Annotated in this window: 54 protein-coding genes and 2 pseudogenes (1 of these 56 only partly in view); 24 read left to right on the top strand and 32 right to left on the bottom strand. The window is 71.6% G+C overall.

What is annotated here, in order from left to right; genetic code table 11:
• A protein-coding gene (locus ACMATS_RS01350; RefSeq protein ID WP_414166537.1) for an ABC transporter permease crosses the window boundary here: on the bottom strand, positions 1-614 show its 5' portion. 1,927 nt of this gene lie to the left of the window's left edge; only the first 614 of its 2,541 coding nucleotides appear in the window; it begins with the start codon at positions 612-614; the stop codon falls past the left edge of the window.
• An 88-nt stretch (positions 615-702) separates the two neighbouring features.
• Positions 703-1,464, bottom strand: coding sequence for an ABC transporter ATP-binding protein (locus ACMATS_RS01345; protein WP_414170632.1), 762 nt, complete (start codon positions 1,462-1,464; stop codon positions 703-705).
• A 272-nt stretch (positions 1,465-1,736) separates the two neighbouring features.
• Here ACMATS_RS01345 and ACMATS_RS01340 point away from each other — a divergent pair, with 272 nt between their 5' ends.
• Positions 1,737-2,135 (top strand): hypothetical protein, encoded by a 399-nt coding sequence (locus ACMATS_RS01340; protein ID WP_414166536.1) that lies wholly within the window; start codon positions 1,737-1,739, stop codon positions 2,133-2,135.
• 181 nt (positions 2,136-2,316) lie between these two features.
• Here the strand turns inward: ACMATS_RS01340 and ACMATS_RS01335 are convergent, their stop codons facing one another.
• Together ACMATS_RS01335 and ACMATS_RS01330 are read right to left on the bottom strand one after the other, a co-directional pair.
• Positions 2,317-3,501, bottom strand: a complete 1,185-nt coding sequence (locus ACMATS_RS01335) for an RNA polymerase sigma factor (RefSeq protein WP_414170631.1) — start codon at positions 3,499-3,501, stop codon at positions 2,317-2,319.
• Positions 3,502-3,509: 8 nt separating this feature from the next.
• On the bottom strand, positions 3,510-3,917 hold the full coding sequence (locus ACMATS_RS01330) for a YciI family protein (RefSeq protein WP_414166535.1): 408 nt from the start codon (positions 3,915-3,917) through the stop codon (positions 3,510-3,512).
• A gap of 380 nt (positions 3,918-4,297) precedes the next feature.
• On the opposite strand from ACMATS_RS01330, the gene ACMATS_RS01325 reads away from it, so the two are divergent.
• Positions 4,298-5,035 (top strand): hypothetical protein, encoded by a 738-nt coding sequence (locus tag ACMATS_RS01325; protein ID WP_414166534.1) that lies wholly within the window; start codon positions 4,298-4,300, stop codon positions 5,033-5,035.
• A gap of 99 nt (positions 5,036-5,134) precedes the next feature.
• On the opposite strand, the gene ACMATS_RS01320 is transcribed toward ACMATS_RS01325, so the two are convergent.
• Positions 5,135-6,073 carry an acetamidase/formamidase family protein gene (locus tag ACMATS_RS01320; RefSeq protein WP_414166533.1) on the bottom strand — a complete coding sequence of 313 codons (939 nt, stop codon included), beginning with the start codon at positions 6,071-6,073 and terminating at the stop codon, positions 5,135-5,137.
• A 278-nt stretch (positions 6,074-6,351) separates the two neighbouring features.
• Here ACMATS_RS01320 and ACMATS_RS01315 point away from each other — a divergent pair, with 278 nt between their 5' ends.
• From ACMATS_RS01315 to ACMATS_RS01305, 3 genes are all read left to right on the top strand, one after another.
• Positions 6,352-7,077 (top strand): metal-dependent hydrolase, encoded by a 726-nt coding sequence (locus ACMATS_RS01315; protein ID WP_414166532.1) that lies wholly within the window; start codon positions 6,352-6,354, stop codon positions 7,075-7,077.
• 185 nt (positions 7,078-7,262) lie between these two features.
• On the top strand, positions 7,263-7,973 hold the full coding sequence (locus tag ACMATS_RS01310; RefSeq protein WP_414166531.1) for an MFS transporter: 711 nt from the start codon (positions 7,263-7,265) through the stop codon (positions 7,971-7,973).
• A 68-nt stretch (positions 7,974-8,041) separates the two neighbouring features.
• On the top strand, positions 8,042-9,271 hold the full coding sequence (locus ACMATS_RS01305; protein ID WP_414166530.1) for an acyltransferase family protein: 1,230 nt from the start codon (positions 8,042-8,044) through the stop codon (positions 9,269-9,271).
• Positions 9,272-9,295: 24 nt separating this feature from the next.
• Here the strand turns inward: ACMATS_RS01305 and ACMATS_RS01300 are convergent, their stop codons facing one another.
• Positions 9,296-10,393 (bottom strand): hypothetical protein, encoded by a 1,098-nt coding sequence (locus ACMATS_RS01300; RefSeq protein ID WP_414166529.1) that lies wholly within the window; start codon positions 10,391-10,393, stop codon positions 9,296-9,298.
• Between the two features lie 203 nt (positions 10,394-10,596).
• Here ACMATS_RS01300 and ACMATS_RS01295 point away from each other — a divergent pair, with 203 nt between their 5' ends.
• Entirely contained in the window at positions 10,597-10,836 is a 240-nt protein-coding gene (locus ACMATS_RS01295) for a hypothetical protein (protein WP_414166528.1), read from the top strand.
• An 84-nt stretch (positions 10,837-10,920) separates the two neighbouring features.
• Here ACMATS_RS01295 and ACMATS_RS01290 read toward each other — a convergent pair whose 3' ends face one another.
• The 5 genes from ACMATS_RS01290 to ACMATS_RS01270 form a co-directional block, all read right to left on the bottom strand.
• Positions 10,921-12,135: a sensor histidine kinase gene (locus tag ACMATS_RS01290; RefSeq protein WP_414170630.1), complete on the bottom strand. Its 1,215-nt coding sequence runs from the start codon at positions 12,133-12,135 to the stop codon at positions 10,921-10,923.
• A 23-nt stretch (positions 12,136-12,158) separates the two neighbouring features.
• On the bottom strand, positions 12,159-12,899 hold the full coding sequence (gene cseB, locus ACMATS_RS01285; RefSeq protein WP_414166527.1) for a two-component system response regulator CseB: 741 nt from the start codon (positions 12,897-12,899) through the stop codon (positions 12,159-12,161).
• 656 nt (positions 12,900-13,555) lie between these two features.
• Complete coding sequence (locus tag ACMATS_RS01280; RefSeq protein WP_391154945.1) at positions 13,556-14,977, bottom strand: NAD-dependent malic enzyme; 1,422 nt, start codon at positions 14,975-14,977, stop codon at positions 13,556-13,558.
• Between the two features lie 64 nt (positions 14,978-15,041).
• On the bottom strand, positions 15,042-16,481 hold the full coding sequence (aspA, locus tag ACMATS_RS01275; protein ID WP_390780838.1) for an aspartate ammonia-lyase: 1,440 nt from the start codon (positions 16,479-16,481) through the stop codon (positions 15,042-15,044).
• Between the two features lie 54 nt (positions 16,482-16,535).
• Entirely contained in the window at positions 16,536-17,543 is a 1,008-nt protein-coding gene (locus ACMATS_RS01270) for an asparaginase (protein ID WP_414166526.1), read from the bottom strand.
• A gap of 150 nt (positions 17,544-17,693) precedes the next feature.
• On the opposite strand from ACMATS_RS01270, the gene ACMATS_RS01265 reads away from it, so the two are divergent.
• On the top strand, positions 17,694-18,149 hold the full coding sequence (locus ACMATS_RS01265) for an Lrp/AsnC family transcriptional regulator (protein WP_391154948.1): 456 nt from the start codon (positions 17,694-17,696) through the stop codon (positions 18,147-18,149).
• A 4-nt stretch (positions 18,150-18,153) separates the two neighbouring features.
• Here ACMATS_RS01265 and ACMATS_RS01260 read toward each other — a convergent pair whose 3' ends face one another.
• From ACMATS_RS01260 to ACMATS_RS01225, 8 genes and pseudogenes are all read right to left on the bottom strand, one after another.
• Positions 18,154-19,263, bottom strand: a complete 1,110-nt coding sequence (locus ACMATS_RS01260; protein WP_414166525.1) for a PP2C family protein-serine/threonine phosphatase — start codon at positions 19,261-19,263, stop codon at positions 18,154-18,156.
• 113 nt (positions 19,264-19,376) lie between these two features.
• A complete protein-coding gene (locus ACMATS_RS01255) occupies positions 19,377-20,516 on the bottom strand; it encodes a substrate-binding domain-containing protein (RefSeq protein WP_414166524.1) in 1,140 nt (379 codons plus the stop codon).
• Positions 20,513-21,538, bottom strand: a complete 1,026-nt coding sequence (locus ACMATS_RS01250) for an ABC transporter permease (protein WP_414166523.1) — start codon at positions 21,536-21,538, stop codon at positions 20,513-20,515. Before ACMATS_RS01250 ends, ACMATS_RS01255 begins: the two co-directional genes overlap by 4 nt.
• Positions 21,538-23,055, bottom strand: a complete 1,518-nt coding sequence (locus ACMATS_RS01245) for a sugar ABC transporter ATP-binding protein (protein WP_414166522.1) — start codon at positions 23,053-23,055, stop codon at positions 21,538-21,540. The genes ACMATS_RS01250 and ACMATS_RS01245 overlap by 1 nt, the downstream gene beginning before the upstream one ends.
• A 153-nt stretch (positions 23,056-23,208) precedes the next feature.
• Entirely contained in the window at positions 23,209-24,087 is an 879-nt protein-coding gene (locus ACMATS_RS01240; protein WP_414166521.1) for a GNAT family N-acetyltransferase, read from the bottom strand.
• Between the two features lie 187 nt (positions 24,088-24,274).
• A pseudogene (locus ACMATS_RS01235) lies at positions 24,275-24,973 on the bottom strand (transposase).
• Positions 24,970-27,774, bottom strand: coding sequence for a SpoIIE family protein phosphatase (locus tag ACMATS_RS01230; RefSeq protein WP_414166520.1), 2,805 nt, complete (start codon positions 27,772-27,774; stop codon positions 24,970-24,972). The pseudogene ACMATS_RS01235 and the gene ACMATS_RS01230 overlap by 4 nt, the downstream one beginning before the upstream one ends.
• A gap of 160 nt (positions 27,775-27,934) precedes the next feature.
• Positions 27,935-28,906 carry a cyclase family protein gene (locus ACMATS_RS01225; RefSeq protein ID WP_414166519.1) on the bottom strand — a complete coding sequence of 324 codons (972 nt, stop codon included), beginning with the start codon at positions 28,904-28,906 and terminating at the stop codon, positions 27,935-27,937.
• 239 nt (positions 28,907-29,145) lie between these two features.
• Here ACMATS_RS01225 and ACMATS_RS01220 point away from each other — a divergent pair, with 239 nt between their 5' ends.
• The gene (locus ACMATS_RS01220) at positions 29,146-30,012 is read left to right on the top strand and encodes a trypsin-like serine protease (RefSeq protein ID WP_391154956.1); all 867 of its coding nucleotides are present in this window, start codon (positions 29,146-29,148) and stop codon (positions 30,010-30,012) included.
• A 107-nt stretch (positions 30,013-30,119) separates the two neighbouring features.
• Here the strand turns inward: ACMATS_RS01220 and ACMATS_RS01215 are convergent, their stop codons facing one another.
• Together ACMATS_RS01215 and ACMATS_RS01210 are read right to left on the bottom strand one after the other, a co-directional pair.
• Complete coding sequence (locus ACMATS_RS01215) at positions 30,120-30,434, bottom strand: hypothetical protein (RefSeq protein ID WP_414166518.1); 315 nt, start codon at positions 30,432-30,434, stop codon at positions 30,120-30,122.
• Positions 30,435-30,543: 109 nt separating this feature from the next.
• Positions 30,544-31,026 (bottom strand): hypothetical protein, encoded by a 483-nt coding sequence (locus ACMATS_RS01210; RefSeq protein WP_414166517.1) that lies wholly within the window; start codon positions 31,024-31,026, stop codon positions 30,544-30,546.
• Positions 31,027-31,503: 477 nt separating this feature from the next.
• Between ACMATS_RS01210 and ACMATS_RS01205 the strand changes: the two genes are divergently transcribed.
• The gene (locus ACMATS_RS01205; protein ID WP_414166516.1) at positions 31,504-32,424 is read left to right on the top strand and encodes a CAP domain-containing protein; all 921 of its coding nucleotides are present in this window, start codon (positions 31,504-31,506) and stop codon (positions 32,422-32,424) included.
• 50 nt (positions 32,425-32,474) lie between these two features.
• On the opposite strand, the gene ACMATS_RS01200 is transcribed toward ACMATS_RS01205, so the two are convergent.
• Both ACMATS_RS01200 and ACMATS_RS01195 read right to left on the bottom strand, forming a co-directional pair.
• Positions 32,475-34,052 carry an ABC transporter substrate-binding protein gene (locus tag ACMATS_RS01200; protein ID WP_414166515.1) on the bottom strand — a complete coding sequence of 526 codons (1,578 nt, stop codon included), beginning with the start codon at positions 34,050-34,052 and terminating at the stop codon, positions 32,475-32,477.
• Positions 34,049-36,148 (bottom strand): hypothetical protein, encoded by a 2,100-nt coding sequence (locus ACMATS_RS01195; protein WP_414166514.1) that lies wholly within the window; start codon positions 36,146-36,148, stop codon positions 34,049-34,051. Before ACMATS_RS01195 ends, ACMATS_RS01200 begins: the two co-directional genes overlap by 4 nt.
• A 300-nt stretch (positions 36,149-36,448) precedes the next feature.
• Here ACMATS_RS01195 and ACMATS_RS01190 point away from each other — a divergent pair, with 300 nt between their 5' ends.
• The 3 genes from ACMATS_RS01190 to ACMATS_RS01180 all read left to right on the top strand — a co-directional run bounded on the left by ACMATS_RS01190 (position 36,449) and on the right by ACMATS_RS01180 (position 39,884).
• Positions 36,449-37,483 carry a zinc-binding dehydrogenase gene (locus ACMATS_RS01190; protein WP_391154960.1) on the top strand — a complete coding sequence of 345 codons (1,035 nt, stop codon included), beginning with the start codon at positions 36,449-36,451 and terminating at the stop codon, positions 37,481-37,483.
• Between the two features lie 42 nt (positions 37,484-37,525).
• Positions 37,526-38,254: a glucose 1-dehydrogenase gene (locus tag ACMATS_RS01185; protein ID WP_390780854.1), complete on the top strand. Its 729-nt coding sequence runs from the start codon at positions 37,526-37,528 to the stop codon at positions 38,252-38,254.
• A 184-nt stretch (positions 38,255-38,438) separates the two neighbouring features.
• On the top strand, positions 38,439-39,884 hold the full coding sequence (locus ACMATS_RS01180) for an alkaline phosphatase family protein (RefSeq protein WP_414166513.1): 1,446 nt from the start codon (positions 38,439-38,441) through the stop codon (positions 39,882-39,884).
• Between the two features lie 18 nt (positions 39,885-39,902).
• Here the strand turns inward: ACMATS_RS01180 and ACMATS_RS01175 are convergent, their stop codons facing one another.
• Together ACMATS_RS01175 and ACMATS_RS01170 are read right to left on the bottom strand one after the other, a co-directional pair.
• On the bottom strand, positions 39,903-40,793 hold the full coding sequence (locus ACMATS_RS01175; protein ID WP_414166512.1) for an N-acetyltransferase family protein: 891 nt from the start codon (positions 40,791-40,793) through the stop codon (positions 39,903-39,905).
• A gap of 53 nt (positions 40,794-40,846) precedes the next feature.
• Entirely contained in the window at positions 40,847-42,349 is a 1,503-nt protein-coding gene (locus tag ACMATS_RS01170) for an alpha/beta hydrolase (protein WP_414166511.1), read from the bottom strand.
• Between the two features lie 232 nt (positions 42,350-42,581).
• Here ACMATS_RS01170 and ACMATS_RS01165 point away from each other — a divergent pair, with 232 nt between their 5' ends.
• From ACMATS_RS01165 to ACMATS_RS01150, 4 genes are all read left to right on the top strand, one after another.
• Entirely contained in the window at positions 42,582-43,373 is a 792-nt protein-coding gene (locus ACMATS_RS01165; RefSeq protein WP_414166510.1) for a phospholipase, read from the top strand.
• A gap of 260 nt (positions 43,374-43,633) precedes the next feature.
• Positions 43,634-44,137 carry a fluoride efflux transporter FluC gene (locus ACMATS_RS01160; RefSeq protein WP_414166509.1) on the top strand — a complete coding sequence of 168 codons (504 nt, stop codon included), beginning with the start codon at positions 43,634-43,636 and terminating at the stop codon, positions 44,135-44,137.
• Positions 44,134-44,508: a fluoride efflux transporter CrcB gene (crcB, locus tag ACMATS_RS01155; RefSeq protein ID WP_414166508.1), complete on the top strand. Its 375-nt coding sequence runs from the start codon at positions 44,134-44,136 to the stop codon at positions 44,506-44,508. The genes ACMATS_RS01160 and crcB overlap by 4 nt, the downstream gene beginning before the upstream one ends.
• 82 nt (positions 44,509-44,590) lie before the next feature.
• Positions 44,591-44,902: a DUF3759 domain-containing protein gene (locus tag ACMATS_RS01150; protein ID WP_414166507.1), complete on the top strand. Its 312-nt coding sequence runs from the start codon at positions 44,591-44,593 to the stop codon at positions 44,900-44,902.
• Here ACMATS_RS01150 and ACMATS_RS01145 read toward each other — a convergent pair.
• The 3 genes from ACMATS_RS01145 to tdh all read right to left on the bottom strand — a co-directional run bounded on the left by ACMATS_RS01145 (position 44,881) and on the right by tdh (position 47,686).
• The gene (locus ACMATS_RS01145; RefSeq protein WP_414166506.1) at positions 44,881-45,297 is read right to left on the bottom strand and encodes a PPOX class F420-dependent oxidoreductase; all 417 of its coding nucleotides are present in this window, start codon (positions 45,295-45,297) and stop codon (positions 44,881-44,883) included. The two genes, ACMATS_RS01150 and ACMATS_RS01145, sit on opposite strands and share 22 nt — an antisense overlap.
• A gap of 119 nt (positions 45,298-45,416) precedes the next feature.
• Positions 45,417-46,604, bottom strand: a complete 1,188-nt coding sequence (locus tag ACMATS_RS01140) for a glycine C-acetyltransferase (RefSeq protein ID WP_414166505.1) — start codon at positions 46,602-46,604, stop codon at positions 45,417-45,419.
• Positions 46,605-46,645: 41 nt separating this feature from the next.
• The gene (gene tdh / locus ACMATS_RS01135; protein WP_414166504.1) at positions 46,646-47,686 is read right to left on the bottom strand and encodes an L-threonine 3-dehydrogenase; all 1,041 of its coding nucleotides are present in this window, start codon (positions 47,684-47,686) and stop codon (positions 46,646-46,648) included.
• Between the two features lie 108 nt (positions 47,687-47,794).
• Here tdh and ACMATS_RS01130 point away from each other — a divergent pair, with 108 nt between their 5' ends.
• Positions 47,795-48,709, top strand: a complete 915-nt coding sequence (locus ACMATS_RS01130) for a LysR family transcriptional regulator (RefSeq protein WP_390780865.1) — start codon at positions 47,795-47,797, stop codon at positions 48,707-48,709.
• Here the strand turns inward: ACMATS_RS01130 and ACMATS_RS01125 are convergent.
• Positions 48,699-49,385, bottom strand: a complete 687-nt coding sequence (locus tag ACMATS_RS01125) for a terpene synthase family protein (RefSeq protein ID WP_414166503.1) — start codon at positions 49,383-49,385, stop codon at positions 48,699-48,701. The genes ACMATS_RS01130 and ACMATS_RS01125 overlap by 11 nt on opposite strands.
• Positions 49,386-49,461: 76 nt before the next feature.
• Between ACMATS_RS01125 and ACMATS_RS01120 the strand changes: the two genes are divergently transcribed.
• The 4 genes and pseudogenes from ACMATS_RS01120 (at position 49,462) to ACMATS_RS01105 (ending at position 52,164) form a co-directional block, all read left to right on the top strand.
• A complete protein-coding gene (locus ACMATS_RS01120; protein ID WP_414166502.1) occupies positions 49,462-50,370 on the top strand; it encodes a MerR family transcriptional regulator in 909 nt (302 codons plus the stop codon).
• Positions 50,371-50,415: 45 nt separating this feature from the next.
• Positions 50,416-50,718, top strand: a pseudogene (locus ACMATS_RS01115) (hypothetical protein); the annotation flags it as partial.
• 167 nt (positions 50,719-50,885) lie between these two features.
• Positions 50,886-51,752, top strand: a complete 867-nt coding sequence (locus ACMATS_RS01110) for a hypothetical protein (RefSeq protein ID WP_414166501.1) — start codon at positions 50,886-50,888, stop codon at positions 51,750-51,752.
• A 112-nt stretch (positions 51,753-51,864) separates the two neighbouring features.
• On the top strand, positions 51,865-52,164 hold the full coding sequence (locus ACMATS_RS01105; protein WP_390780869.1) for a hypothetical protein: 300 nt from the start codon (positions 51,865-51,867) through the stop codon (positions 52,162-52,164).
• 96 nt (positions 52,165-52,260) lie between these two features.
• Here ACMATS_RS01105 and ACMATS_RS01100 read toward each other — a convergent pair whose 3' ends face one another.
• Positions 52,261-52,548, bottom strand: a complete 288-nt coding sequence (locus tag ACMATS_RS01100; RefSeq protein ID WP_414166500.1) for a transcriptional repressor — start codon at positions 52,546-52,548, stop codon at positions 52,261-52,263.
• A 27-nt stretch (positions 52,549-52,575) separates the two neighbouring features.
• Between ACMATS_RS01100 and ACMATS_RS01095 the strand changes: the two genes are divergently transcribed.
• Positions 52,576-52,932 (top strand): hypothetical protein, encoded by a 357-nt coding sequence (locus ACMATS_RS01095; RefSeq protein WP_414166499.1) that lies wholly within the window; start codon positions 52,576-52,578, stop codon positions 52,930-52,932.
• Between the two features lie 39 nt (positions 52,933-52,971).
• The gene (locus tag ACMATS_RS01090) at positions 52,972-53,850 is read left to right on the top strand and encodes an alpha/beta fold hydrolase (protein ID WP_390780872.1); all 879 of its coding nucleotides are present in this window, start codon (positions 52,972-52,974) and stop codon (positions 53,848-53,850) included.
• Here ACMATS_RS01090 and ACMATS_RS01085 read toward each other — a convergent pair.
• Positions 53,819-54,319 (bottom strand): GNAT family N-acetyltransferase, encoded by a 501-nt coding sequence (locus tag ACMATS_RS01085; protein ID WP_414166498.1) that lies wholly within the window; start codon positions 54,317-54,319, stop codon positions 53,819-53,821. The genes ACMATS_RS01090 and ACMATS_RS01085 overlap by 32 nt on opposite strands.
• A 50-nt stretch (positions 54,320-54,369) precedes the next feature.
• On the bottom strand, positions 54,370-54,948 hold the full coding sequence (locus tag ACMATS_RS01080) for a DUF2867 domain-containing protein (RefSeq protein WP_414166497.1): 579 nt from the start codon (positions 54,946-54,948) through the stop codon (positions 54,370-54,372).
• 144 nt (positions 54,949-55,092) lie between these two features.
• Between ACMATS_RS01080 and ACMATS_RS01075 the strand changes: the two genes are divergently transcribed.
• Positions 55,093-55,485, top strand: a complete 393-nt coding sequence (locus tag ACMATS_RS01075) for a tautomerase family protein (RefSeq protein ID WP_414166496.1) — start codon at positions 55,093-55,095, stop codon at positions 55,483-55,485.
• Positions 55,486-55,949: the final 464 nt, after the last annotated feature.

Genomic DNA, 55,949 nt, shown 5'->3' with positions numbered 1-55,949 from the left:
AAGAGTTGCTGGGCGGTGGAGCTGGTGAACAGCACCAGGCTGCCGCCGGAGGGGAGCCGGGTTCCGTCGGTGCGGAACACTCCGCTGAGGGTGTACGTGGCGGCGCCCTTGCCGGTGGCGACGCGGACGGTGTCGCCGGTGCGGTAGCCGCCCTGCCGGGCGGTGTTCTCGTCGAGGGCGACCGCGCCGTCCTTGACCGGGCCGGAGCCCTGGACGAAGCGGTAGGCGGGGTCCTTCCCGTCCGCTCCCGGTGCGAAGTTGCCGCCCTGATGGGACGAGCCGTGGCCGATCAGCCCGCCGTCGCGGTCGGCGACGGCGGCGAAGCCGTCGACCCGGCCCGCGGCGACGGCGACACCGGGCACCTTGGCCAGGCCGGTGGCCGTGCGGGCGTCGATGCCGGCCTGCCGGGCCTCGCCGCCGGGCGGGGCATCGGGGGAGACACTGACGGCGATGCGCGTGTAGCCGTCGGTCGCCTTGGCGGCGGCCGCCTGGGACAGGCTGTCGCCGAAGACGAGACTGCCGGAGAGGAAGGCGACGCCGAGCACGACCGCGAGCGCGGTCATCAACAGGCGGGCCTTGTACGCAAGGACATTGCGCAGGGCGGTGCGGAACATGACGGTGGCGGATCCTGGGAGGCGGGCTCGGCGGACGCGAGCGGGCGGCTGGGTCGGTGCGGGGGCGACGGCGGTCGGCTGACGGCGGTCAGCTGGTGCGCGAGCGGGCGTCGAAGGACTTCATGAGGTCCAGGACCCGGTCCGGAGTGGGGTGCACCATCTCGTCGACGAGACGGCCGTCGGCGAGGAAGACCACGCGGTCCGCGTACCCGGCGGCGACCGGGTCGTGGGTGACCATGACCACGGTCTGGCCCATCTCGCGCACCGAGTCGTGCAGGAAGCCCAGGACCTCGGCCCCGGCACGCGAGTCGAGGTTTCCGGTCGGCTCGTCACCGAAGACGATCGCGGGGCGGGCGACCAGGGCGCGGGCCACGGCGACGCGCTGCTGCTGACCGCCGGACAGCTGCCCGGGCCGGTGGTCGAGGCGCCCGGAGAGGCCGACCATGGAGACCACCTGGTCCAGCCACTGCGGGTCGGGCCGGCGGCCCGCGACGGTCATCGGCAGCGTGATGTTCTCCAGCGCGGTCAGCGTCGGCAGCAGGTTGAACGCCTGGAAGACGAAGCCGATCCGGTCCCGGCGCAGCGCGGTGAGCTGCCGGTCGTCGAGCGTGCCCAGTTCCGTGGTGCCGATGCGGACGGAGCCCGAGTCGAACGAGTCGAGCCCGGCGACGCAGTGCATCAGGGTGGACTTGCCGCAGCCGGAGGGGCCCATGATCGCGGTGAACTCGCCCTCCCGGAAGGAGATGCTGACCCGGTCCAGGGCGACGACACGGGTCTCGCCACTGCCGTAGACCTTCGACAGGTCGGTGGTGGCGGCTGCGATCCCGGTCGCCGGGTGCAGCGCGAGCAGGTCACCGGGTGTGGTGGTCACGGGGGACTCCTCTTCGAGTGCGGATTCCAGTGCGGATTCCAGTGCGGAAAGGCGCACGTCGGAGGATGTCCGGGGAACGTATCGGGACCCCGGCCGCCGGGTAGCGGCCGTGTATCGGGCTGCGCGCAGCTGTGCAGCGGTTGTGCACGGGGCTCGCGTCCACGTGTTGGTGCCGGAGCAGCGCGGTGTCCCGGTCGCGCCCCGCCGGTGGCCCGCCTGCGGCGAGGGGAATATCCGTATCTCTTGACGCCTTGTTGACGATCATGCGTATCTTCCGTACCTACGCCCGCGCCTACGCCGACGACCTGGATGCGGTGCTGGCACCACTCACCACGGTGACGGGTGAGCCGATCAGCACCCGCTTCACGACGCCGGACGGCTTGGAGTTGGCCACGGTCGGCCGCGTTTTGGTGGTGGCGGGCGATGAGCGAACACTGGAGCCCTACAGGGCGACAGTGGCCACGCTCATCATCGATGACCTCGACGAGTGCCGGGCGCTGCTCAACCGGTCCGGAGCGCAGATCGTGCGCGGTCCGCAGGCCGTTCCCACGGGCAGGAACCTGACGGCCAAGCTGCCGGGTGGCGTCCAGATCGAATACGTGGAATGGGACGAGGCCCAGTGGGAACGTGCCGGAGGCCGACCAGCCTAGAGGCTCTCCTTTCCGAGTCCGGTGCCGGCGACCGCCCGTCGCCGGCCGGGCGGGCGTGAGCGGCCGGGCGTCGGACACCCGCTCTCCCAGCTCACGGGCGATGAGCATGCAGACCTCACGCCACGCGGGCATGGCGGTCATCACCCGTGGATCGTAGGCGCCACTGGTCTTGCGCGACCCGTCAGCGACACCGGCGGGCGTTGAGCCGGGCGGCCTGGCGGGTCAGATGGTCGCGCTCGGCGAGGTTGGGTGCCTTGTGGGCCGCCTCGGCGTACAGCCGTGCCGCCGTCGCCAGGTCGCCGTCGCGCTCGTGGAGGTACGCCGCCACCGCGGTGTGGCGGGGAATGGGGTCTCCCCTGCTCGAGCGAAGCCGAGAGCTTGGGGAAGAGGCGTCCAGCTCGGCGAGCGCCGCCAGGCCGGCGCGCGGACCGTCGGCCTCCCCGACGGCGACGGCGCGGTTGAGCCGGACGACCGGGCTGTCGGTCAGGCGCATGAGCTCGTCGTACCACTCGACGATCTGCACCCAGTCGGTCTCCTCAGCGGTGGGCGCGTCGGCATGGAGTGCCGCGATGGCGGCCTGGGCCTGGAACTCGCCCAGCCGGTCGCGGGCGAGGGCCGCCTGCAGGATCCCGATGCCCTCGGCGATCAACGCGGTGTCCCACCGGCCGCGGTCCTGCTCGGCGAGCGGCACCAGGCTGCCGTCGGACGCGGTCCGGGCGGCGCGCCGGGCGTGGTGGAGCAGCATGAGGGCGAGCAGCCCCGCCACCTCGGGGTGGTCGACGGCGGCCGCGAGCTGCCGGGTGAGCCGGATGGCCTCGGCGGCGAGGTCGACGTCGCCGGAGTAGCCCTCGTTGAAGACCAGGTACAGGACGCGCAGCACGGTGGCGACATCGCCGGGCCGGTCGAGGCGCACGCCGGCCACGGTGCGCTTGGCCCGGCTGATGCGTTGCGCCATCGTCGCCTCGGGCACCAGGTAGGCCTGGGCGATCTGGCGCGTGGTCAGCCCGCCGACGGCGCGCAGCGTGAGCGCGACCGCGGACGCCGGTGTCAACGACGGGTGCGCGCACAGGAAGTAGAGCTGGAGTGTGTCGTCCACCGCGGGCGCCGGCCCGGGCGCCGGCTCCTCCTCGACGCGGTCCTCACGCCGACGGCGGGCGGCGTCGGCGCGCGTCGCGTCGAGGAACTTGCGCCAGGCCACGGTGACCAGCCAGCCCTTGGCATCCCGCGGAGGGGCGGTCGGCCAGACGCGCAGAGCCTCGACCAGCGCGTCCTGCACGGCGTCCTCGGCCGCCGCGAAGTCGGCTCCGCGGCGGACGAGGACGGTGAGCGCGCCCGGCGTGAGGCTCCTGAGCAGGGCCTCGTTCATCGATGCGGTCACTCCGTGATGGTGGGCGGCGCGGCCAGGAACGGGCGCACCTCCAGCCACTCGTGGATCGGCTTCCCGCCCGCCCCCGGCGCGGCCGACAGCTCCCCGGCCACCTCGACGGCCCGCTCGTAGCTGTCGACGTCGATCACCATGAAGCCGGCGATGAGGTCCTTGGTCTCGGCGAACGGCCCGTCGGTGACCGGCGGGCGCCCCTCGCCGTCGTAGCGGACCCACGCTCCCTCGGGGGCGAGCGCCTGACCGTCGACGAATTCGCCGGTCTTCTCCAGGCGGGCCGCGAAATCGTTCATGTACTGCACATGGGCCGTGATCTCCTCGGGCGTCCACTGGTCCATCGGCACGCAGTTCACCGCCTGCGGGGCGCCGCGGTAGTGCTTCAGCAGCAGGTACTTCGCCATGGTGGTTCTCCTCGGTGCTGGTGCGCCCATTGTGGCCGCGTTCACCCCTGGGACGGAGCCGGGCGCGGGTTCTCGACATCGCCGTCCGATTTTTTTGGGGCTCTTGCGGATGAGCCCGTCACGCCGCCGGGCGGGGGAACGGCTACCGGGACAGCCGCCGGTGCCGGCCCTTCCCGCCTTGTCCAACTCAAGCGGTGCGGGTGGTTCGGGCTCCGGGTGGGGGAGCTGTGACGTTTCTGCGACGTGGAGCGAATTAATCCGCCGCACGAATCCGCATAGATTCACTCATGCACCACTAAGCCACCCCGGTCCGGGCCGGACCACGGCGGTCGGTGCCGGAATGTTCTTCTCCACCAGCACTTTCCTCTGCAGGAGTTGCCATGCGTCGCAGTCACACCCTCCGTACCGGCTTAGCCGTCGCCGTCCTCGCCGGTTCCGCCCTCGCTCCGACCGCCGCGTTCGCGGCCGCGTCCCGCGACGCCCGCGCCGTGTCGTCGGCCGCACCCTCAGCCGACCAGTGCACGGTGGTCAAGAACAGCAGCGTCGGCGCAGGCCTCGGCATCCGGATGACGATGAGCCCCCAGGGCCCGTCGGTCACCTTCCTCGACCCGGTCGACGGCCCGATCACCAGACTCGGCACGCTCGACCGCAGCCGTCCCGCGCTGCCGCAGGACGCGGGCATCGACGAGGAGATCCTCAACCCGTACGGCTCGACCCCGCAACTGCTCACCAAGACCCAGGGCGGCAATGACGGCCTGTACGGCCTCGTCGACTTCCCCCGGCTGCCCAAGGGCTGTTCGGTGGACAAGGCAACGGTCATCAAGCAGTGCACCGTGGTCAAGCACGAGGACATCGGTGCGGGCACCGAAGCCCGGATGACGATGAGCCCGCAGGGCCCGTCCGTGGACTTCTACGACTGGGCCGACGGCAGCCGGATCACAGAACTGGGCACACTCGACCGCGCCCGTCCCAAGCTTCCCGACTCCGCCGGCATCTACGAGGAAATCGTGCAGCCGAACAGCTGGGCCCCGCAACTGAAGTCGAAGACACAGGGCGGTCCCATCGGGTACGCATTCCTCGACTTCGCCAAGATGCCCAAGGGCTGCCCGCTGCACTGACCCACCCCGCACCACGTCATTCATCCCTGTTCCCGGCCGGAGCTGCACAGCCACGCCCCGTATCGCCACTGTCGGAGACAGTGGCCTTCCTCCGCGCAGTCAGCCGAGGTGGGCCAGTGCATCCGGCGTGATCAGCGCATGAGCGCCGACCGTGCCGTTGGCGACCTGGGTGACCCGGAGCTGGACGGCGAGGCCGGCGACCACGATCGCCTCCGGGGTGCCGATGCCGAGCCGCCGGGCCAGGAAGGCCACCGCCTGGTCGGCGGCGTCCCGGACGGCCTCGTCCAGCTCCTGGCCCAGGCCGAGGAAGATCTCGCCCGCCGGGGTGCCGGCCTGCGGGCGGGCCGGGGCCGGGCCGGGGAGCAGCCGGAAGGTCAGGGAGACCTCGTCCATCGGGCATTCCAGCGCGGTGGAGGCCAACTCGCCGTCGCCCTGCGCCGCGTGGCCGTCGCCGACCGAGAAGAGCGCTCCGTCCACCTCGACCGGCAGCCGCAGCCGGGAGCCGGGGACCAGCTCCCGGCAGTCCAGGTTGCCGCCCACCCGGCGCGGGTGGCGGGTCTCGTGCGGGCCCGGTGCGGCCGGGGCGTTGCCCAGCACTCCCATGAAAGGGCGCAGTGGGAGGGTGAGCCCCAGCCCGTGCGCGTCGCGGGCCAGCCCGGCGTCCGGGTCGAGCCGCCAGCCGATCAGCACCTCGCGCTCGGCGCTGAGCCCGCGGCGCAGCCGTTGCTCGCGCGGGCCGGCCGCGGTCCACCCCCAACCGCCCGGACGGACAGTGTTGATCTCGACCTCCAGGACACTCTCCGGGTGCGCCCCGCGGACGCGCACCGGGCCGCACAGGGCGTGCCCGATCCAGGGCTTCGGCCGGGGCGTGAACCCCGGGAGGCCGAACAGGCGCTCGCCGTTCTCCCCCCAACTGCCGTCCAGAGTGCGGAAGACGACCGTGTCCCCGGGATCGATCTCCAGCACCGGCGGGAGGGAGCGGTCGAACTGGCCGCGCACGGTTCCGGGTTCGGGGGAGAGGTGGTGGACCGCGGGCATGCGAGACCTTTCGCCAGGCCAAGAACTTCAACTGTTTGTTGAACTTGCGCGGATTGCACCGTAGGCAGCGGCCCGAGAGGTGTCAACGGCGGTGCCGTGCGGCCGATGCGTCGACTTCACGCCAGACCCGAACCGGGGGCCGGATACTCATTTGCCCATCGTTGACGCACCGTTGAGGCGGATGCGAGGGTTGGTCCCGCACCCGAGATCAACAGTTTGTTGAAGAGGGATTCCGCTGTCCGGGTGCGCTTCCTACGAGCCGGAGGTGTGCAGACACCTTGGACACCACACCGACACCGCAACACCGGATCAATGACGAACTCGCCTTCACCTGGATCGGGCACGGAACCTGGCTGATCCGCACCGCGACCGGAAAGCGGCTGCTGATCGATCCCTGGGTGGCCGAGAACCCGGCCGCACCCGAGCACGTCAAGACCATCGACCGGATCGACCTGATGGCCATCACCCACGGCCACGTGGACCACGTCAGCGACGCCGTGGACCTCGCCACCGCGCACCGGCCCACCGTGCTCTGCCCGATGGAGCTGGGCAAGTGGCTGGTGAGACAGGGGGTGGACGAGGGCTCCGTGGTCGGGTTCAACAAGGGCGGCACCGTGCAGCGGCACGGGATCACCTTCACCATGGTCCACGCCGAACACTCCTCCTCGACCCCGGACGGGACCTACACCGGCAACCCGGTCGGGTACGTGATCACCTTCGAGAACGGCTTCCGCGTCTACTTCTCCGGCGACACCGACGTCTTCGGCGACATGGCGCTGATCCGCGAACTCGAGGCGCCGGACGTGGCGTTCATCCCGATCGGCGACTTCTACACCATGGGCCCGCGGCGCGCCGCGAAGGCCGTGGAACTGCTCGGGGTGAAGACCGTGGTGCCGCAGCACTACGGCACCCGGGAGATGCACACCGGCCGCCCGCACCAGCTGGGCGCGCTGGTGGCCCCGGACGTCACCGTCGTCGAGGCGCGTCCCGGGCAGACCATCTGACGGTCGGCCGTTCGGCGGTCCGCTCCCGTACGACCCACCGATCCACCGCTCCCCCTACCTCAGCCCCTCAGCCCCTCAGTCCCTCAGATCCGTCCGACAGAGAGCGATCCGAGAACGAGAAAGACGCCATCATCGAGGCCCCGGCCGCCGGGGTGACCTCGCCGGGGATCCTGGCTTGCGCGGCGGTGGCGGTCGCCGCTCCGGTGCTGCTGGTCCGGTACGAGGCCCGGCACCGGGAGCCGCTGATCGATCCGCGGCTGTTCCGCCGGCCGCAGTTCGCCGGGGCGGTGGTCGCGGCGATCGGCGCCTTCGCGGCACTGGGCGGCTTCCTCTTCCTCACCGCCCTCTACCTCCAGGACGCGCGCGGCTTCTCCGCCCTGCGCACCGGCGTGTACCTGCTGCCGATGGCGGTGATGACGATCATCTGCCCGCCGGTGTCCGGGCGGCTGGTGGGCAGCCGGGGGCCGCGTATTCCGCTGCTGCTCTCCGGCACGGCGGTGCTGGCCTGCGGGCTGCTCTCGGCGTTGCGGCCGGTGCATGCCGGGGCGGTCTCGCTGTTCGCCGGGTTCGTCCTGTTCGGGACCGGCTTCGGGCTGGTCAACGTGCCGGTGACGAACGCGGCGGTGTCCGGGATGCCGCGCGCCCGGGCGGGCGTGGCGGCGGCGGTGGCCTCGACCAGCCGGCAGGTCGGGCAGGCGCTCGGGGTGGCGGTGATCGGCGCGGTCTACGCCCAGGCGCTGCGCTCGGGAGCGGGCCAGGCGGCGGCCTTCCGGCCGGGCTGGTGGGTGGTGGCGGTCTGCGGGGCGGTGGTCCTGCTGGTGGGAGCGGTGGCCACGGGACGGTCCCGGACGGAGCCAACGGTCGAGGCCGGTCTGCCCACCAGGGCGCGGGGCTGAACGAGGTGCCGATCGCCGGCCGGGCCGATCTATAAACTCCATGTATACACACTATGTATAGTGGCGCCATGCTCCTCAGGAACAGCCTTCCCATTCGAGCCATCAGGCATCTGCCGTCCCGCCCCTCCACTCCAGGCGGGCGGCTGGCCGCAGTCGACGGGCTGCGGCTGGTCGCAGCAGCGGCCGTGGCGGCCTATCACTACCTGGGCACCCCGACCCCCCGTTTCTGGGGCGAGACCTACGACCTGCCGCAGGCAGCACCCCTGATGCACGCGGTCAGCGGCTACGGCTGGCTCGGAGTCGAGGCCTTCTTCCTGATCAGCGGCTTCGTTATCTGCATGAGCTGCTGGGGGAGCACCCCGGCGCAGTTCGCCGTCTCCCGTATCGCCCGGCTCTTCCCGCTGTACTGGGCCGTCGTTCTGATCGTCGTCGCCGTGGGCACCGTCGTGGTGTTCGCCGGACAGCGGTCAGGGGCGCCCACGGACCTGCGCACCACCCTCGGCAACCTGACGATGATTCCCAGCCCGCTCGGCCTGGATTTCACCGCCGGTGTCGCCTGGACACTCTGGGTGGAAGCCCGCTTCTACCTGCTCATGGGCGCGCTGCTGCTGATCGGCCTGACCTACCGGCGCGTCATGGCCTTCGGATTCCTCTGGCTCGTCCTGGCGTCCATCGGCCGCGAACTGCACTCCACCGTCCTGGACGAGTTCCTGCTCAGCCAGTACGCCGGACTCTTCGTGGCCGGCATTGCGCTCCACCTGATGCACCGCTTCGGACCCAACCTGCTCCTGTGGCTCCTGGCCGGCTTCGCCTGGTGCTACACCCTGACCGTCCTGAACGACCGCGTCGCCACACACCACGGCTCCAACTGGCCGGTCAGCGCGGCCGTCCTCACCGGCTTCCTCGTCCTGCTCGCCCTGGCCGGCCCCGGCCCGCTGCGCCACCTCCAATGGCGAACCCTCGTCTACGCGGGCGCCCTGACCTACCCCTTCTATCTGGTCCACCAGAGCCTGGGCATACCCGTCACGCGCGGCATCCTCAAGGGCGTCCCCGGCCTCGGCCTGCTCCCGTCGATCGCCCTCGGGCTCCTCTTCTCCCTGCTGCTCGCCGCCGCGCTGAACCGCCTGGTCGACCGCAAACTCGGCCGCCTGCTCCGCCGCCACCTCACGGCCGCCCTCAACCCCACCCCCACCGGGCCGGACCGGCCCACGCCGCCCGCTGCCGACAGTTCTCACACACCGGTACCCGGCAGCGGTACCCCACCGGCGCGCTCGACTCCTGCGACGGCGAATGTGTAAGGGAGCTGCGGGCGGCGTGCGTCTCTAGTGGTTCTTCTCGGCGTCGTAGGCCTTCACGGCCGCGTCGCCCAGGTGCGGGCTGCGCTCCTCGTCGGAGCTCTCGCTGTTGTGGTAACTGACGTTGCCGATCAGGTAGCCCCAGCCGCGCGAGAGCTGGAGGTCGTCCAGCCAGGGGCCGCCGCTGGCGCCGTGGCCCTGGTCGCAGTGGATGGCCTCCTGGCCGGGCTGGAACGGCCAGAAGCCCGGCCGCCAGGTCGTGCCCGTGCAGTAGCGCAGGTCCTGGCCGGTGATGCCGGAGCGGGCCGGGTGCGTGTCGAACGGGTAGCCGAACTCATGGGCGTGCCAGGTGTAGCCGGAGTTGAACCTGTACCCCTGGGAGCCGGCCACGTCGGCCACCTTGCGGCCGTTCTGCGGCCAGAGGGTGATCACGGCGAGGTCGTAGTCCTTGTCCCCGCCGTTGAGGTAGCCCTTCGGGGTGGACACCGACTTCCACGTCCACGAGCCGAGCGGCTCCTGGCCGTTGTGGTAGTCCGGGACGAACCGCCAGTTGCTGTACCAGTGGCCGTTGCCGTCACTGGCGCAGTGCCCGGCCGTCCATATCAGGCTCTTGTTGGGCGAGTTGACGACCGAGGCGGTGCACTGGCTCCCGCCTTTGGGCGTGTCGAAGTAGAGCTTGCCGACGGTGGTGGCCGGCATGCTGCCGTGGGCGGTCCACACCGCGGAGCGGGAGACGTCGGCGAGCGTTCTCGCCGCGTCCGCCGTTTCCCCGGCCTCCTTGGAGACGCCCGCCACCGGCGCCGACCCCTGGCCCGTACGGGCGGGGAGTCTTTGCGTCTGCGGTGCCACCGGGCGTCCCTCCGGTGCCGGCACGGCCACCGGCCGGGCCGCTCTGATCCGTTCGGGCGTCCAGTGGGCGGCCACCCGCGAAGGAGCCTGCGAAGGATCCCCCGTCGAACTGTGCTGCACGGCCGTGGCAGCCGTGTTCGCATCCATCGGCTTTGCGGTCTCGTCCGCCTGGGCCGCGCCCGCCGGGACGCTCAGACCGAGCATCAGCACTCCGGCGACGGCCGTGACCGTCCGGGCCCGGCCGGACGGCCGGGACGCCATGAATCGCGTCTTCACCCCGTTCCCCCTTTGCATCGTGTGCTCGAAGCACGAAGACGCGTGCGAGTAGACCAGGCGGGCGGAGGGGAAGGGCGGGTTCGGGCAGCATTGGCTGGAACTCTGCGCATGGCTGGAGCGGTGGGGCTGCCAACCGGAGCCGTGTCCGGGGGAGTTGCTACCTTGACGACAGGCACACACTGTGCAGGAAGCTGGTGATCCCGATGTCCCGGAAGGCGAAGGCGACGCTCGTGGCGGCGGGCGCGGTGGCGCTCGGTCTGGCCATCACCGCGGCCCTGTGGCCCGGCGACCGGGACGCGGCCCCCGGGCCGCCGTCCCGCCCCGAGACGGCCGTGGTGCACGACTCCACCGCAAATCCGAAGGAGGTCGAGGAGCATTGGACTCCGGAGCGGATCCGGCAGTCCGACGAGAACATGCGGCACGCCACGGGCAAGGACGACTGACCCGGCAGCCGGTGCCGGACCCTGTCGTCACCAGCCGCCCTGCGCCGGCCCCATTGCCAACGGGCCGCCCCCCACGACGCCCTCTCAGTGCGGCAGGCGCAAGGTGGCGACGGCGCCGCCGTCCGGGGCGTTGGTCAAGTGCAGCTCGGCGCCCAGGAGTCGGGCCTGGCCCAGGGCGATGGTCAGGCCCAGGCCGTGGCCGGAGCCGCGCTCCTTCGCTCCGGTGTGGAAGCGGCGCGGGCCGCCCCGCAGCAGGTCGGGCGGGAAGCCGGGGCCGCGGTCGCGCACGACGACCGTCCGGCCCTCCACGGTGACCTGCACCGGGGCAGCCCCGTGCCGGTGGGCGTTGACAACGAGGTTGCTGACGATGCGTTCGAGGCGGCGCGGGTCGGTCTCCACGGCCGGCGCCGCAGAGGCGACGGTGACCTCGGCGTCGAAGCCCGTGCGCGCCACGGCCTCGGAGACGACCGCGCCCAGCGGGACATGGGCGCGGACCGGCTGTTCGGCGCCGGCGTCCAGGCGGGAGATCTCCAGCAAATCCTCGACCAGGCCGCGCAGATCACGCACCCGGGCCCGGAGCAGATCCTCCGTCTCGCCGGGCGGCAGCAGGTCGACGGCGGCCAGCAGACCGCCGACGGGGGTGCGCAGCTCGTGGGCCACGTCCGCGGTGAACTGGCGCTCGGAGCACAGCCGTCGGCCGAGGCTGTCGGCCATGAGGTCGACGGTGGCGGCGATGTCGGCCACCTCGTCGCCGCCCTTGGTGGGCCCGCTCCGGGCGTCGAGGTCCCCGGCGGAGATCCGCCCCGCGGTCTCGGAGACCCGCCGCAGCCGACGGCCGAGCAGCCCGGCCCCGTAGACCGCCAGGGGCGTCGCCGCCGCGAGGGCGATCAACGAGGCCACCGCCATGGTCGCGTCGAGCCGGCGCAGTGTGTGGAGCTCGGAGCTCATGTTGACCCGGACGGCCAGTACCCGGCTGCCCGGACCGCCGACGCGCTGGGCGGCCCAGATGCTCGGCCCCAAGTTGCCTTCGACGCGCCCGTCGTAGGCCGTATGCCGGTCTCCGTCGGCCAAGTGACGCAGCGCGGAAGGGAGATCGGTTGGATCGAGGTGGGCGCCGTCGGTCAGGGCTCCGGTGCGCCGGTAGACGTCCATGGCCGCGTACACGGTGTTGAAGGCCTGTGCCTCGGCCCGCTGACGGACGTCCTGCGCGGTCCACAGGTGCACCAGCACGCCCACCGCCGCAGCGACCAGGCATGCCGTGGCCGCGGCCAGCGCGGCGATCTTCCAGCGCAGGGACATGCGGGTGAACGGGCGCACCGGCCTCAACGCCTGAGCTTGTAGCCGAAGCCGCGGACCGTCTCGATCCGGTCCCGGCCCAGCTTCCTGCGCAGCCGCTGCACGCACAGGTCCACGACCCGGCTGTCGCCGTCCCAGCCGTACTCCCAGACGTTGCGCAGGAGGGTGTGCCGTTCCAGCACAATGCCCGGGTGGGCGGCGAATTCCAGCAGCAGCTTCAGTTCGGTCGGGGTCAGCGCCACCGGGCTCCCGGAGACGAAGACCTCCATGCCGCCGGTGTCGATGCTCAGATCGCCGAAGACGAGCACGTCCCCGGCGGGCGGCGGTGACGCGTCGCCCGCGCCCTGCCCGGGCCCTGCGGCGGGCGGGTAGGCCGCCCGCCGCAGCAGCGAGCGGATGCGTGCCACGAGCACGGACGTGTCCACGGGCTTGACCACGTAGTCGTCCGCCCCGGCCTCCAGGCCGGCGACGACATCGAGCCCGTCGCCGCGGGCGGACATCATCAGGACGGGCACCAGGCTGGTCTCCCGGACCCTGCGGCACAGGCCGATCCCGTCCAGGCCGGGCAGCATCACGTCCAGGACCAGCAGGTCGAAGGTCTCGTCGCGGAAGAGTTCGAGCCCCGTGAGCCCGTCGGCCGCGGCCTTCATCTCGTAGCCGTAGCGCTCCAGGGCGACGGTGAAGGACCGGCGCATCAGGTCGTCGTCCTCCACCAGCAGCACGCGAACAGGCCGTGGAGAGGCCGGAGCCGGGGCGGGCGAGGACACGAGCGGGTGACTCCTGTTCGGGGAAGGAACGATCCTCGAGGAACGATATGGCACACACCGGGCGGCACGGTCCGGTGCACCGTTCTCGGCGGGTTTCGATGAACAACCAAGCGTTCCTTGATACCCGGCTGATACACGGCATGCCCACTCCTGACGGAGTGTGGGCAAGCAGCCGCTAGGCCAATCAGACGAATTACGCTGATGATTGACCTTTATCCGTTTATGCTCGTTTCGGCGCTTCTTGTGCGCCCTCTTCCACGAGGGATTCCTGATATCGGGCTTCTCGCCCTGGAAGTCCGAGGCGGGCTTCCTCCGGAGCGGTCACCGGTAATGGCCGCGCCCGATGGAAGGGGGCGCCGATGGGGTGCCACACAAGGGAGCGTCCGCCATGGGTCATTCCGGCGAATGTCCGGAGCTCGGCGCGGCGAGTGGCCTGGGCCGCCGTGTGCGGGCTGGTCGCCCACCTCGTCGGGTGGGGTCTCGACGAGGTCCTGAACCGTGAGGTCGGCCCGCTGTCCCCCGAGGTGCGGGGGACAGCAGGCCGGTAGCTCCAGAAGGCCTCCGGCGCGGATGCCGGTCCGCGGCCGGAGGCCTCCCGTGTGCTCACGGCCACGTCGGTGACCGTCGTCAAGCTAGCACCGGCAGCGAGCGGGCGCTCACTGCGCCTGCTGCACCGCCTGGGCCTGAGCCGCCCGCTTCACCGCCGAGGCCACGGCCTCGGTCGCCTTCGCGTTGAAGACGCTGGGGATGATGTAGTTCGCGTTGAGCTCGTCGCCGGCGACGACGTCGGCGAGGGCGCGGGCGGCGGCGAGCATCATGTCGGTGTTCACGGTGCGGGACTGGGCGTCCAGGAGGCCGCGGAAGACGCCGGGGAAGACCAGGACGTTGTTGATCTGGTTGGGGAAGTCCGAGCGGCCGGTGGCGACCACGGCGGCGGTCTGGCGGGCGATGCCGGGGTCGACCTCGGGGTCGGGGTTGGCCAGCGCGAAGACGATCGCGTCTTCGGCCATCGCGGCCACGTCCTGCCCGTCCAGCACGTTCGGCGCCGAGACGCCGATGAAGACGTCCGCCCCGCGCACGGCCTCCTTCAGCGTGCCGGTGATGCCCTCGGGGTTGGTGTTGTCCGCGATCCAGCGCAGCGCGGATTCGGGGGCCGCGTCCACCAGGTCCGCGCGGCCGGCGTGCACGACACCGTGGATGTCGGCCACGACCGCGTGCCGCACGCCGGCGGCCAGCAGGAGCTTGAGGATGGCCGTGCCGGCCGCGCCCGCACCGGACATGACGACCCGTACGTCGCCGATGTTCTTCTCCACCACGCGCAGCGCGTTGGTCAGGGCGGCGAGGACGACGATGGCGGTGCCGTGCTGGTCGTCGTGGAAGACGGGGATGTCCAGGGCCTCGCGCAGGCGGGCCTCGATCTCGAAGCAGCGCGGGGCGGAGATGTCCTCGAGGTTGATGCCGGCGAAGCCCGGGGCGATGGCCTTGACGATCTCCACGATCGCGTCGGAGTCCTGGGTGTCCAGGCAGATCGGCCAGGCGTCGATGCCCGCGAACCGCTTGAACAGGGCGGCCTTGCCCTCCATCACCGGCAGCGCGGCCTTGGGGCCGATGTTGCCCAGGCCCAGCACCGCTGAGCCGTCGGTGACCACGGCCACCGAGTTCCGCTTGATCGTCAGACGCCGCGCGTCCTCCGGGTTCTCCGCGATCGCCATGCACACCCGGGCCACACCGGGGGTGTAGACCATCGACAGGTCGTCACGGTTGCGGATCGGGTGCTTCGACGCCATCTCGATCTTGCCACCGAGGTGCATCAGGAACGTACGGTCCGAGACCTTGCCCAGCACCACGCCCTCGATGCCGCGGAGCTTGTCCACGACCTCGTCGGCGTGCTCGGTGGACTTGGCGGCGACGGTCACGTCGATGCGCAGCCGCTCGTGGCCGGACGCAGTGACGTCGAGGCCGGTGACGGAGCCGCCGGAGGACTCCACGGCCGTGGTGAGCTGGCTGACGGCGGTCCCGCCTGCGGGGACCTCCAGACGGACGGTCATCGAGTACGAGACGCTGGGCGCCGTTGCCATCGGGGTGGTACTTCCTTCTTCTTGCTTTTGCTGGTGGGGGGAGAGCGGTGGTGGGGGTGGGGGATCAGACCGCAGCGGTCCGCGCGTGCGGGCGGGCCAGGTTGTCCGGGTGGAGGATCTCCTGCAGCTGCTCCGGCGTGAGCAGGCCCTTGGCCAGGACCAGGTCGTACACCGAGGCGCCGGTGGTCAGCGCCTCCTGGGCGACCGCGGTGGCCTGCTCGTAGCCGATGTGCGGGTTGAGCGCGGTGGCCAGGCCGATGGACTGGCCGACGAGCTGCGCCAGGTGCTCACGGTTGGCGGTGATGCCGTTCACGCACCGCTCGGCGAGGGTCAGGCAGCCGGCCCGCAGGTGGGTCAGGCTCTTGAGGAGGCTGTGCGCGATGACCGGCTCGAAGGCGTTGAGCTGGAGCTGGCCGGACTCGGCGGCCATGGTGACGGTCACGTCGTTGCCGATGACCTCGAAGGCGATCTGGTTGACCACCTCGGGGATCACCGGGTTGACCTTGCCCGGCATGATGCTCGAACCCGCCTGCACCGCAGGGAGGTTGATCTCGGCGAGGCCGGCGCGCGGGCCGCACGAGAGCAGGCGCAGGTCGTTGCAGGTCTTGGAGAGCTTGACGGCGATCCGCTTGAGCACGCCGGAGATCTGGACGAACGCGCCCATGTCCTGGGTGGCTTCGACGAGGTCGCCGGCGACGGAGAGCGGGATGCCGGAGATCGCGCTCAGGTGCTCGCAGGCCGTCGCGGCGTACTGCGGGTGGGCGTTGAGGCCGGTGCCGATCGCGGTGCCGCCGAGGTTGATCTCGCTCAGCAGCGCGCACGCCTCGGCCAGCCGCGCCCGGTCCTCGGCCAGCATCACGGCGTAGGCCGCGAATTCCTGACCGAGCGTCATGGGCACCGCGTCCTGGAGCTGCGTGCGGCCCATCTTCACCACGTCCGAGAACTCCGCGGCCTTGGCCGCGAAGGCCTCGTGCAGCACCTGCATGGCCTCCAGCAGGCGGGCGGCGGCGAGCTGCAGCGAGAGCCGGACGGCGGTCGGGTAGACGTCGTTGGTGCTCTGCCCGGCGTTGACGTCCTCCAGCGGGTGGAGGTGGCGGTACTCGCCCTTGCCGTGGCCGAGGAGCTCCAACGCCCGGTTGGCGACGACCTCGTTGGCGTTCATGTTGGTGGACGTGCCGGCACCGCCCTGGATGACGTCCACCACGAACTGGTCGTGGAGGCGGCCGGCGCGGATCTCCGCACAGGCCTGCACGATGGCGTCCGCCTTGCGCTCGTCCAGCAGCCCGAGGTCGCGGTTGGCCTGGGCGGCGGCCTGTTTGACGGAGGCCAGGGCGACGACGAGGTCGGGGTAGGCGGAGATCGGGGTGCCGGTGATGGGGAAGTTTTCCACGGCGCGCAGCGTGTGGACGCCGTAGTACGCGGCCGCGGGGACGTCCCGGTCGCCAAGGAGGTCGTGCTCGGAGCGCGTCTGCGCGTGGTCGTGGGGGGAGGCGGGGGCCGACATGGGGGTCCGATCCAAGGCGTGGTGTGGGGGAGTTGGGGGGGGAAGGGGGGTGCGTCAGGCCGTTGTGGCCGGTTCGGCGGCCACGGGGGCGTCGAGCGCGTGGCGCAGCGCGTCGGCGCGGCCGGCCGGGTCGGTGGTGGCGAGGGCGGCGGAGAGCACGGCGATCCGTGCCTGGCCGGCGCGCAGGGTGCCGGTCAGTACCGCTCCGGCGGCCACGAGGTCCACGGCTCCGCCGTGGGTGTAGATCTCCGCGACCGGTCCGGTGGCCACGCGCGTGGTCAGGGCCACGAGGACGCCACGGGAGACGGCGGCCTCGACGGCGGCGCAGATCTCGGGGGTGGCGTTGCCGGCTCCCGTCGCGACGAGAACGATGCCCTGGGCGCCCGCTCCGACGGCGGCGTTGAACAGCAGCGGGTCCCCGTCGCAGTGGTGCATGACGGCGTCGATCCGGGGCAGCGGGGTGTCGGCCGCGGGCAGGGGGAGCGGTGCGGGGCGCTCGGGGCGCCGGTGGATCTGGATGCCGTCGGCCGTCACGTCCGCGACCCGGCTGCCGGAGGGGTCGGCGAAGGCGTCGGCGGCCAGCGTCTGCACCTTGACCGTGCCGCGCGCGGCGTGCACCTGCCCGTTGAACACCACCAGGACGCCGAGGCCGCGCACGGTGGCCGCGGTCAGCAGCGCGTCGTGGAGGTTGCGCGGCCCGTCGCCGTCCTCCGCCTCGAGCGGGCGCTGGGCGCCGGTGAAGACCACCGGGCGGGGGTCGTCGTGGTGGAGGTCGAGGAAGAAGGCGGACTCCTCCAGGGTGTCCGTGCCGTGGGTGACGACGATGCCGTCCACCGCGGGGTCGGCCAGCACCTCGCGCACGGTGCGCAGGAGGGCGAGCTGGTGCGCCGTGGTGATCCGGGCGCTGTTGACGCTCATCAGGTCGACGACCCGGACGCTCACGCCCTCGGGCACGGCGGCGGTGGCCAGGACGTCCCCGCCCGCCGCGTCGGCGGCGAACCCGGACCCCTGCCAGCGGCTGGCGATCGTCCCGCCGGTGCTGATGACGACGACCTGTCCCACGTGTGCTCGCTCCTCTTGCCGCTTGCCAGGGTGATGCCTCGTACGCCAGTTCGCAGACGTCGGGCCGAGAGCAACCTTAGAACGAATCGCGCGCAATCGGATTGCCAGTTCAGGCGCGGTCTCCGTGCGTGCGGGGTGGATAATTGCGCCATGGACGAGATTGACAGAAATATCTTGCGCGAGCTCCAGAACGACGGACGTCTGACCATCCAGGACCTCGCCCAGCGGGTCGGTCTCACGTCCTCGCCCTGCCTGCGCCGCGTCCGCCAGCTCGAACAGGACGGAGTGATCGAGGGCTACCGCGCGGTCATCAACCCCGAGGCCGTCGGACGCGGCTTCGAGGTCCTCGTCTCCGTCGAGGTCAAGCGCGACCGGGAGGCGGTCGAGACCTTCGAGGCGGCACTCCAGGAGATCCCCGACGTCATCGAGGCGTACCGCCTCTTCGGCAGCCCCGGCTGCCTGCTGCGCATCGCCGTCGCCGACCTCACCGCCTACGAGCGGCTGTGGATCGAGCGCCTCACCACGCTCTCCGGCGTCACCGAGGTGAACTCGCAGATCATCATGAAGCGGATCAAGGAGCCGCGCGGTCTGCCGGTCGACCGCTGAGCGCTCAGGCGCCGCCGCCCCGGGTGATGGCGAGGAGCGCCATGTCGTCGGTGATGCGGCCGCCGGTGTGGTGGCCGACATCGGCGAGCAGGGCGTCGAGCAGCTCGTCCGGCCCGGAGAAGACGCGTCCGGCCAGGCCCGCGACGGGATCGTAGAAGACCCCCGCATGGTTCTTGGCCTCGGTGAGACCGTCGGTGTACAGCAGCAGGGTCGCACCCGCGGGGAAGCGCACCGTGTCGGTCGTCACGGCCTCGGCGGGCCGCAGCCCCGCCAGGCACAGGGGGAGGGCCGGCTCGGACGGCTCCGCGCTGTGCACCTCGCCGTTCCGCTGCAGGATCAGCGGTGCCGGGTGGCCGCGGTTGACCAGCCGCAGCTCGTCGCCCGCGTGCGCGATCTCGGCGAGAACGCCCGTGACGAACCCCTCCGACCGCTCGAGCCCCGCCCGGCGCTCCGCCTCCCGCACCAGCCCCCGCTCCAGCCGCTCCGCGATCCCGGCGAGCGCGGGCTCCTCCTCGGCGGCCTCCCGGAACACCCCCAGCGCCACGTCCACCGCCGCGACCGCCTCCATGCCCTTGCCCCGCACGTCACCCACCAGGCAGCGCACGCCGTACGGGGTGTCCTGCACGCCGTACAGATCGCCCCCGATCTGCGCCTCCCGGACGGCGGACTGGTAGCGCACGGCGATCGTCAGCGACCCGATGGCGGGCGGCGGGTGCGGCAGCACGGCGCGCTGCACGGCGAGGGCGATCTCGCGCGCCGACTGCAGCCGCACGTCCCGGTAGTGCATGAGCCGGTTGACGACGACGGCGAAGGCCGAGACGGTCGCCACGGCCGCCAGCTCGCTCCGCCCGCCCGAACCCGCCGCGAAGCCGAAGTGAGTGAGCACCGCGAAGTCGGCGACGCAGGCGCCGATGCCCGCCAGGACCGTCGCGCGCAGCGACAGCAGCGCCGCGGCCGTCATCGGGGCGGCCGTGTAGAAGGCCTCCGCGCTGAAGTGCGGCGGCGTGCTGAGGTCGAGGACGACCCCGCCGACCAGCAGGAGCAGGGGCACGATCTGCAGGTGGCGCAGGAACCAGCGCAGCACGGCAGCGAGCCCTGCACCCGGTGCCTTCACGTGCCCGCTCCCGATCCTCGGTGCCGAACCCCACGCACGCTCCAGGATCCTCGGAACCGATCATGGCTGCCAGCGGTGGGACGGCCGTATGGGTACGCCCCGCCCGCCGCGCCTCACCTGCCCCAGATCGTCCGGTACGCCGTGCGGTACCCGGGCGGGTCCCAGGCCGTGGCGCCGCCGGTGTCGGCGGCCGTGGCGATGTGGACGGGGGCGACGTATCCGCTGGCCGGGCGGCCGGAGAAGGCGCGGTTGAGCTCGTCGACGATCTGCCACCCCTGTGCGGAGAGCGGCTCGGGGACGGTGGCCGCCTGGAACTGGCGGTTGTTGATGCGCTCGAAGGCGGAGGGATCGCCGTCGCCCGCACCGATGTTGAAGGGGGCTCCGGAGCCCTTCCTGCGCTCCGCCCGCAGGGCCGGGGCGGCGTCGGCGAAGTAGACGTCGTTGATGGCGACGGAGTGGGTCCAGGTGTTCCAGAAGCGTGCGAGGAGCGCGGAGACCGCCTGCGGGGTGCGGCTGCTGGTGTCCGGCAGGGGGATGTTCTCCTGCGCGAGAAGCCGGACTCCGCTGCAGGCGGCCAGTTCCTTGCGGATCAGCTCGGACTTGTGGTGGGCGAAGGGGATCGAGGCGTCGGTGAAGACGACGACTCCGGCGGTGCCGTGGGAGTGGGCGACGACCCAGTCGGCGCTGATGGTGGCGACGTCGTCGACCTTGGTGGTGACGTTGGTGAAGAGCGCGGGGTCCTTGCTGGGCCCGGGGGAGTCGACCGCGTGCCAGCCGACGAGCGGGATGTGCCCGGCGTCGGCCTGCGCGACCTGCTGGGAGGTCAGCCGGGGGTCGAAGCCGCCGATGACGATGCCCGAGGGCCGCAGGGTGACGGCCTGGCTGAAGGCCTGCTGGAGGCCGACGGGGGTGCCCTGGCCGTCGATCACGCTGACGCTCCAGCCGATGGCCCGTGCTGCTTCCTGCACGCCTTTCGCCGTTCCGGCGACGCCGGGGTTGGTCATGGTCTGCGCGACGTAGACGATCGTCTTGCCGGGCACGGCCGTCGGCCCGCTGGTCGGCCCGTTCCACCTGGCCTCGCTCGACTCGGCCTGCCGGACGGCTGCTTCGGCCTTCGCGAGGGCGGCCGGGCAGCCGGTCCTCGTCGGTCCTTCAGGGGCGCTCGTCGTACGGGACGACGAACCGCGCTCGCAGCCGGTGAGGAGCACGGCCGCAACCGCCCCTGCGGCCAGGGCCGTCAGGGCGGTTCTCACGGGGAGGCCCTGCGCGGCTCGGCCCGTCGCCGGTGCAGCTGCCGGCGGGCGGCGTAGCCGGCCAGGCCGACGGCGATCAGCAGCGTGCTGCCGTTGAACAGCGGAGTGACCCAGAACTGGGCGCCGAGCTGGCCGATTCCGGCGAGGCCGACGGCGAGGACGGTGACGGCGACGAGGGTGCCGGGGGCGTTGGCCCGTCCGGGCCGGATCGCGGTGGAGCCGAGCAGGGCGCCGACGAAGGCGGGCAGCAGGTAGTCCATGCCGACGCTCGGGTTGCCGATCTGCTGCTGGGCGGCGAGCAGCACTCCGGCGATGCCGACGACCAGGCCCGATCCGGCGAACGCGCAGACGACGTAGCGCCGGGAGGGGATGCCGACCAGGTCGGCGGTGCGGGGGTTGGCGCCGATGACGTACAAGTACCGGCCCAGGGGCAGCCGTTCCAGGAGCACCCACAGCACGGCGGTGAGGGCGAGGACGTAGAAGGCGGGGACGGGCAGGCCGAGGAACCGGGAGTCGTACAGGTCGGTGAAGGCGGCCGGCAGGCCGTGCGGGCCGGGGACGATGCGGGCCCCGTCGGTGATCCAGCCGGTGAAGGCGTACATGACGCTGCCGGTGCCGAGGGTGGCGATGAAGGAGTCGATCCGCGCGTATTCGACGACGAGGCCGTTGACGGCGCCAGCCGCTGCCCCGCCGAGCAGGACGACGACGCAGGCCATGGGCCACAACCAGCCTTCGGCGACGACGAGTTGCATCGTCGCGACGTGCGCCAGGCCGAGTCCGTAGCCGATGGACAGGTCGAACTTGCCGGTGGCGATGGGGAGTGTCGCGCCGAGCGCGAGGAAGGCGGGGACGGAGTTGTTGGACAGGATGGCGGAGATGTTGTCGAGCGTGGGGAAGGTGTCCGGCAGGGCGAGGGAGAAGGCGAGGAAGAGCAGGGCGGTGAGGGCCGCGAGGCCGTAGGCGCCGACGAGATGGCCGAAGCGGCGGCCCAGCGGGGAACGGGGCGGGCGCAGAGGGGACATCAGAGTGCCCCGGTGAGCGGGGTCATGGCGGAGGCGGCGCGGGTGAGCGCGGCTGCGGTGAGGCCGGCGCCGCTCAACTCGGCCGTCACGCTTCCGCGGACGAACACCAGGGCCCTGTGGCACACGGTGGCCACCTCCTCGAAGTCGCTGGAGACGAGCAGCACGGCGAGGCCCCGGTCGAGGGCGTCCTGCAGCAGCCGGTAGAGCGCCGCCTTGGCGCCGACGTCCACACCCGCGGTCGGCTCCTCCAGGATCAGCAGGCGCCGGCCCGTCCGGAGCCACCGGCCGATCATGACCTTCTGCTGGTTGCCCCCGGACAGGGTGGCGATCGGCGCCTCGCTGTCGCGGGGGTGCACCGCGAACTGCTCGATCAGGGCCGCGGCGCGGGCCCGTTCGCGCCCGGGGCCGATCCAGTGCAGGCCCGGCGGGCCGCCCGCCCCGGGGTTGGGCAGGAGGTTCTCCCGCACGGTCAGCCCGTCGGCGCAGCCCTCGTCCTGCCGGTTGCTGCTGACGAATCCGGTGCCGGCGGCGACCGCGGCCGTGACCGTGTGCGGCCGGTACGGCCGCCCCGCGAGCAGGGCCTTGCCGTCGAGGAGCGGCCGGCAGCCGGCGAGGGCGCGGCCGAGGGAGGTGTGCCCGGCGCCGGTGAGGCCCACCAGGCCCAGGATCTCGCCGGCGTGCAGCCGCAGCCGGACCGGGCCGGTGTCCTCGGTCCGTACGCCGTCGAGGCTCAGGACGGCCGGACCCGCGGCGGGGGCGGTGGTGCGGTGGGGGGCCGGTTCGTGGCCCACGATGTCGTGCACCAGCCGGGTCGCGGGGTAGCCGGCGAGCGGGCCGTGGCCGACGAGGCGGCCGTCGCGCAGGACCGCGAAGGTGTCGGCCACCCGGTGCACTTCGTCGATGCGGTGGGTGACGAAGACGACGGCGTGGCCGTGGTCGCGCAGGGTGTGCAGGACGGCGAAGAGGCGGGTGCAGTCCGCGGCCGGGAGGCTGGCGGTCGGCTCGTCCAGGACGAGAAGTTCGGCCTCGGTGCACAGGGCGCGGGCGATGGCCACCAGGGAGCGTTCGGCCCGGGTCAGTTCGGCGACCGGCGTGTCCGGATCCAGGTGCGCGGCGACGATGACGAGGGCTTGCGCGCACTGCCGGCGGGTCCGCCGCCAGGAGACGAGGCCGCCGCGGCGCGGGTAGCCGGCGCCCAGGGCGATGTTCTCGGCGACCGTCATCCATTCCACCAGGCCCAGGTCCTGGTGGATGAAGGACATGGCGCGCGAGGCCGCCTCGGTGCCGAGCGGGTGCCCGGCGACGGTCACCGTGCCCTCGTCGGCGTGGTGGACGCCCGCGAGCACCTTGATGAGGGTGGACTTTCCGGCGCCGTTGGGGCCGAGCAGGGCCAGGATGCTGCCGGAGCGGACGTCGAGGTCGACCGCGTCCAGGGCGAGGGTGCCGCCGAACCGCTTGCCGAGGCCGCGGATACGGACGAGAGGCTCCGAACGCCGCATGTCCGTCATGCCTGCCATGCCCGTCATGCTAGGGCCTGTCCGACGGGTCAGCACGGACCCCGCGACGCCCCCCCCAGCTACCTCCCCCAGCACCAGACGCCGCGGGGCCCGCACTGACCCGTCGGACAGGCCGGGCGGGGTGATGCCCCGGTCCGGCCCGTCCGCTCTCCGCTAGAGGTCGAGCTGATGCTGGTGTGTCGTGTGCGTGGGTGTGTAGCCGAGACCGTCGTTGATCTGTCTCATGTGCGTGTTGCTGTCGGCGGTGTCGGTCAGAAGGCCACCGAGGTCCGGATAGTCCCTATGGGCCTGTCGGATCGACTCGGCCTTCATCCATCGGCCGAGGCCGTTTCCACGGTGCTCGGGCAGCACACCGGTGCCGTAGTGCTGGCCGTCGCCTGTGCCGTTGCCGGGGATGACGAGTTCGGTGAACCCGGCGATCGAGCCGTTGGAGGCGTCGATGGCGACGACGGTGTGCAGGTGCTCGCCGCGCTGTTCGACGGCCTTCGCCGCGGCCCGCACGCGGTCCACGTCCCAGGTCACGGTGCCGTAGTCGCTGTCGTCCATGGGCATGTCGTCCATGGCGCGGCGTGAGGCGGCGAACGTCCGGGCGAGGTCGTCGGGGACGGTTCCCTGCCATGACATCAGCCGGTAGCCGGGATGCGGACGCTCGATGATCTCGGTGAGGACGGCGGTATCCACGTCAGCCAGTGGCAAGCGGGTGAACCTCAAGGTGAGGACCTTCCGGAAACCGCGCGCCGCCAGGAAGTGGTCGCCGGGCGACCCGGCTTCTGCCTGTGCGACAACGCAGCGTCGGGCGTTGTCCCGGGCGGTGGCCACGGCGGTGTCGAGGAGCCGAGAGCCGACGCCCTTGCGGCGCTCCGCGGGATGGACACGGAGGTCGAGCTCGGCCAGGTGCACTTGTCCGCCATCGAACAGGCGCAGAAAGGCCGTCCCGGCAGGGATGGAATCCGCGTCCGACGCCAGCCAGGCAAGACGCCGGCCGTGCGGCCCGCGGGCGGGGTCGGTCAGTGGGGTGATGCGAAGGGACAAGGTGTCTCCGTCGTGAGGAGGTGGCAAAGGTCAGTACGCGAGCTCAACTCCTGGGCACTCCTGCGCATGTGCTCCACACCTCCTCGTCGACAGCGCCGGCCTGCACCGATGCAGGCGGCTGGGTGAACCTAGCTGGCCGATCGGCTCCTGGGCAACGGGTTAACGAGAAGGCGGTGCGCGTGTGTGGTCACAGCCACTCGTTGATGGCCGCGACGAGGACGGTCGCCTCATAGCGGACCGCGAGCTTGTCGTATCTCGTGGCCACGGCGCGATGCCTTTTGAGGCGATTGGTGCCACATTCGACCGCGTGCCGAGCCGTGCAGCCCTCGGCGTCGAACGTGGGCGGCCGGCCGCCGCGAGCGCCGAGTCTCTTGCGGTTGCGGGCCTGGTCGGCCTTGTCCGGGATGGTGCATCGAATGCCACGTCGGCACAAGTAGGCGCGGATTCTGCGGGAGGCGTACGCCTTGTCGGCCCGCACAGATCGGGACGAACGCGTGGCCGGCCCGGCCCGATGCGGGGCACACGAACCCCGCTTCCGGGCCCCGGCCGCATGCTGATGGGCACGGCATACCGTGGAGTCGACGTCAAGGTCCCACGTGATCGCGCCCTTCGCGTCGGCCGGGGACTGGAGCCGGGTGAGGACCCGGTGTCAGGTGCCATCCCGTTGCCACCGGCGGAACAGGTCGTGGATCCGGCCCCACGGCCCGTACTCGACGGGTACATCCCGCCACGGAACACCGGTCCGGACCCGGAACCGTATGCCGACGATGAGCCGCCGCCGAGACCGGACAGCCGGCCGACCTGCCTTCACGCCCCTTGGCAACAACGGCTCCAGCGCCGCCCACTGATCGTCCGTGAGATCTCCCCGCGCCGGACGGGCCGTCAGATCGCCGGGATGTCGTCGAAGTCGATCTCGACGGCCCCGGGCCCGCCGGCGGACATCTCCAGCGGGCACTCGGCCCAGATGACCTTGCCGCCGGCGGTGTAGCGGGTGCCCCAGGCCTGGCAGAGCTGTGCGACGAGGAACAGGCCGCGGCCGCCCTCGTCGGTGATGGCGGCGTGCCGCAGGTGCGGGGCGGTGCTGCTGCCGTCGGCGACCTCGCAGGTCAGGGTGCGGTCGTAGAGCAGCCGCACCTGGATGGGGCCGGTGCCGTACCGGATGGCGTTGGTGACCAGCTCGCTGAGCAGCAGTTCGATGGAGAAGCCGATCTCCTCCAGCCCCCACTCGGCCAGCCGCTGTGTGACGGCGGCGCGGACGGAGGAGACCAGCGCCGGGTCGGCGGGCAGGTCCCAGGTGGCGATGCGGTGCGGGTCCAGGGCGTGGGTGCGGGCGACGAGCAGCGCGATGTCGTCGGAGGGGTGCTCGGGCACCACGGCCGCCACGACCGCCTGGCAGGTCTCCTCGGGCGGGCGGTTGGGCCGGGCCAGGGCCCGGCGCAGCTCCTCCATGGCCGCGTCGAAGTCGCGGTCGCGGTCCTCGACGAGACCGTCGGTGTAGAGGACCAGCTGGCTGCCCTCGGGGAGGGCGAACTCGGCCGTCTCGAAGGGCAGACCGCCCAGCCCCAGGGGCGGCCCGGCCGGCAGGTCGGGGAAGACGACCGTGCCGTCGGGGCGGACCAGGGCGGGCGGGCAGTGCCCGGCCCGGGCCATGGTGCACAGCTGCGAGGTCGGGTCGTAGATGACGTACAGGCAGGTGGCGCCGATGATCCCGGTGATGCCGGAGAAGGGGTCGTCGCCGCACTCCTCCCGGTCGAGGCGGCCCACGAGGTTGTCGAGGTGGGTGAGGACCTCGTCCGGCGGCAGGTCCAGCTCGGCGAAGTTGCGCGCCGCGGTGCGCAGCCGGCCCATGGTCGCCGCCGCGTGCAGCCCGTGGCCGACGACATCGCCGACCACGAGGGCGACGCGGGTGCCGGAGAGGGGGATGACGTCGAACCAGTCGCCGCCCACGCCGGACTCGGCGGGCATGTAGCGGTGCGCGATCTCGACGGCGTTCTGCTCGGGGAAGCCCTGCGGCAGCAGGCTGCGCTGCAGGGCCAGCACCATGCTGTGCTCGCGGGTGTAGCGGCGCGCGTTGTCGATGCAGATGGCGGCGCGCGCGGCGAGCTCCTGCGCGAGCGAACGGTCGTCGTCGCCGAAGGGGGAGGGGTCGCGTGAGCGGTAGAAGCTCGCGATGCCGAGGACGTTGCCGCGGGCCAGGAGCGGAACGGTGATGAGGGAGTGGACGTTGTGGGCCAGGATGCGCTGGGCGTTCACCCGGTTCTGGGAGATCCAGCCCAGGGCGGTGCGCAGGTCGGGTTCCAGGACGGTCCGTCCGCCGGCCAGGCAGCGCAGCTGCGGGGTGGTCGGCTGGAGGTGGACCCGTTCGCCGACGGGGTAGAAGGGGCAGTCGTCGCGGATGCCGTGGACGACCGTCCGGTGCAGGTCCTTGGCGGGATCGGTCGGCTCGTCGCCGCGCAGGACGGCCTCGGGAAGGTCGATGGTGACGTAGTCGGCCAGGCGCGGCACGGCCATCTCGGCCAGCTCCTCGGCGGTGCGGGTCACGTCCAGGGTGGTGCCGATGCGGGTGCTGGCCTCCGACAGCAGCTCCAGGCGCCGCCGGGCCGCCACGGCGAACCGTCCGACCCCGGGCTCGCCGACCATCACGAGCGCGTCGGCCGGCCGTCCGGGGGAGGCAGGTGTGCCGGGGACGGGGGCCGGGCCGGGCCGACGTCCGGGCAGCGGGACGGCATCGGTCAGCGCCTCCTGCGTCACGAGGCCGGGCGGCATGGCAGATTCGGCGGTGACGGCGAGGCGCTGGTGCTCCGCGGGGAGCACCGCCTCGACGACCACGCCCTCCACCCCGGAGGAGCTGATCACCGGCCGGCTCATCAGCGTGACCCGCCGCCCGCTGGGCAGCGGCACCTCGACGGCGGCCCGCTGCGCCGAGGAGATCAGCTCGGTGGCCTTCTCCTCCAGGACCAGCCGGTCACGCCAGTCCAGCCCGCTGGTGACGAGCCCGCCCGGCCGCTTCTCGTCGGCCGGCACGCTGCGGCTGACGTCGAGGTACGCCTGCAGCAGGGCGCGTTCGCGTGCCGAACTCTGTTCCAGCAGCCGCCGTTCGATGGCCTCGGCCGCCCTGCTGATCACGACGTCCAGTTCCACATCCGCGTCGGCGCGCGGGTAGCCGAAGCACAGCACCCCTTCGATGCGCCCGCTGAGCGGGTCCCGGATGGGAATCGCCGAACAGGCGTTGGACTGCGAGCGTTCGGCGAAGTGCTCGGCGCCGTAGACGTTGATCAGCCGCCGCTCCGCCAGGGCCAGCCCGATGCCGTTGGTCCCGCCGTACTTCTCGGCGAACACGAAGCCCGGGACGCTCTGGATCGGATCCAGGCGCATGACCAACGACGGGTCGCCGAAGCGGCGTTGGAGCACCGCGCCGCGCCCGTCGGCCAGGGACACGTTCATCTTCGTGCCCGCGAACCTGGCCTGCAGCCGGTCCATCACGGGCCCGGCCGCGAGGACGAGACGGCCGTCCAGGTCGAGGTCCTGTGTGTAGGGAAGCTCGCAGCCGTCCGGCGAAAGTCCCAGCGAGCGGCTGCGCTCCCAGGAGCTGAGGATCAGGCTGCGCACGCCCTTCCCGGCCGTCCCGTCGAGAAGGAACTGCTCACGGGCGAGTGCCGGGCCGAGGTCGTCTGCCACGAGCCCCATCCGGATCACTTCCCTCATCCGTCCTCATCCGCACGTGCGGCGATGGCCGCTCGTGCGTCGGAGCAGTTGCAGTGATATTCCATTTTAGAACTTTGTCCATATAGCAGCATCGGTCACCGATCGTGCCGGGCGGTGACCGGTGGGCGACCGTGCCGCCGCCTCACAGCACCGCGACCGGGGCGACGGGCGAGCCCGTGCCGCCGGGGATGTTCAGCGGGGCCACGACCAGCAGGAACGCGTGACGGCCCGCCCCGGCGCAGGCCGCGGAGAGCGCTTCCAGGTCGAGGTTGTCCAGCAGCGGGACGCCCATCGCGGTGAGGGCGAGGGCATGCACCGGGGAATGCACGCCCTCGACCGGCGAAGGCCGTACATCGCTGTCGCCGTCGCTGCCGAGCAGCGCGACGCCCCGCTCCGCCAGCAGCGGCACCGCGTCCACGTGGAAGCCCGCGCACGCCTCGCCGGGATCCCAGGCGCCCAGCTCCCGGCGACGGCGGAACCGGCCGACCCGCAACAGCACCGCGTCGCCCTCGTCGACCGTCACCCCGAGCGCCTCCTCCGCCGCGACGACGTCCGCGGCGTGCACCGCCTGGCCGGGCTCCAGCCACGCCGCCCCCAGGACGGCCGGCAGATCGAGCAACACGCCTCGGGCCACCAGGGGTCCGAGCGCCGCGACATCCCCGAAGCGGGCACCCCCGGCACCGACGAGTTCCCGCGCCGCCCCGCCCCCGTACAGCCGCCCGCGGTAGGCGATATGGGCCGGCGCGTCCAGATGACTGACGGCCTTGCCGTGGTAGTCGGCGCCGATGAAGTCCTTGTGGGCGGAGGGCTCGGGAGCCTCGACGTCACCGAGGTCGGACATGAAGTGCAGGGCGGGCTTGGCGTTGTCCGGCCCCGGCACGGTGTCCCACGGCCGCCCCAGCGCCACCACGGTCCCCGACCGCACCAGCGCGGCGGCCTCCCGGACCCGCTCCGCGGTCACCCGGTTCCAGGCGCCCCGGCCGGCGTCCGCCCAGCGGCCCCACGTCCGGACCGCGTCGAAGAGCACGTCGAACTCCTGGCCGGAGACGGGCGGTCCGTTGCGGGGACCGTCCGGCGGGGGAGCCGGGGTGCCGGCGGGACGGCTGCTGCTCATCTGGTGCTCGGAGTTCCGGGGCGGGCGAAGGGGGCAAGGCCAGTGTGACCCCGGCCGGCCGGGGTCGGCATCCCGGCATCCCGGGCAGGGCGTTACTCCCGGTTGGTCTAGACAAAACACCCGGTGATGGTGTGAGTTGGTGATCAACAGGCAGGCGGCCCCCGTGCGACACGAGCTGCCCGGCCTTCCTCCGCCCTGCCATCCCGCGGGCCTCTCGCCCCGGCAGAAGGGAATCACACGTGATCAAGAGATTGTGCGGCCTCGCCCTGGCCCTGGCCTTCACCGCAGCCGCAGGCGCGGGCACCGCGCAGGCCGACGCACGCACCGGCCAGGCCGATCCCGGCAAACGCATCTACAACGGCATGCAGATCGCCTTCGGCCCGAACGCGCCCGACCTCTTCTGCACCCTCGGCGCCGTGGGAACGGACGACCACCAGCGCAACATAGCCATCACCGCGGGCCACTGCCTGGGCGATCCGACCAAGAAGTACGCGGACCGCGAGATCCCGGAGAACGTCGCCCCCGTCTACCACCGGCAGGACATCGGCTACGGCCCGATCGGCTACGTACGCTACTTCAAGGACCCCGAGGGCTCGCAGACCGGACACGTCACCAAGGACTACATGGTCATCGAGCTGCTGCCGCAGGTGACGCTCTCCTCCCAGGGCCCGTACCTGAAGCAGACCGGCGAGGCGAAGTCCCCCCAGGGGCCCGTCAGTCCGAACGCGCTGAATCCCGCGCTCGACAACGAGCGGCTGCTCACGACCGGCAACAACGAGATCATCACCTCGGGCCAGACGGGCGTCTGGTACGGCACCGTCATGAGCAACACCAACGGCATCTACCGGGCCCCGGCCTACAACCAGAAGGGCGACTCGGGCGGCCCGGTCATCCAGCACGTCCCGGGCACCGACCTCCCGTCCCAGGCCAACAACTTCCAGGCCGTGGGCCCCTGGGCCGGCATCACCAAGGGCATCACCCTCCAGCTGCCGCCCTTCAACTACACCAGCTCGGCGAACATCCTCGCCGACCTGCGCGCCCGCGAGGCCGCCGACCCCGCGCACAACATCTACGGCGCGGGCTTCGAGGTGACGCCCAACCCGTGACGGGCGACCGGCCGGCTCGCGCCCGAACCCTCCGGTACCGCGGAGGAGTTCCGGAACCGCCGGGATCCGCCCGCCCGGACCCCGGCGGCCGTGTACGTTCCCGGACGTCAGCCGCAGGTGCCGGCCGGGCGGGTGCGGGTCACGAGGTCGGTGGAGCCGGTGGTGGCGTCGATCCACACCACCTGCCTGCCACCCGCCGCGGCGGGCGCGAACTGCTCACCGCGGTTGCACGAGACCCGGACCTTGCGCGAGCCGTCCGGCGCGAACTGCCACAGCTTGACCAGCGATTCGGGTGTCCACGCGCCGATGGTCACCGCATCGTCGGAGACCGTCAGATCATCGACCTGCAACGCGTCCTTGCCCGTTCCGCGAGACGCCGGGCGGAACATTCCGACAGCCGGAACAATTCCGGGCAGAGCCATGCAAGCGGCGATGCGTCCGCTCATCAATGGGGGAGGGGAAAGTGCGTGGGTCGGTTTCGGACGTGTGTGGGGGGGAGGGAGGCGTGGGGACGTGCGGAACGGAGAGGCGTCAGACCGTGCCCAATTCGATCGGACCATGGGCTTGGGCGCCGCCGTACGTGCCGTTGCCCTGCAGGTCCGCGTAGTAGCCGCCACCGGCGAGGGCCTGGACCGTCGACGGAGCGATGCTCAGCGGGCTGTTGGCGATCGCGTTGCCCTGACCGTTGGTGATGGCGGTACCGAGCGACCTGCCGCTGGCGGAGTAGAACTTGACCGGCATGCCGACCAACGGCTGACCGGTGCCGGCATCGGTGACCCTGGCGTTCAGATTCTCCAGTTGGAGGGTGATGGGGTTGAGCGTGGCCTGGCCGGCGTAGACCCGGGCCGACTTGAGCGCGGCCGGCATCCCGCAGTCGCTCCGTCCGCAACTCCGGGCGTTCGCACCGTGCCCACCGACGGGCCCGTCAGCAGAAGCCACGCCGCCACCGAGCTGACCTCCCAGTGCCGCGACCAGTGCGACCACCACCGCGCCCCTGCCGAGGAGATTCCTCACTCCAGCCGCCCTTCCTTCGCACATCATGTGTGGATGCCGGGTCCAGCGGCCCGGCACTGAAGCAGCGTTGCGGGCGAGGGCAGTTGAGACAAGAAGATCAGTAACACAGCCTGGCGGAATTCGTCACAGTGGGTGACTCGGCCGTGTTTTGGTGGACGTCTTCGTCGACTGTGCTTCCTCACCGGTTTCTTCCTCGACAACTCGTGCTTCACCCCGCACCGCGGCGCCTGGCTGTCGGTGGTCGACGAGGGGCTGCAGGGCCCGGGGGTCACCGCGGTGTCCGTGGCGTCCTTCGGTTGCTACGACCTGCCCGCTCCCTTGCCGTGGACCGACACCCCGTGCTGCGGCGAGCGCGGCGGCCGTCGGGCCCGCCGCGGAGTGTTGACCCGTTGTTGAAGCCCCGCCCCTAGCGTCCTCCGACGAGCCCGGGCACCACTGCCCGGGCGCGATCCGCGAACGACGAAGAGGACGGGCGTCATGAAGAGACAGCTGAAGAAGTCGCACATATGGGGTGCCCTGGCGCTGGCCGCGGCAGCCGTCACCGCCGTGCCGGCGACGGCGCAGGCGGCGGATTCGACGGGCCCGGTCACCGGGATCGGCGGCAAGTGCCTCGACGTCCGCTCCGGCGCGACGAGCAACGGCACCCCGGTGCAGCTCTACGGCTGCAACGGCACCGACTCCCAGAAGTGGACCTTCTCCTACGAGCCCGGCCGGGCCGGCTCGCCGCTCGTCGCGCTGGGCAAGTGCCTGGACGTCGCCTCCAGCGGCACCGCCGACCACACGCCCGTCCAGCTGTGGGACTGCAACGGCACCGGCGCCCAGACGTGGGTCCGTGCCGAGGGCGGCGTCCTGCTCAACCCCCAGTCCAACAAGTGCCTGGACGTCCCCGGCGGCAACACGGCCGACGGCACCCGGTTGCAGATCTACACCTGCAACTACTCGCAGGCCCAGCGATGGGACTTCCCCACCGGGAACGGTAACGGGAGCGGTAACGGCCGTCCGTCGGCCGACGAGCTCAAGAAGCAGGTACTCCAACTGGTCAACGACTACCGCGCGCAGAACGGCAAGGCGGCGCTCACCTACGACCCCGCCGTGGAGCACATAGCTCAGGACGAGGCCAACGAGGAGGCCCGCCGTCAGCAGCAGGGCCACTGGACCTTCGACGGTACCCTCAACGCCCGGCTCAAGCAGTACGGCTTCTCCCACCAGCCGGGCGCGACCGGCGAGAACGCCGCCGGCGCCCGCGGCTTCTGGACGGACGCCCAGTCCGTCGTGAAGGCGTGGATCGGCCACGAGGAGCACCGCAAGATCATGCTGGGCGACTACGCGTACACCGGCGTCGGGCTCGTGATCGACGCGAACGGCACCTACTGGTGGGCGCAGGACTTCGTCGGCTGAGCCGGTAGTCGGCAGCCCGGCCGGGGTGACGGCAGGGGAGGCACTTGCCGTCAGCCCCCGTTCGGGGCCGCGCAGTCCTCGGACGGGGGCCGGCCCGTCGGCCAGGCGAGACCGTCGAAGGCGATGCTCTTGGTGCGCGGGTCGAGTTCGACGATGGCGACGCCCTTGTCGTAGGGGTTGCCGTAGTTGTCCAGGCAGATCCAGCCGCTGGCCCCCTCCACCTTGCCGCTCTTGCCGTGCATCCGGTACCAGGCCTCGGTGACGTCCTGCAGGCTGGGCAGCGGGTTGTCCTTGCCGGTGTTCCTGCGGATGCCGGAGACCGCGGTCCACACGGAGTCGTGGATCATCATCGTCCGGGAGTCGTGCAGGTCGTACCAGCTGCGCGGGCTGATGGGGCCGACGGACTGCTTGCCCCCGGAGCCCTTCGTCGCCGTGGTCATCAGGCTGCTCAGCTCCTGGAACGTCCGTGACATCTCGCCGGTGGGCGGGTCGCCCCACATGTCGGGGTGGGCGAGCGAGGCGTACTTGAGCGTGATGCCGTGGGAGAAGACGGACCAGTCGAAGCCGGGATCCGCGGCGAGCTGTGAGGCGAGCGTGTTGGCGGCGTCCCCGGTGACCACGGTGTAGGAGGTCTCCTTGCCGTCCTTCTTCCGGCAGGCCCGCTTGCCGAGTTCCTGGAGGAAGACGCCCAGCTGCTGGTAACGCCCGGCGAAATAGATCACCTTGGCGTCCGTCTCGCAGATGCGCAGCACCATCCTGTTGAAGTCCATGGGAAGGCTGTTGCCCGCGCTGAACAACTCGCTCTGGTACGGCGACCCTTTGGTGCGTTCCGCGAAGGCTTCCTTGAGGGTGTCGATGTAGTTGTCGCCCTGCCGCTGGTCCTCCACCAGGAGGGAGTCCGCGGGCTTGACCCCGTGGTCCTTGTCGAAGTTGGCGATCGCGGCGGCCTCTTCACGGTTGGTCGCGCCGATCCGCACCAGACCGGGGTAGGCCTTGGGATTCCGCGGGCTGTTGGCGATGCTGTCGGCGGTGATGGTCCCGCCGACCACCGGTATGCCGAGATCCCTGGTGAGGTGCGCGATGGCGTCCCGGAACGGGCTGGTGCTGTTGTCGAAGCCGGTGACGGCGCGCAGGTTGTCCTTCGTACTGTGGGCCATCTCGCCCAGCTGGTCGGTCACCGGACGCCACTGGGCGCCGTCCCGCCCCGGGTTGGCGAGCACCAGCCGGATGGCCGGTTTCTCGCCGCTGGAGAGGTGGTTGGCCCGGTACTGGGCGAGATAGGCGCCCTGGACCTCTCCCAGGATCCGCCGCTGCTCGACCTCGTTGTCCCCGATCAGCGAAATCATCAGGGCGACCGTGACGTAGGGGGTGTCCTTCTCCCCGACGACCCGGTCGTTCTCCTCCTTGACCCGCTGTGACACCTCGGTGAGGAGCGGTGTGAACGGGTAGGCGCCGTCGGTCACTCCGGTGCACTCCTGGCGGGGCCCGCGCTTCTCCACCCCCTGGCCGCACGAGGGGTCGGGCTGCAGGAGCGTCCACCCGGCCCAGCCGCCGAGGCCGGCCAGGACCAGGACGACTGCCAGTATCACGGCCTTGGTCACCGGGCCTGCACCACTGAGTATCTTCATGCGCCGATCCCTCCCCCAATCGGTAGGTCAGGGGCTTGGACGCCCTCGTCCAGCCGCTTCGGCCACTCCAGGCAGGCCCGGTAGAGCGCATCGTCGTCCTCGACGTGTTCGTACAGCGTCAGCAGCGCCGTCCTGACCTTCTGGATGTGCCCGTCGACGGGAACCGCCAGCGGATCGGACTGCCGCCAGAGTGCCTGCACCAGCTTGTTGACCGCCCAGTGCACCGGGATGGCGGCCGGGTCCGCGCATGTGGTGCACCCGCCGTAGTCGACCGGCCGCACCAGGGTGTCGTAGACCCGGACGGCCCCGTCGGGCGGAACCGGTGCGGCGCAGACGACGTTCACGGCGGAGAGCCAGGCGGTGCACCCGTCCCGGCCGAAGCGCTCGTGCAGGACGCGCACGACCAGGTCCACCTCGCCCAGCGCCAGTGAATGGTGCAGGTAGGGCAGTTCCTGCCCGCCGGCCTCGGCTCCGCCGTTTCCCGGCGTGTAGCCCGACCGGAGTCGGCGGTGCATCTGGTACCAGCGTTCCTCCGGTCCCTCAAGACGCAGCCGCATCAGCAGTAGCGCACGCAAGGCGCGATCGGCGACGAAGGGGCTCATCCCGTGGACCGCGGGCCAGGGGTGCAGGTTCCAGCGGGAGGCGTCCAGATGGCGCCTGGCCTCGTGCACGTGCTCCCGGGGGCTGTCCCCGAGGGTGTTCTCCTCGCACGGGAACGCGGCTGCGAGGCGCCGCGCGGCGCTGTCGTCCAGGGCGGCCGACAGCAGGGGCAGGCGCGCCCGCAACCCGGCCTCGGGAAGCAGCTGTTCGAGCGCGCTGCAGATGAGGCCCGACGGTGATCCGTCGTGGAAGAGCGCGAGGAAGTCGGCGAGGCCGAGGCGCTCGCCGGTCGCGGGGAGCTCTCGGGCCGTGTCGGCCAGGAGCCGGGCGCTGCGCGGCCGGCCGCCGCTGAGCCGTTCGAGGAGGAGCGGAAGGCCTGCGGGGTAGTCGAGCGGGCTGAGCATGCCCATGATCTCGTCCCGCCGGACCGGCGGCAGCCCCAGCCGCAGCAGTGGCGGGTAGGCGACCCGGTTGGACGAAGGTCTGTGGCGGCCGGGGTCGACCGGGGTCCGGACCTCGGACAGTTGGGTGAGGGGCCTGGGGTCGCCGAGCGACGTCGCCACGACGACCGGGCGTGTGACCGGGTGGCCGATGCGTCCCAAGCTGTCGTAGGCGCTGACGAGTTGGTCGAAGAAGCCGGCCGCGGCAGGGCTGTGGACGTTGTCGAGCAGGATCAGCGGGAGCGGGGTGCGGTTGGCGCGGTGCAGCCGCCCGTAGTCGTCGTCGATGTCGGCCAGGAGCGCCGCGATCAGATGCTCCTCGGCCTTCCGGCGACTGTCGTCCCTTCTGCGGAAATCGTGCACGAGGGAGAACAGCTTCTGCAGGCTGTCGCCCTGGGCCAGGGCCAGTTGCTCGCCCCACCAGTGCAGCGCACCCTTGTCCGGGCGCGGGGCCAGCAGGAGATCGCGGGCCGTGGTCAGGACGGTGGGGAATATCTCGTCCAGGGGAGCGGGCAGGGCAATGACGTTGGTGAGGAGCGGGATGAGGGCGTCCAGCCACTTCTGCAGGGATTCCCTGCGTTTCCTGCGGTCGGTGTCGCCTGTCGCGACGATTTCCTGAAGGCTGCGTTCCGCCTCCCTGAGCCGGTCCGGGAGGGTACCTTCGGGTTCCCAGGCGGTGACCACCAGCAGGCCGACGGAGAGCCGGGGAAAGCGCGGCGGCCGGCGGACGCCGCGCAGCCTCAGTCCGAGCTTGTAGGACAGCAGGTAGAGAACGTTCGTGACCGGTGAGGAGTTCGGGCTGTCCGCTGACTCGCCCTCCTCGAATCCGGGTGCGGCCAGATCGATCCGTGCAAGGGGCACGCGGTCGTGGTAGCCCTCGTACAGCGCGTTGAGCAGGGCGCTTTTCCCGCTGCCCAGCCCGCCGCAGATCTGCACGATCGGTGCCCGGTCGCGGTCCTCGAAGGGGACGCGGCCGCCGCCGGTGCGTTCCAGGCCCACCAGCCGGGGGATCAGTCCGTCGAGCACCGCGTCCTGGCCGTAGAGTCTTTCCCCCATGGCTCTCCCCACGCGTGTACGAAAGCGTCAGGTAGACGGTGGAGGAAGGATAGGGTCTGGGGTTTCCGATGTCCGTGGTGTTCCGCAAAGTTGACGGACCGTCATGGAAATGGCGAATTCCGGAGGCGGTGCGTATCGGTGACAGGCGGTGCTCGCCCGTCACCCACCGGAACCGGTCTCGCCTTGCAGAGCCGCGCGCGGCTGGCAACGCTGGAAGAACCGGAAGAAAAACGCGCATGACGCAGCTGTCTCCGCCCGTGACGAGGTGCGACGACGCGACGATGCGAACGGACGATTCCCATGCGAGCAACACTGATCTACGGGGCCGGGGACGTGCGCGTCGAGGACGTGCCCGACCCCCGCGTACAGGAGCCCACCGACGCCGTGGTGCGTGTGCTGCGCACGTGCATCTGCGGGAGCGACCTGTGGCCCTACGGGGCGAGACCGGCCACGGAGCAGGGCGAGCGCATCGGCCACGAGTTCCTCGGTGTCGTGCAGGAGACCGGTGCGGACGTGGCCGGGCCGGAGCCCGGGGATGTCGTGGTCGCGCCGTTCGCCTACGCGGACAACACCTGCGCCTACTGCGCCGAAGGCCTGCACACGTCCTGTCCGCGCGGCGGGTTCTGGGCGCAGAACGGCGTGGACGGAGGTCAGGGCGAGGCCGTGCGGGTGCCGTGGGCGCAGGGGACCCTGGTGAAGCTCCCCGTCGGCGAGGACTCCCCGCTGCTCCCGTCCCTGCTCACCCTGTCCGACGTGTTCTGCACCGGTCACCACTGCGCGCTGACGGCCCGGGCCGGGCCGCGTACGGCGGTGACGGTGATCGGCGACGGCGCGGTCGGACTGTCGGCGGTGCTGGCCGCCCGGCGGCTCGGCGCGGAGCGGATCCTGCTGATGGGCCGTCACCCGTCCCGCACCGACCTCGGGCGCGACTTCGGCGCCACCGACGTGGTCCCCGAGCGCGGCGAGGAGGGCGTGGAGCGGGTGCGCGAGCTGACCGGCGGCGAGGGCACGCGGGCGGTGCTGGAGTGCGTCGGCACCGAAACGGCCCTGGAGACGGCGCTCGGCGTCGTGCGCGACGGGGGAGTGGTGAGCCGGGTCGGCGTACCGCAGTACGAGGAAGGACCCGTCGGGCCCGAGATGTTCCGCCGTAACGTCACCCTCACCGGCGGCGTCGCGCCGGCCCGTGCCTACATCGAGGAACTGCTGCCCGACGTCCTCGACGGCGCGATCGAGCCCGGCCGCGTCTTCGACCGCACGGTCGGCCTGGAGGAAGTGCCGGACGGCTACCGGGCGATGGCCGACCGCACGGCCCTGAAGGTGCTCGTCCGGCCTTGATATTTTTCCCGTCGAGTGTTCGCGACCATCGGGAGCAGACGCATGGGAAAGCTGCAGGGAAAAACCGCAGTCGTCACCGGCGGCACGTCGGGAATCGGCCTGGCCACGGCGAAACTCTTCGCCGAAGAGGGGGCCCGCGTCTTCGTCATGGGCCGTCGGCAGAAGGAACTCGACGAGGCCGTGAAGGAAATCGGCAGCAATGCCACCGGGGTTCGGGGCGACGTCGCCGAACCGGCCGATCTCGACCGGCTGTACGAGGCGGTGAAGGCCAAGGGGCGCATCGACGTCGTCTTCGCCAATGCCGGTGTCGGCGACCCCGCCCTCTTGGAAGACGTCACCGAAGAGCACTTCGACAAGATCTTCGGCGTCAATGTGAAAGGGGCGCTCTTCACGGTGCAGAAGGCCCTGCCGCTCCTGAACGACGGCGCCTCCGTCATCCTCACGGGCTCCGTCGCAGGCAGCAAGGGAACGCCCACGCACTCGGTCTACGGTGCCAGCAAGGCGGCCGTCCGCGATTTCGTGCGCGTGTGGACGGCGGAGCTCAAGGACCGCCGGATCCGCTCCAACGTCCTCAGCCCCGGGCCCGTCGAGACGCCCATGCTCGCGGCGCAGCCGCAAGATGCCATCGCGCAGCTGGTGGCCGGTATTCCGCTGGGGCGCGCAGGAGAGCCGGAGGAGGTCGCCAAGGCGGCGCTCTTCCTGGCGTCGGACGACTCCAGCTTCGTCACCGGCATCGAACTGTTCGTCGACGGCGGCAGGGCCCAGATCTGAGACGTCCGGATCCGGGACGGTGCTCCGGCGTCAAGGCGAGACGAACCACTCGTCCGGAAAGGTGATTATTGCGCTCTGATGTCCCATGAGGCGCCGCTGATGCAGCAGTCTCGTCGTCACCGCTGGGCGATCGCCGGGTGCGATCGCCCGCGCGGCAGGCGGAGGCGGCTGTGGCGGAGGACGGATGACGGGTATCAGTCGGCGCAGAATCCTGACCGGCGCAGCGGCTGCCGCCCTCGGCGGGGCATCGTTCTCCGCACTGCCGGGGAGCGTGCAGCGGGCGGTGGCGGCGGGCCCTGCCGAGGGCGGATCGCTCAGGGACGTCAGACACGTGGTTCTGCTGATGCAGGAGAACAGGTCGTTCGACCACTACTTCGGCACGCTCAAGGGAGTGCGCGGCTTCGACGACCCCCACGCGCTCAGGCTGTCGAACGGCCGCAACGTCTTCCACCAGCCGGACAGCGTGAACCCCGAGGGGTACCTGCTGCCCTTCCGCCTCGACACGCACAAGTCCAACGCCCAGTCCATCCCGTCCACCAGCCACGCCTGGGACGTGCAGCACGAGGCGTGGAACGGTGGCCGGATGGACCGGTGGATGCCCGCGCACCGGCACGCGGACGGCGCGGACGCGCCGTATGTGATGGGCTATCACACCCGCGAGGACATCCCCTTCCAGTTCGCCCTGGCCGAGGCGTTCACCGTCTGCGACAACTACTTCTGCTCGGTCCTGGGCCCCACCTGGCCGAACCGTCTGCACTGGATGTCGGGGACGATCGACCCCGGCGGAACCCGCGGCGGTCCCGTCATCACGAACGACTACCCGCCCACCTTCTACCAGTGGACCACCTACGCCGAGCGCCTGCAGGACGCCGGCATCAGCTGGCAGGTCTACCAGGGCCAGGACAACGGCTCCTACAACGTGCTGAACGGCTTCAAGCGGTTCCGGGAGGCACAGCCCGGCGACCCCCTGTACGAGCGCGGCATGCGCAGGCTGCCCGAGGGCGCCTTCGAGGACGACGTCCGCAACGACCGCCTCCCCGCCGTCTCCTGGCTCATCCCCTCCACCGCCGAGTCGGAGCACCCCGACTCCCTGCCGGCGGCGGGCGCCGACTACGTCGCGCAGAAGCTCGAGGTCATCGCCGGCAACCCGGAGGTCTGGAACAAGACCGTCTTCATCCTCAACTACGACGAGAACGACGGCCTCTTCGACCACGTCCCCCCGCCCGTGCCCCTGGAGGGCACCAAGGACGAGTTCGTCTCGGGCCGGCCGGTCGGCGGCGGCTTCCGGGTGCCCTGCCTGATCATCTCGCCCTGGACGGTGGGAGGTTGGGTCGCCCAGGAGGCCTTCGACCACACCTCGTGCCTGCGCTTCCTGGAAAGCTGGACGGCGGCCCACGGCAGGGAGGTGCGCGAGACCAACATCAGCGCCTGGCGGCGCCGCACGTTCGGCGACCTCACCTCCGCCTTCGGCTTCGCCACTCCCGCCCGGAAGCCGCCCCGCCTGCCGGCCAACACCCGGGAACAGCTGGCGGAAGCGCAGCAGGAGGTCGCCTCCCTGCCCAAGCCGACCTTCCCCACCACGGGCCAGACCCCGCCCCGCCAGGAGCAGGGCTCGCGCAGGCACCGGTGAGGAGGGGAGGGGCCCGGGTCAGAGGAAGTGCCCGCTGGCGAGGTACGGCGCCGGATCCGTCATCCCGCGGACCGCGAGATAGCCCTCCTGGCCGATGTCGAGACGGGCGGCCAGGCCGACGTCGACGGCCCACTCGTTGGCCGTGGTGATGCAGTTGACGAGGGTGTCTCCCCGCGACGAGGCCAGGGCCTCCCACAACAGCCGTTGCGCGGTGTCCGGGTGCGCGGCGGCCAGGAGCAGCGCACGTCCCCGGTCGTCGAGGTAGACGTACCCGGGCCTGTCCCCGGCCCGGGAGACCACCAGCCGCAAGGTGCCGAGCATGTAGCGGTGATCGGGGCCGTGACCGGCTCCCCGGAGGTTCTCGTCGAGCCGGTCCATCCACTCCAGGTCGTCGGCCCGCCCGTCCCGCAGTCCCGTCACCGCGGGCAGTGAGGTGCGGTCGACCGTGCCGACCATGCGCATCTGCGGGAGCAGCGAGAAACCCGCCAGCCGGTACCGGCGGGTCGCCGCGGGGTGGACGGTCGAGGAGAACAGGCCCCGGCGGCCCTCCGCGTGCGCCAGGACGGCGTCCATCAGCCGTTTGCCGATGCCCTTGCCCTGGCGGCCGGGCAGTACGCCGTAGGTCGCCAGGTACCAGAGGCGGCCGCGATTCTGCGAGACCGCGAACCCGACGACCGCGCCCCCGTCCACGGCCTCGTCCACGGCCGCCCAGCAGCCTCCCGGATCCACGGTCAGGAAGTACCGCATCCGGTCGATCCACTGCTGCGACCCCGATGCCGAACGGGGCTCCGCCTCCGGTTCGCAGGCCCTCCGGGCGAGCCGGTCCGCTGCGAGGAACGTCACTGCCGAGGCACGTTCTGCGGCAGGGAGATCGCTCTCCTGCAGCGGCCTCACCTGCACGGAGTCCATTCCGTCAACGTACTGGTCGCCCGGGGCCGCGAGCACGCGATTTCTCTCCGGCCTCAGTCCCCCAGGTGCCCCAGCACCGAGCGCATCGCGTGTTCCACCGCGTGCCGTGACTGTTCGGTGTGGTCGGTTATCTCGAAACCGTGGTGGCCGTCCGGCACGTCGACCACCTCGACGTCGGCCCCGCAGTCCCCGGCGGCGGTCAGGAACTCCTCCACCTTCGCCGTGAACTCCGCGTTCTCCAGCCCCACCCGGGTCAGCACGATGGGAAGCCGTCCGGCGTTGCGCACCTCGGCCGCGGGGTGGAAGCGGGAGTCCGTGAGCCCCCAGCCCGACGGCGGGGCGAGCAGGGGATAGGTCGTCGCCACGCACCGCAGCCACGGCGGGGGCGCGGCGAGCCACTGCGCCGACAGCAGGGCGCCGCCGGAGAAGAACCACAGCGCGACGCGGTCCGCGTCGACGCGCGGATCGGCCCGCACAAGGTCCACCGCTGCGGCGACGTCCTCGGCGGCGCGCGCGTAGTCGGTGATGTCGTGCAGCCGGTGGTCCACCACGGCGCCGACCGCCCCCAGTTGCGCCGCGTACCGGCCGTAGCCGACGTAGAGCGGCCAGTCGCGCGGTGTCGGCCGTACGTGTTCGGGAACCGGGCCGCCGTGGACGAACACCACGGCCGGACGGGTGTGTTCCGCATCCGGCAGGTGGAGATCGACGCGGCCTGTGCGCTCCCGGGGCCGTTCGGGCAGGTCCATGAGGAACGGCCTGAGGTGTCCGGGCTGTTCGGGCGTCGTCGCGGCCAGCCGGTGTCCCTCTCCTGCGGCGGCCCGCAGGAGTGTGCCGGCCAGTTCGCCGGGGGCCGACAGCATCGGCCAGTGCCCGGTGCCGAGTTCGAGGAAGCCCACCCGGCGGTCGAGGAGCGCGCGGAACTTAGGGTCCCCGAGCCTCACCTGCGTCTCGACCATGGCGATGCTCGCCCCGTTGGCGGTGCACAGGACGCCGGTCGTCGGCAGCCCGGCGGCGGTCCCCGACAGCCGGAGCGGCTGGGTGAGCGTGCGCACCGGCTGCGGCGCGGCCAGGCGGGTCAGGCGCGCCAGCGCGGCCTCGGGCACGTCCGCGATGCCGCCCCACCGCTGCCAGGCGTCGTGCGACGGCGGCGACACCGGCCGGTCGTCCCCGGCCGGCCGGGCCGGCAGCGCGTCACGGATCGCCTGGTCGGGCACGAGGTGGACGGCCGGTACGCCGTCCTGCGGCATCCCCGCGTCCAGGTACACGATCCGGGTGACCCGCTCCGGGCGCCGCTCGGCGGCGCCGAGCACCGGGTGGATGCCGTAGCCGTGGCCGACCAGCACCAGATCCGGCGCCTCCGTGTGGTCGATCAGCTGCACCACATCCTCGATGTGCGTCTCCAAGTCCGTGTCGGGACGGGCCAGATGACGGCGGTCGCCCATGCCCGTGAGCGTGGCCGGGTGCACCTCGGCCCCCGACTCCCGCAGCCGGGCGGCCGTTTCCCGCCAGATCCAGCCGCCGGTGCAGATCTCCGACACCAGCACGAATGCCGTCATGGGCTTCTCCTCGTTCACTCGGTCCGCGCAGTCGGCCCGCCGGGCCGTCCGCGCTCCCGGGCACGGTAGGAGCTCCCCCTGGGGGAGATTCAAGGACGGTGGTCCGGAGCGTTCCGTTCCGGCGTTCCAGGAGGCCTCCATCTCCCCTGGTCAAGGCCCGCTTTCGCGTTTCCGTGTCCCGAAGTGACCGGACTCCGTGGCGCCCGGGGCGCATCCCCCCCCGCAGGCTCGGGTGGTCCGAGCGATCAGGACACCGACATGCATCGGTGTCACCACGATCGGTACGACCCCGGCGGCAGCAGCCGACCACCGTCAGGCGATCTACGCCATCGCGCACATGATCGACCGCATCGTCTCCCACGCCAAGGCGGGGCGTCGGCTGGGGCTGGTCCGGCTGGACATCAAGGACCCGAACTACTGCGGAGAAGCACCGAACCGCGGGTGCAGCGTCGCCGGACTGCGCGACAAGGCACAGAGGCTGACGGCCGCCGGGATCCAAGTGCTGTACGGCTTCTACGAGTACCACGGCGGCAACACCCCGGACGTCGGCGGCAGGGGCTGGCAGAGCCTGGAAGGCAAGCTCGGCGCACTGGAAGGCATCACGACGACCGGGTCCCGCGATCAAATCCAAAGCGCCTACAGCCGGTTCGGTTCCGGGCTCCTGGTCGGTCACCGGGCGATGGACTACGGCGACAGCGACATCGGCAAGGGGTTCGGCAACTGCACGGAAGCGAGCTACAACACGTGCGCGGAACTGAAGAAGGGCGCCAAGGACCGTGCCGCCGGCCGGCTCGCGGCCACGCTGTCCTGGACGACCACCTACAACGACCCGTGGTACGTCGACAAACTGCTGGGCGATGCGCGCGTGGACGGCATCATCGCGGGCTACGGGGCCTTCACCGGAGTGCGCGAGTACGACGACAACTGGAAGTGCGCCAACGCCATCAAGCTCGTCCGTGACTGGGTGAACCGCCACGGTTCCACCCACCGCATGGCCACCAGCGGCGACCGTCTGTTCAGGTAGCGACGGCCTCGGGCCGGGGCGGTACCGCCCTGTACCCATGGGCCCTCTCGGGACGTCGGCCGGGCTCCCGGCCGACGGACCACTTCCGAAGTGCGCTTGAAGTGCGCGGTATTCTTACTGCTGGTGACGTCCCTTGCAGGGGGTGTCGAACGGCGGTGGGGCCCGCCGTACCCGAACCGCAGCACCGCCGCCGCCAACGGTCCCTACTTGCGATCCGAGCGCACCCGTATCCGGGTGCCGGCGAGTAGGAGCAGTGCATCGTGACAGAGCCCCGAGCCGTCCGGGCCGTACAGGAGCCCGCTGATCCCGGCATCGAACAGGCGGGCCGGTTCCCCCGGCGACGGTCCTTCGGCCAGGGCCCGGTCATGGCCGTGGTCGCGCTGGGCGGCGCCATCGGATCCGCCGCCCGCTACGGCGCCTCCCTCGTCTGGCCGACCGCCCCCGGAGCCTTCCCGTGGACGACCCTGCTCGTGAACGCGACAGGATGCGCGGTGATCGGCGTGTTCATGGTCGTCATCACCGACGTGTGGGCGGCGCACCGCCTGGTGCGGCTGTTCATCGGTACCGGCATCCTGGGCGGCTTCACGACCTTCTCCACCTACGCGGTGGACGTCGCGCAGCTGGTCGGACACGGACGCACCGGACCGGCCTCGGCCTGCCTCGCAGCCACGCCGGTCTCCGCACTGGCGGGGGTATGGGCCGCCGCCGCTGCGACCCGCGGCCTGATCTCCGCCGGCCGCAGGACGAAGGAGCACGGATCGTGAGCTGGCTGCTGGTGATCATGGGAGCGGTCGTCGGCGCGCCCGCGCGGTATCTGACGGACCGGGCGGTGCAGAGGCGGCACGACACCGTTTTCCCCTGGGGCACCTTCACCGTCAACGTCATCGGCTGCCTGATCCTCGGCCTGGTCACCGGCGCGGTGGCGGCCGGGGCCGCGTCGTCGCACGTGCAACTGCTGCTCGGCACCGGCCTGTGCGGGGCGCTGACGACGTACTCGACGTTCTCCTGCGAAACGCTGCGGCTGGCCGAGGACGGGGCGCGGTTCTTCGCCGTCGCCAACGTGCTCGGCAGCGTCGTCGCCGGCCTCGGCGCAGTCTTCACCGGCACCGCTCTCGCCCACGCCCTGTGGAGCTGACCGGCCGGACCCCGGCACCGGGCCGTAACCCGTTTGCGTCACCCGGTGTGATGCCGCGACCGGGCGGGGCAACCCTGGACCCGTGGACTGGTATCCCGAGGACCCCGAAGGCGCCTACGACGCGGTCGTCAACGCCCCGCACCGGGCCAGGCTCAGCCACGAGCTGATGGCGGCGGCGGCCGCGTACGCGGCGATGAAGGCCTACGACCTGCACGTGGCGCGCAACGGCAAACCGGCCGACCGCGCCGCCGCCAGGGAGGTCCTCGCCGCACTGGCGGGAGCGTTCGTCGACCGGATGGTGCAGACGAAGGGCCTGGACCACATCGCCAGGACGCGGGTGAAGCTCCAGGCGCAGGAACGGGCGGAGACGGCCTACTTGGAGGAGTTCGAGTAGTCGCCGAACCGCAACTCGTAGTGCAGCGTCCGGTCCCGCTTGATGCGGTGCGTCAGCGGCACCAGCACCCCGTGGAGGAAGGGGTGTTTGCGGGCGAGGCACTTCGCGGCGTGCCGGTTCTCCGCGCTGCCCTGCTCGACGAGGCGTGCGCGCGCCGACAGGGGCGGCCCGGTCGGCGCACCGCGCATCGTGGACGGGCGGATCTCCACCTCGGGGTTGTTGCGCATGCGTTTGGCCTTCCACGCCGCCCCGAAGGTCCGGATGTAGGCGTGGTCGCCGTCGACGGCGATGTTGACCGGTGTGCCGACGGGCGTGCCGTCGCGCTTGTAGGTCGTCAGCAGGACGACGCGCTGCTTGACGAACGGAGCCAGATCAGGACGGGTCGGATTGGCCATGCAGCCATCCTGCCCGGGCGCAGGCGGCTGTCCAACCCCCGGGAACAACCCCCGGGAACGCGCCCGCCCGCCCCGGACGGATCCGGGGCGGGCGGGGCAGGCGGAGCGGATCAGGCTGTTCAGGCCGTGGCGCCGATGGCGTCGCGGACCTCGCGGAAGGCCGCGACCGTGCGCAGCACGTCCTCGCGGGAGTGCGCGGCGGACAGCTGGACGCGGATGCGGGCCTTGCCCTTGGGCACCACGGGGTAGGAGAAGGCGATCACGTAGATGCCCTTCTCCAGCAGCTCCGCGGCCATGCGGGCGGCCAGCGCGGCGTCACCGACCATCACGGGGGTGATCGGGTGCTCGCCGGGCAGCACCTCGAAGCCGGCCTCCGTCATCTCCTTGCGGAACAGCGCGGTGTTCTCCCGCAGCCGGATGCGCCGGTCGCCGGACTCGGCCAGCAGGTCGAGCACGCGCAGCGAGGCGCCGACGATCGACGGCGCGAGGGAGTTGGAGAACAGGTACGGGCGCGAGCGCTGGCGCAGCAGCTCCACGATCTCGGCGCGCGCGGCGACGTAGCCACCGCTGGCGCCGCCGAGGGCCTTGCCGAGGGTGCCGGTGATGATGTCGATCCGCTCGGTCACCCCGAACAGCTCCGGGGTGCCGCGGCCCTCCTCGCCGACGAAGCCGACGGCGTGCGAGTCGTCGACCATGACCAGGGCGCCGTAGCGCTCGGCCAGGTCGCAGATCTGGTCCAGGGGGGCGATGTAGCCGTCCATGGAGAAGACGCCGTCGGTGACGATCAGCTTGTGGCGGGCGCCGGAGGCCTCCTTCAGGCAGCGCTCCAGGTCGGCCATGTCGCGGTTGCGGTAGCGGAAGCGGGCCGCCTTCGACAGGCGGATGCCGTCGATGATGCTCGCGTGGTTGAGCTCGTCGGAGATCACCGCGTCCTCGGCGCCCAGCAGCGTCTCGAAGACGCCGCCGTTGGCGTCGAAGCAGGAGCTGTAGAGGATCGTGTCCTCCATGCTGAGGAACCGGGAGATCTTCTCCTCGAGCTCCTTGTGCGGCGCCTGGGTGCCGCAGATGAACCGGACGGAGGCCATGCCGAAGCCCCAGTCGTCCAGCGCCTGCTTGGCGGCCGCGATGACCTCGGGGTGGTCGGCGAGGTCGAGGTAGTTGTTGGCGCAGAAGTTCAGGACCTTGCCGTCGCCGACGCTGATGGCCGAGGACTGCGGGCTGGTGATCACGCGCTCGGACTTGTACAGGCCCGCGTCGCGGATGTCCTGCAGCTCCTTGCGCAGGTGCTCGCGCATGCCGTCGAACATGGGGGACTCCTCGTGTGGTCGTGCGTCAGGGGTGGGCGGCGTCAGGGGGCGGTCGGCCGGGTCCAGTCGATGACGACCTTCCCGCACTGGCCGGAGCGGGCCGTCGCGAACGCCTCGGCGTGCTGCTCGAAACCGAAGCGGTGGGTTATCACCGGCGAGATGTCGAGGCCGCTGCGCAACAGGACGGACATCGCGTACCAGGTCTCGAACATCTCGCGCCCGTAGATGCCGCGCAGGGTCAGCATGCGGGTGACGACCGTGGCCATGTCGATGCTCACATCGCCCGTGGGCAGGCCGAGGGCGGCGATGCGGCCGCCGGGCGACATGGTGGCGATCATGTCCTGCAGGGCGTCGGCGCGGCCGGACATCTCCATGCCGACGTCGAAGCCCTCGGTCATGCCGAGCTCCGGCATGACGTCCGCGATGCGCCGGCTGCTGACGTCGAGGGCGACGGTGGCGCCCATCTTCTGTGCCAGGGCGAGCCGGTAGGGGCTGACGTCGGTGATCACGGTGGAGCGGGCGCCCGCGTGGTCGGCGACGGCCGCGGCCATCATGCCGATGGGGCCGGCGCCGGTGATGAGGACGTCCTCGTTGAGCACGGGGAAGGACAGCGCGGTGTGCACGGCGTTGCCGAACGGGTCGAAGATCGCGGCGACGTCGATGTCGATCTCGTGCCGGTGGACCCAGACGTTCGACTCGGGCAGGACCACGTACTCGGCGAACGCGCCGTCGGTGTGCACGCCCAGGCCGACCGTGCGGATGCACAGGTGACGGCGGCCGGCCATGCAGTTGCGGCAGGTGCCGCAGACCAGATGGCCCTCGCCGCTGACGATGTCGCCGGCCTTGACCGCGTTCACGCCGGGGCCGGTCTCCACGACCTCGCCGGCGAACTCGTGGCCGACGACGAGGGGGGCGCGGACCACACGGGCCGCCCAGTCGTCCCAGCTGTCGATGTGCAGATCGGTACCGCAGATGCCGGTGCGCAGCACCTTGATCAGAACCTGCCCGGGACCCGCCTGCGGCGTCGGTACCTCGGTCAGTTCGAGACCCGGCCCAGCCGTGGTCTTCACCAATGCCCTCATGGAACATCACTTTGCGCCGTGCACCGCTGTGAAGTCCATCAACATTTTTCCACACCGCTTGTGAAGCAGGGCTTCATGAATGCCGTGGGCGGATGCGATAGTGAACGGGTGATCGACCCCCGCCGCCTGCGCGTCCTGCGCGCCCTCGCCGACCACGGCACCGTCACCGCGGCCGCGCACGCCCTCTACCTCTCGCCCTCGGCCGTCTCCCAGCAGCTGGCCGCCCTGGAGGCGGAGACCGGGCACGCCCTGCTGGAACGCCGGGGCCGCACCGTCCGCCTCACCGCCGCCGGCAGCGTCCTCGCCCGGCACGCCGACGAGATCTCCGCCCAGCTGGAGCGGGCCGAGGCCGACCTGGCCAAGTGCTCCACGGGCCTGGCGGGCGAAGTCACCATCGCCGCCTTCGCCACCTCCATCACCGAGGTCGTCGCCCCCGCCGTGGCCGCCCTGGGACGGCGGGCGCCCCACGTGCGGGTCCGCGTCAAGGACGCCGAGGGCCACGCCAGCGCCCGGCTGCTCGCCGACGGCGAGGCCGACATCGCCGTCGCCGTCGAGCACCGCGACTCCCTCGCCCCGGGCGGCCGCCAGCTGCTGTACGCGCCGCTGTACGAGGAGCCCTTCGACGCCGTGCTGCCGCCCGGCCACCGGCTGGCCGACAAGCCCGAGGTGGACCTCACGGACCTCCGCGACGACCCCTGGATCACCCCCTGGCCGGGCAACCCCGTCCACGAAGCCGTGCTGCGCGCCTGCGAGGAGGCCCGCTTCCAGCCAAGCGTCGAGTGCCTCTCCGACGACTTCTCCGCCGTCTGCGCCCTGGTCGCCGTCGGCGCCGGCGTCGCGCTCGTCCCGCGCTCGGCCCTGCACGGCATCCGCCCGGCCCTCACCCCCGCCGTCCGCCCCCTGCGCGGACCGGGGCCGACGCGCCGCGTCTTCACGGCGGTCCGCCGCGGCAGCGAAGGGCACCCCCTGCTGCAGATCGCCCTGGCCGAACTGCGCGACCGGGCGGCCGCGCTCACGGCCTGACCGGCGCCTGACCCTGAAAGGCGTATACCGCGGACGTGCCCAGCCCGCGGGGTTTCCCCAGGGCTCCGGCCGCTCCCCGGCCGAAGCGGCCGGTCAGCTCGTGCCACAGGTACGAGCCCGCCAGCGCCTCCTGCAGGGACTCGACGAACCGCACCGCCTCGGGCGGCACGGCCGCCGGGGCCCCGGCCAGCGTGTCGACCCCCGCGGTCAGCAGGGCATTGACGAGGGCACCGGCGTCACGCAGATTCAGCCCGAGGGCTTCGCGGGCAACCTCCACGCCGTTGTTGCTCACGGTGCCCTCTTCGGCCTCCCGGTCGTAGGACACGATGTCGTTGTGCAGGCTGATGGCGTCCACGAACGCGTCCACGGCGGTGCGGAACTCCCGGCTGCGAAGCAGCAGGAACAGATCGTCGACGAACCACAGGGCGACGTGCCAAGCCGTCACCAGCTCCAACTCGTCGGCATCGGCGTCCGGATGGGTCAAGACGATGAACAACGGGAAGTCGGCCTGATCGAACTTCTCCTCCCTCCACCTCCGCGGCCACTCCAGGTACTCCTCGTCGAACATGCCCATCTGCCGGGCCCACTCCTTGACATGGGTCCGGGCCTGGTCGACATGGGGGCTGAGACGGGACGGGAACGGCATGTGGAACTGCGGCTGTGCAAGGGATCCCATGACCGTGACCTGAGCGAGCCCCACTAGACTGGGAGGATCCCGCCGAGAGAGGCTTGACGCCGTGTCCCCTGACGCCATGTGGAGCATCGGAGAGCTCGCCGAGCACGCAGGCGTCACCGTCAAGACCGTCCGCTTCTACTCCGACCGCGGCCTGCTGCCCGAAGCGGCCCGCAGTGCCGGAGGCCACCGCCGCTACGGCCCCGAGGCACTCGACCGGCTGCGCATGATCCGCTCCCTGCGCACGCTCGACCTGCCCGTCCCCGATGTGGGCCGCGTCCTCGACAGCGAGGACGCCCTGGAGGACGCCATCGCCGGGCAGTTGCGCGAGCTCGGCTCCCAACTGGCCGCCCTGCGCTGGCGGGAGGCGGCCCTGCAGCTCCTGCAGGACTGCACCCCCGAGGAGCGCGCCGAACGGCTGCTCCTGGTCGGCGCCATGACCACCCCGCCCGACACGGCGCCCATGGCGCGCTTCTGGCGGTACTGGCTGCCCGCGCGGCTTCCGGCGCGGCTGGTCTCCGCCATCCTCGAACGCGCGGTTCCGGAACCTCTCACGGATCCGGAACCGGCCCACGTGCTGGCCTTCGCCCGCATGCACGCCCTCGTCACCGGCTCCTGCGAGGGCAACGGCCGTCCCCGGTCCGAAGCGCACCGGCCCGACGGCGACTACCGGCCGGCCGTGCTCTACGAAGGCCTCATCGAGGCGTTCGCCCTGGCATCGCCGGACCTGCAGGCCGGCCGGCCGCCCAGCGAGGGCGACGCGCTCGACGCCTTCGTCGACGCCCACGCCCGCGCCTGCGGCGCACGCGACACCCCCGCCTTCCGGCACCGGCTCGGCATCATGCTCGCCGCGGAGCCCCGCATCGACCGGTACTGGCAGCTCAAGGCCGAACTCTCCAGCCCATCCTCGGAACCGACTCCCGGCGCCGCCCACGACTGGCTCCACGCTGCCCTGGACGCTCAGCTTGCCTGCCGCGTCGCCGCCTGAACGGGCAGTCAATCCATTTGCATCTGCACCGATTCGTGGCAGAACATGGCCCGCATGTTCGCACGCAAGAAGATGAACCCGCCGCAGAACCCCGAGATAGCCGAGGCCCTGGAGCTGGTCGCCGCCGGCGACGTCCCCGGTGCGCTGCGGCTGGTTCGCGGCCGTGAAGAGGAGCTGCCGATCGGTGAACTGGCCGCACTGCTGTCCCGGGCCGCGGCCGCCACGGGGTTCGAGGACCTGGAGAAGGCGGCCTGCCGGGCCGCTGCCGACCCCGAACAGCCGCAGGCCCTCTACGAGTACGGGTACGCCTGCATCGAACGCGGCCTGCCGGACGCCGCCGTGCCCGCCCTGCGGCGCGCGCTGGAGCTCGTCCCCGAATCGGGCGCGGTCCTGCGCGAGTTGGTCGCCGCGTACGAGGAGACCGGCCTCACGACAGGGCCGCCGCGGTCCTCGAGACCCGCGAGGGGGAGCTCGGCGACTGGCCCGACCGCTACCTGCTCGCCTGGAACGCGGCCATGGCCGGCCGCCTCGATCTGGCCCGGCACCAGACGGGCCTGCTGTCCGCACCCGACGACGAACGCTGGCATCCCGCACACGGACGCCTGCAGCGCATCGTCCGGCGCGCTGAGGCCCTGCGTGCCGCCTCCGCGCCGGCGCCCACCCCCCTCCTCGGCGAACAGGACCTGCGCGGCTGGCAGTTCGTCATCGCCGGAACGGTCCTGGGCACCCTGTCCCCGTACGGCTTCGACGCGGGGATGAACGGGCGCTGGGCCTGGCTCCAGGACTCGCCCGAACTGTGCCGCCAGGGACTGCTGCGCCTGCGCACCGCGCTGTCCGCCGCGGACCTGCACCCCACCACGGTCTCGCTCCTGCCCGACCGCTCCAGCCGCATCCTCGGCCTGGCGGCGGCCGAGCTGCTGGGCCTGCCCGCCGTGCCGTTCGAGCCCGCCCGCACCGACACGGTCGTGGTCGCCTACGACCTGTCCGAGGCCGACCCCGAGCTGTTGACCGCCCTGCACGAGCGCACCGCCGGGCAGGTGCTGCACGAGCACGCCTCCTGCTGGACGGACACCCCGCCGGTGACGCCGGACAGCGCGGCGCTGCTCGTCCAGAGCGTGGTGGCACCGTGGGGTTCCCATCTGCAGATGGGGGCGAACGGCGAGGTGGAGCATGCGGCGGAGGACTCCCGGCCGGCCGAGGAGATCGCGGCCGAGATCGTCCGGGCAGCCGATGCCGCCGAGGACGACGACGAGAACGAGGCTCCCGAGGACCGCGACGCGGCCTTCGCCGCCTTCGTCCGCGCATCGGCCGCCCACTGGCTCCAGGGCGACCGCACGCGGGTGCCGTCCAGCGGCCCCGTGCCCGGCTCGCGGTTCATGTGACGCGACGGCGGGTGCGGCGCCGGGCCCGTCCGGCCCGCGTGGCCGCACCCGCACTCCTGGGGTCACACTGGAACCACGGGCCACGCCCCAGGAAGGTCAGGAAGGTTTCGTCATGCTGACCAGTGATCACACCTCTCACGAGAACCACACTCACCAGCACGGCAGCGGATGCGGCCACGTCGCCGTCCCGCACGACGGCCACACCGACTACGTGCACGACGGGCACCTGCACCGCCCCCACGAGGACCACACCGACGAGTGCGAGCCTGCGGCCCACACCGTCCACCAGGATCACGACCACCGGCACGAGCCCGGCTGCGGTCACGTCGCCGTGCCGCACGGCGACCACGTGGACTACGTCCACGGCGGTCACCGGCACGCCCTGCACGAGGGGCACTGGGACGACCACTGATCCCGCCCGTCCCGCTCACGGGGTCCGGCAGTCCGGGCGCCCACTTCCCCACCGACTCCGCAGGGACGGGCACACTCAGCCCGCACTTGGTGCAGATCAGGTAGTGGCGGTGGTCGGGGCCGGCACGGTGGCGGAAGAGCCGCTCGCCGTTGGCGTCGCGGACGACGTCCGCACGGCTGGCCCGGCCAGCGCGCTCAACGTGCGGTAAACCGTGGAGAGGCCGACGGGCGAACCGTCCGCCACCAGCCGTTTGTGCAGGGCCTGCACGCTGATGAAACTTTCCGCCACGAGGAGGGCGCCGAGCACGACGGCACGCTGCTGCGTGGACCGTCCGATCAGTGCCACGCCCGGCGGGGGAGAGCGGTGCGGTCTGTTGCCGTCCACGAGTGCCCGGTAAGGGCGGTCGGTCAAGTGGATCGCGGCCCCGGCGAGGGCGGCCAGCAGGCCGAGCAGCAGCAGGGAGCCGACCACCTGGGCGGCCCCGGCCACGGCGAGGAAGCCGAGGCCGAGCAGCCGCACCGGAACGCCGCGCGCCGCGGCCCGGCCTCGTCGACGGTGGCGAACAGCAGCGGACGCGCCATCGCCGGCATCGCCGCGCACACGCAGACAGCCAGCACCGCGGCCGTGGCCGCCCGGCCGGCGGAGATGCCGAAGACCGACCCGAACAGGACGCTGACGCCCGCCGTGCCGTTGGCCGTGCTGCGGGACGTGGTGTACAGGGTGACGAAGAATTTGGCGGGAGTGCAACCGTCCGGGCCGCGGACGTAGGTTGGGCCGATCACGGGCGACACGACTCAGGAGGCGCCGATGCTCCGCAGCGCACCGGTGGACGGATTCCGCCTCGGCTACGACCGGTGGGGGCCGGGGTCCGGCGACACCGTCGTGCTGCTGCACGGCTGGCCGGGCGACCGGACCGACTACCGCGGTGTCGTCCCGCTGCTGGCCGGGACGTGCGACGTCGTCGTCCCGGACCTCCGGGGATTCGGCGACTCCGACCGGCACGCCGCCCACCGCCCGGACCTGTACGACGCCGCGGCCCAGGCCCGCAGCGTGGTCGGACTCGTCGACGAACTGGGCCTGGCGCGGCCCGTCCTGGCCGGGTACGACATCGGCAGCCGCATCGCACAGGCCGTGGCGCGCGCGCACCCGGAGCGCGTGCGCGCCCTGGTGGTCTCACCGCCGCTGCCCGGGATCGGCGACCGCATCCTCGACCCGCAGGCACAGCGGGAGTTCTGGTACCAGCCGTTCCATCAACTCGCGCTGGCCGAGCAGCTCCTCGACGGCCGGCCGGCGGCGCTGCGCGACTACCTGCGCCACTTCTGGTCGCACTGGTCCGGCCCGTCGTTCACCCCCGACGAGGGCGCCCTGGACCACCTCGTCGCCGCCTACGGATCTCCCGGCGCGTTCACGGCCTCCATCGCGTGGTACAGGGCGGGCGCCGGGGCGGTGGCCCTGTCCCTGGCCGAGACACCGCCTGCCCGCACGGACCGCATCGCCGTCCCGACGACCGTCCTGTGGCCGGAACACGACCCGCTGTTCCGGCGGGCGTGGTCGGACCGGCTCGGGGACTTCTTCCACGACGTCACACTCGAACACGTCGACGGCGTCGGCCACTTCGTACCGGTGGAGGCCCCGGACCGCTTCGCGACGGCGATCAGCCGGGCCGTTGCGGCGACCGGTGCGTGACGTCGGGGACGCGGAATCGCCCGAAGCCCATGATGCAGAGCCTCTCGGCCGGATCCAGCGGGTGCGGGACGACCTTGCCGGTCGCCTCGAACCCCAGCCTCCGGTAGAAGGTCAGCGCACGCTCGTTGCTCTCGTGGACGCCCAGGGTCAGCCACGACGCATCGGTGTTGTCGCGGGCGAAGCGGACGGCCGCGTCCACGAGACGGCCGGCGGGTCCGGTGTGTCCGCGATGCGCCGGGGAGACGTAGACCGCATGGACGTGCACGTGGTCGGGAACTTCGGTCAGAGGCTCGGTACTTGCCATCCCCACCCATGCCCCGGCCGCATCGCAGGCGACGAACGTCGCGCACGCCTCCGAGCCGGCCTCGCGCGCCGCCCGTTCCCGCCAGACGGCATCGGGGAACGCGGCGGCGTCGGCATGGGACGAGCCGAAGGCCATGGGGGAATCCAGCAGCGCCTCGAGTCTCATCCCGCGAAGCTCCTGCCATTCCCCGGCGGTCATCCGGCGCACGCGATACGTCATGACGCGGACTGCAGCTGCCAGTCGTGCGCGATCGTCTTCATCAGCGAGGGGTAGACGATCAGATACCGGAACGGCTTGACGGCCGCCATATAGGCGACGCCGGCCAGCCCGTTGGGCTTCACCAGGACGGCCATCTGGCCACGGTAACCGCCTGCCCCGTCGGGAACCCAGCCGATGTGCAGCACTGCGTGCACGGTCTTGTTGGCCAGCTCGGCCGCCCACTCGTCGTGCCGCAGGAAGACCGACGTGAACAGGCGGAAGTCGGGCCCGCGGGGGCCTTCGCGCAGCTCCGCCGGCAGCCGGTCCCGCAGGGTCGCCACCCGGGAGCCGATGCCGGACCCGGGTTCGTCCCACCCGAACAGCGCCCCGAGCTTCCAACGGACCGAGAGGAGAAGGCGCGAGAGACGGGACGAGGTGTCCGGCCCGTCGTCGTTCGCGAACTGCTGCACCAGCCGCTCGAGGTCGTCCGGACCGCCGGGTGTCGGCAGTGCCCACACGTCCTCGACGCGGAAGTCGCGGGCGATCTCATGGATCAGCCAGGGACGGGAGGTGTGCGCGGTTCTGGGGAGTCTCATGAGCGGGCCCCTTCGTCTCTGCGATGCCGTACGCACCACATCCTAGGCCTTCTTGCTGTACCTACTAGTATGTACGATCATGGTCGTGAGTGTGGGGGAGCGGCTCGGCCCTCCCCTGCGTGTACGTGAAAGAGGAGTACAGGCATGCCATTTGTCCGCATTGACGCACTGGGAGCCGACCGGGATCGGCTGGAGGCGCTCGGCCGCGCCGTGCACGACGCCATGGTGGAGACGATCGGCATCCCCGTCGACGACCGGTTCCAGGTGCTGGTCGGGCACGACGGTGTCAACAGCACGCTGCGCTACGAGGATTACCTCGGCATCCACCGCGACGAAGGCGTCGTGTTCGTCGCGATCACCATGCGCTCGGGCCGGACGCCCGAGCAGAAGCAGGCGCTCTACCGGCGCATCGCCGAGCTCGCCCACGCCTACGCGGGCACCGAGCCGCGGAACGTGCTCGTCACCCTGACCGAGAACGAGACGATCGACTGGTCGTTCGGCAACGGGGTGGCCCAGTACGCCGTTTCCCCCGCGTAGACCCGCCCGCCGGGCGGGAAGTCGCACACCGGCCGGCGCGCGGCGCACGGGGCCCTGTCCTCGTGCGGGCCCGCGCCGGCCTTCGCGCATGACCAGGTGCACGACAAAGCAAAGGAATATCCGCCACTGCCGCCCATTAGCCTGACCGGTCAAAATGACGAGTCATTGCCGGTGATGTGAGCGTTCCGTGACAAGATCGAAGGCGGTCGGCACCGGCTCCGGCGTGTATTCCTTCGGCGGGGGAATCGCCCCGCAATTGCTGGAACCGCCGGGCCTGCCATGGCGCTCTGTCCTTCCGAATGTTGGTGATCTCAGGGAGGAACGGCGTCTTGCACACCTTTGGAGCGCGTACGGAGGCAGAGCGGTGACCACCCCCGAATCGACTGGGCGTCAGAGACATGTGCCCGAGGATGCAGCACCGCCTCAGGAACCGCTCACCCTCCTGGCCGAACCGGCGAATACGC

Source organism: Streptoverticillium reticulum (genome assembly GCF_047456005.1).
GTDB classification, from domain to species: Bacteria; Actinomycetota; Actinomycetes; order Streptomycetales; family Streptomycetaceae; genus Streptomyces; species Streptomyces reticulum.
The sequence above is the reverse complement of the archived record's forward strand: the minus strand, read 5'-3'. Positions and strand labels throughout refer to the sequence as shown.

Coding starts and splice junctions, on each gene's coding strand:
- ACMATS_RS01335 (WP_414170631.1), bottom strand. CDS start 3,501: ATGAACGAGGCCCTGCTCAGGAGCCTCACGCCGGGCGCGCTCACCGTC.
- ACMATS_RS01330 (WP_414166535.1), bottom strand. CDS start 3,917: ATGGCGAAGTACCTGCTGCTGAAGCACTACCGCGGCGCCCCGCAGGCG.
- ACMATS_RS01325 (WP_414166534.1), top strand. CDS start 4,298: ATGCGTCGCAGTCACACCCTCCGTACCGGCTTAGCCGTCGCCGTCCTC.
- ACMATS_RS01320 (WP_414166533.1), bottom strand. CDS start 6,073: ATGCCCGCGGTCCACCACCTCTCCCCCGAACCCGGAACCGTGCGCGGC.
- ACMATS_RS01305 (WP_414166530.1), top strand. CDS start 8,042: ATGCTCCTCAGGAACAGCCTTCCCATTCGAGCCATCAGGCATCTGCCG.
- ACMATS_RS01295 (WP_414166528.1), top strand. CDS start 10,597: ATGTCCCGGAAGGCGAAGGCGACGCTCGTGGCGGCGGGCGCGGTGGCG.
- ACMATS_RS01290 (WP_414170630.1), bottom strand. CDS start 12,135: ATGTCCCTGCGCTGGAAGATCGCCGCGCTGGCCGCGGCCACGGCATGC.
- ACMATS_RS01280 (WP_391154945.1), bottom strand. CDS start 14,977: ATGGCAACGGCGCCCAGCGTCTCGTACTCGATGACCGTCCGTCTGGAG.
- aspA (WP_390780838.1), bottom strand. CDS start 16,481: ATGTCGGCCCCCGCCTCCCCCCACGACCACGCGCAGACGCGCTCCGAG.
- ACMATS_RS01265 (WP_391154948.1), top strand. CDS start 17,694: ATGGACGAGATTGACAGAAATATCTTGCGCGAGCTCCAGAACGACGGA.
- ACMATS_RS01250 (WP_414166523.1), bottom strand. CDS start 21,538: ATGTCCCCTCTGCGCCCGCCCCGTTCCCCGCTGGGCCGCCGCTTCGGC.
- ACMATS_RS01245 (WP_414166522.1), bottom strand. CDS start 23,055: ATGGCAGGCATGACGGACATGCGGCGTTCGGAGCCTCTCGTCCGTATC.
- ACMATS_RS01230 (WP_414166520.1), bottom strand. CDS start 27,774: ATGGGGCTCGTGGCAGACGACCTCGGCCCGGCACTCGCCCGTGAGCAG.
- ACMATS_RS01225 (WP_414166519.1), bottom strand. CDS start 28,906: ATGAGCAGCAGCCGTCCCGCCGGCACCCCGGCTCCCCCGCCGGACGGT.
- ACMATS_RS01215 (WP_414166518.1), bottom strand. CDS start 30,434: ATGGCTCTGCCCGGAATTGTTCCGGCTGTCGGAATGTTCCGCCCGGCG.
- ACMATS_RS01205 (WP_414166516.1), top strand. CDS start 31,504: ATGAAGAGACAGCTGAAGAAGTCGCACATATGGGGTGCCCTGGCGCTG.
- ACMATS_RS01200 (WP_414166515.1), bottom strand. CDS start 34,052: ATGAAGATACTCAGTGGTGCAGGCCCGGTGACCAAGGCCGTGATACTG.
- ACMATS_RS01195 (WP_414166514.1), bottom strand. CDS start 36,148: ATGGGGGAAAGACTCTACGGCCAGGACGCGGTGCTCGACGGACTGATC.
- ACMATS_RS01190 (WP_391154960.1), top strand. CDS start 36,449: ATGCGAGCAACACTGATCTACGGGGCCGGGGACGTGCGCGTCGAGGAC.
- ACMATS_RS01185 (WP_390780854.1), top strand. CDS start 37,526: ATGGGAAAGCTGCAGGGAAAAACCGCAGTCGTCACCGGCGGCACGTCG.
- ACMATS_RS01180 (WP_414166513.1), top strand. CDS start 38,439: ATGACGGGTATCAGTCGGCGCAGAATCCTGACCGGCGCAGCGGCTGCC.
- ACMATS_RS01175 (WP_414166512.1), bottom strand. CDS start 40,793: ATGGACTCCGTGCAGGTGAGGCCGCTGCAGGAGAGCGATCTCCCTGCC.
- ACMATS_RS01170 (WP_414166511.1), bottom strand. CDS start 42,349: ATGACGGCATTCGTGCTGGTGTCGGAGATCTGCACCGGCGGCTGGATC.
- ACMATS_RS01145 (WP_414166506.1), bottom strand. CDS start 45,297: ATGGCCAATCCGACCCGTCCTGATCTGGCTCCGTTCGTCAAGCAGCGC.
- ACMATS_RS01140 (WP_414166505.1), bottom strand. CDS start 46,604: ATGTTCGACGGCATGCGCGAGCACCTGCGCAAGGAGCTGCAGGACATC.
- tdh (WP_414166504.1), bottom strand. CDS start 47,686: ATGAGGGCATTGGTGAAGACCACGGCTGGGCCGGGTCTCGAACTGACC.
- ACMATS_RS01125 (WP_414166503.1), bottom strand. CDS start 49,385: ATGGGATCCCTTGCACAGCCGCAGTTCCACATGCCGTTCCCGTCCCGT.
- ACMATS_RS01120 (WP_414166502.1), top strand. CDS start 49,462: ATGTGGAGCATCGGAGAGCTCGCCGAGCACGCAGGCGTCACCGTCAAG.
- ACMATS_RS01110 (WP_414166501.1), top strand. CDS start 50,886: ATGGCCGGCCGCCTCGATCTGGCCCGGCACCAGACGGGCCTGCTGTCC.
- ACMATS_RS01105 (WP_390780869.1), top strand. CDS start 51,865: ATGCTGACCAGTGATCACACCTCTCACGAGAACCACACTCACCAGCAC.
- ACMATS_RS01090 (WP_390780872.1), top strand. CDS start 52,972: ATGCTCCGCAGCGCACCGGTGGACGGATTCCGCCTCGGCTACGACCGG.
- ACMATS_RS01085 (WP_414166498.1), bottom strand. CDS start 54,319: ATGAGACTCGAGGCGCTGCTGGATTCCCCCATGGCCTTCGGCTCGTCC.
- ACMATS_RS01080 (WP_414166497.1), bottom strand. CDS start 54,948: ATGAGACTCCCCAGAACCGCGCACACCTCCCGTCCCTGGCTGATCCAT.
- ACMATS_RS01075 (WP_414166496.1), top strand. CDS start 55,093: ATGCCATTTGTCCGCATTGACGCACTGGGAGCCGACCGGGATCGGCTG.